The organism is Ectopseudomonas chengduensis (assembly GCF_900102635.1).
Classification (GTDB): domain Bacteria; phylum Pseudomonadota; class Gammaproteobacteria; order Pseudomonadales; family Pseudomonadaceae; genus Aquipseudomonas; species Aquipseudomonas chengduensis.
Genome location: NZ_FMZQ01000002.1, coordinates 1 through 56,055 on the forward strand (window position 1 = coordinate 1; position 56,055 = coordinate 56,055).

Here is a 56,055-nt window from a genome sequence, read left to right on the forward strand (position 1 = left end):
GCTCAAAAATTGAGCAGAAGCAGTTGAACACCTGGGTCAGTTTTCAGTCGGCAGAACAGCCTCTACTGGGTCAGTTTTCGGTCAGCGGCAACAGCTGTACTTCCTGTTCAGAGCAGCGAGGGAGTTCTGGAGGTGATAACCGGCACTGTTGAAGCCATGATCGACGGAGTCGTAGCAGTTATCGAAGGTATAACAAGTGCGATTGCTAGCTTGTTCAGTTAGAAATGGAGAGCAGCTAGTTCAAACCGGCTCGCTGGTTCCGGCTAAAGCCTGACCCTTAACCAATACGCTATTGAACCTCTAAATGACCCCTCTGCCATCATCCTGGGCTCGCGCCTGGTCAGATCTCGGCCTACAGCCTCCGCCTGGTCTGTTCGAGCAGCTCGTTCGTGCCTATGAGGAGCCGCAGCGGCACTATCACTCGCTGCAACACCTGCGCGAATGCCTGATGCATTTCGAGCAGGCGCGGCACCTGGCGCAGCAGCCGGGGGAGGTGGCCATCGCGCTCTGGTTCCATGACGCCATCTACGACGTGCGCGGCAAAGATAACGAGCGCCTGAGTGCAGATTGGGCCATCCGGGTGCTGGCGAGCAGTCACGCCAGCCAGTTGACGTTGGCGCGGGTCGAGCAACTGATCATGGTCACCCGGCATGATGCGACGCCGAGCGAACCGGATGAGCAGTTGCTGGTGGATATCGACCTGGCCATTCTCGGCGCCACGCCGGAGCGTTTCGCCGAATACGACGCTCAGGTGCGCGCCGAGTACGCCTGGGTGCCGGGCTTTGTCTATCGCATGAAGCGGCGCAGCGTTCTTCAGTCATTTCTGGCGCGCCCAACTATCTACAGCACGGATCATTTCAGGGCGCGCCATGAGGCACAGGCTCGGATCAATCTAGCTGGCGTGATTTGACAGGAGATTGAGCCAGGTCTGCATCGCATTCGCCGCGACAAGCGTTCTATGCTGTGAATAGTGGCCATTCGACAGGGGAGCGAACGTGCCGTTGTTCAACGCCTTGCTGCGTGCGCTTGACCCTTTGCATGGAGTGCCTGAAGCGACTCGGCAGGCGTTTGAGTGCTGGTATCTGCAGGCGAAGATTCCGCAGATTCGCTACGTCGCTTTTCTGACCACGGCGCTGTATCTGATCTATGCCGCCATCGAGCAGAATGTCGAGACCGATCAGCCTTTCGCGCGGCTCATAGTCCATGCGCTGCTGGTGCCGGCAGCATTGCTGGCCATCGGGCTGCTGAGTTTCCAGCCAAGGCGGCAACCCTTGATGCTGGGGTTGCTGTCACTCGCGCCCATTATCTCGGTGCTGTCCAATCTCTACTTCAATTTCGGCTCACCGCGTTTTGCCTTTTACGCGCCGGAAATCTATCTCAACCTGATGTGGACCTTCGCTATCTCAGGGCTGGCGCTCAAGCGTGCCATGGCTACCGCATTGTTCTCACTGGCCGCGATTATGCTGGTCACGCTCGAGCACTCGCTGACGCCCGGCATGCAGCGCCTGCACCTGATCTGGATTCTTGCGTCATTCTCCTTCGGCCTGCTCAGCGCCTTTCTTCTGGAAAAGGCGCACAAACACATGTTCCTGCATCAGGACAGCCTGGCCCTCAGCGCCAGTGTCGACAGCCTGACCGGGCTGTGGAATCGTTCGCGCACGCTGCATTTTCTGATCGAGGAAGTCGCGCGGGCCAATCGCTACGGCACGCCGTTCTCGGTGGTGCTGATCGACATCGACCACTTCAAGAGCGTCAACGATACTCATGGCCATGCGGTGGGGGACAGTGTGCTGCGCCAGTTCGCCGGGCTGCTGCGCGACGGCGTGCGAGTGATGGACAAGGTCGGGCGGCTTGGCGGCGAGGAGTTTCTCATCATCCTGCCGGAGATCGATGCTGCCCACGCAGAGCAGGCGGTGCAGACCCTGCAAAAACGTATCAACGGCTTTTCCTTCGACCGGGTGCAACGCAAAAGCGCCAGTTTCGGCATTGCCGAATATCGTCCTGGCGAAAGCCTGGATTGCCTGATGGAGCGTGCGGATCAGGCGATGTACCGCGCCAAGGCCAATGGCCGTGACCGTATCGAGATACTGTGAGTGCTTGGGCCTGAACCGCTCATGTGCGGCTCTGGTCGAAACCGCTGCAACCCTTCCCTTGGAGACCACCATGCACAGAACTGCGCACTTTCTTCTCGCGGCTGCGGCCGTTCCCCTGCTGCTTGCCGGCTGCGCCAGGTCGTCCGGTGAGCAGGATGCCAGAGTGACCGAGCAATGGTTGGGGCGCTGGAACGGGCCCGAGGGTACCTACCTGGATATCAGTGGCACGCCGGCCGACTACCGCCTGACCATCGCCAACCTCGACGGCCCGCGTCGCTTCGTCGGCCGTGCGCAGGGTGCGAAGATCGTCTTCGTGCGCGATGGCGTGGTGGAGAGCATCAGCGCCACCGACGGCGAAGCTACCGGCATGAAATGGCTGTTGGATAAACAGAACTGCCTGACCGTGCGCAGCGGTGAGGGTTATTGCCGCGACTGAATCGTTACCGGGATATGCCAGAATGACGGCCTTCAACGGCTTACGACCTGTGCATGAAAATCCTCAGCCTGCGCCTCAAGAACCTCAATTCCCTCAAGGGCGAGTGGAAGATCGACTTCGCTGCCGAGCCTTTCGCCGGTAGCGGCCTGTTCGCCATCACCGGGCCGACCGGTGCGGGCAAGACCACCTTGCTCGACGCCATTTGCCTGGCCCTGTACCACCGCACGCCGCGCATGAGCACGCTGTCGGCCAGTGGCAACGAGCTGATGACGCGGCATACCGCCGACTGCCTGGCCGAGGTCGAGTTCGAGGTCAAGGGGCAGGGCTACCGCGCCTTCTGGAGCCAGCGCCGCGCGCGGGACAAGGTCGACGGTGCGTTGCAGGCGCCCAAGGTCGAGCTGGCGCATATCGCCGATGGTGAAATTCTCACCGACAAGATTCGCGAGAAGGAAAGTCTCACCGCCGAGCTGACCGGCCTCGATTTCGAGCGCTTCACCAAGTCCATGCTGCTGGCCCAGGGCGGCTTTGCGGCGTTTCTCGAAGCCAATGCCAACCAGCGCGCGGAGCTGCTGGAGGAACTGACCGGCACTGAGGTGTATGGGCAGATATCCCAACAGGTCTACGAGCGTACCAAGGCTGCCGAACAGGCACTCAATCTGCTGAAAAGCCGCGCCCAGGGCATGGAGTTGCTCGACGAAGCGCAGCGCGCCGAGCTGCAGGCCGAGCAGCAGCGTCTGAGCTTGGAGGAGTCGCCGCTGCTGGCCCGGCAGCAAGCTCTGCAAAGCCAGCGCCGTTGGCGTGAGGCGCTACAGCAGGCCGAGCAGCAACGGGAGCAGGCGCGACTCGGACTGGAGCAGGCCCAGCTGGCTCGTAACGAGGCAGCCGGTGAACTGCAGCGCCTGGCCGCCAGTGAGCCGGCAGCTCGATTGCAGCCGCTGTATCTGGCCTGGCAGCAGGCGCAGCAGGACAGGCAGCAGGCACAGCAGGTGCTGGATGACCTGCATCAGCAGCAACGCCACAGCACCGAGCGCGAGCACCAGCAACTCTGGCTGGCCAGCCGCTATGCCCAGCAAAGCCTGAGCCTGCGTCACGCGGAGCTGCAGCGTCTGGCCGGGCAGCGTGAAACGCTGCACGCACGCATGAGCGCTGCGCCGCAACGGGAACGCCTGGGCGAGCTTCTGGGTAGTTGGCGTGTGCAGTTCGATCAGCGCGGGCAACTGCTCAAGGAGCAACAGGCACTGCACGCACGCATGGCGCAGGAGGGTGAACAGCTCGCCGCCTTGCAGCAGCAGCGTGATCAGCTCGGTGTGCAGCAGGCCGACGCGCTGAAGCGGCTGGAGGATGCGCGCGCCAGCGAGGCCAGACAGCAGAGCGAGCTGCAGGCCCTGCTGGGCGAGGGCGACGAGGCTGGACTGCGCCAGCGTTGGCAGCGACTGCAAGTGCAAGGGCGCGTATTGGATCGTCTGGAGCAGCTGGCGCAGAGCCGCGAGCAAACGGCTGCACAGATAGCCGAGTTGACCCCGCGTCTGGCTCAGTTGCAGCAACAGCACACCCGCAAGAACGATGAAATCACCGGCCTGCGCGAGCGCTACAAGGCGCTCAAGCAACAGCAGGCCGACAAGGAAAAGCTGCTGGAGCAGGAGCAGCGCATTCAGGATCTGGAAGCCTACCGCGCCCAGCTGCAGCCGGGCGAAGCCTGCCCGTTGTGTGGTTCGCTCGAGCATCCGGCGGTCAGTCAGTACCAGGCGCTCAACGTCTCTGCCACGCGCCAGGCGCTGGAGCAGTGCCGCAACGAACTGGCGCAACTGGAAAGCCAGGGCGGCATTCTGCGTGACGAGCTGACCCGGCTGGTCACGCAGATCGCTCAGGTTCAGCAGCAACTGGAGCAGGCGAGCCAGCAGGCCGCCCAGCAGGACGCGCAATGGCAGCAGCAACTGACCGAGCAGGCCTTGCAGCTTTCTGACGGTGCCGCTTTGTGCGAATTGCAGCGCCAGCATGAGCAGAGTCTGACGCATCTGCAGACGCGACTCGCCTCGGTCGAGGCCGGGCAGGCGCAACTGGCACAGGCGCGTGGTGCGCGTGAAGTGGCCGAGCGGGCGTTGACTGATGCGCAGCAGCGCCAGGCGCTACTGGCGCGTGATGAGGAGAACCTGCAGGCGCGACAAGCCGAGCAGGGCCAGGACCTGCAGCGTTTGCAGCAGGCGCTTCGGCATCACGAGCAAGTGCTGCTGAGCAGTCTTGAGGGCTTTGCTGTTGAGTTGCCATCGGACGCTGGCCTCTGGCTTGACGAGCAGGAGCAGGCCTGGCGCGACTGGCAGCAGGCCCAGGCGCAGGATCAGCAACTGCAGGAGCAGCAGCGCGAGGCGCAGCGCCTGCTCGCCGACGCCGAGACACAGGCCGGGCACTGGCAACAGCGCTGGCAGGACGAAGGTGCGCTGACGCTGGCTGAACCCGAGCCATCGGCACAGCCGCAACTGGCGTTGAATGAAGCCGCCAACAGCCTGGCCAGTGCCCAGCGCGAAAGCGATGCGTTGCGCGGCCGCGTGCAGAGTCAGCAGACCTTGTTGCTGCAGCTGCAGCAACGCTCGAGCGAAGCCGAGCAGCACTGGCTGACGGCTCTGACGGCCAGTCCTTTCAGCGATCTTGCGGCGTTTCTCGCCGCGCTGCTGGAAGAGGGCGAGCGAGAGCGTCTGGCGGCTTTGCAGGCACGTGTGGAGCGTGCCTTGACCGAGGCTTCGACACTGTTGGCTGCCGCCGACGCGCAGCTGCAGCAGCTCAGCGCCACGCCGCAGACAGAGCTGGCGCTTGGTGAACTGGATGAGCAGTTGCAGGTACTGCAGAGCGAATTGCGTGCACTGAGCCAGCGCCAGGGCGAGCTGCGTGCGCAGTTGCAGGCCGACGAGACGCGGCGCAGCAGCCAGCAGGCGCTGTTCGCCGAAATCAGTGCGCAGGAGAGTGAGCAGCGCCTGTGGCAACAGCTCAACGGCCTGATCGGCTCGGCCGACGGCGCCAAGTTCCGCAAGTTCGCCCAGGGCCTGACCCTCGATCACCTGATCCATCTGGCCAATCGCCAACTGACGCGCCTGCACGGCCGCTACCAGTTGGCGCGCAAGGGTAGCGGCGAACTCGAGCTGGAGGTGTGCGACACCTGGCAGGCTGATGTGGCGCGCGACTGCCGTACGCTGTCCGGTGGCGAGAGTTTCCTGGTCAGCCTGGCGCTGGCCTTGGCGCTGTCCGATCTGGTCAGCCACAAGACCAGCATCGACTCGCTGTTTCTCGATGAGGGGTTCGGCACCCTGGACGGCGAGACGCTGGAGGTGGCCCTGGATGCGCTGGACAACCTCAATGCCAGCGGCAAGACCATCGGTGTGATCAGCCATGTCGAGGCGATGAAGGAGCGTATTCCCGTGCAGTTGCGGGTGCACAAGGGCGTCGGCCTGGGCTACAGCCGACTCGATGCGCATTTTGCAGTGAAGGAAGGAGCATAGTGATGCTGATGCGAGCGAAGGATTCCACCCTGCTGTTGATCGATCTGCAGGAGCGGCTGCTGCCGGCCATCGACGGTGGCGCGGCGGTGATCGAGCAGGCCTCGTGGCTGGTGCGTGTGGCGCAGCGCCTGCACGTGCCGGTGATCGCTACCGAACAGTATCCCAAGGGCCTGGGCTATACCGAGGCAGGCCTGCATGAGCTGCTGCCGGGCGAGGGGCTAAGGGAGAAGATTCATTTCTCGGCGACCGCAGGAGAAGGGGTATTTGACTTACCGGGTGGTGAACGCAAGCAGTTCATCGTCTGTGGCACGGAAACTCATGTCTGCGTGCTGCAGACGGTAATGGGCCTGCTGGCGGCCGGGCGTGAAGTGTTCGTGGTTGACGAGGCAGTGGGATCGCGTCGGCCGCGTGACAAGGCACTGGGCCTGGCGCGCATGGAAGGTGCCGGGGCGGTGATCGTATCGCGTGAGATGGTCGCCTTCGAGTGGCTGGAGCGGGCCGGTACCGAGCTGTTTCGCGAGATCAGCAGCGGTTTTATTCGCTGATTCGTAGCCCGGATGCAATCCGGGAATCTCTGCTAGCGCTGCCCCGGATTGCATCCGGGCTACGGGCTGGCCTGCTCCGGCACGGGCTGGTAGTGGCCGGCCTGTAGGGCGTCGAAGTACTGCTGGTAGCGGCCATCCTGGCGAAACTGCTGCAGCCGTGCGTCGAAGCGCTCGCGTAGTGTTTCACTCTGCGTCAGGCGTTTGGGCAGCATCAGATAGCTGAGGTTGACCAGCAGCGGTTTGGGGTGATGGGTGATGCGCTCGGCGTCCTCCCTGGAAAACTCGTTACGCAGCGCGGCGTAGCCGACGTTGAGCTCCTGCGGGTAGAGCACCACACGCTCCTTGAGCAGTTTCTCGAAGTTCTGCCGGTCACTGGAGACGCGTTCGATGCGCACTTTTTCCTTGGCGAGAAAGGCATCGAACGCCGGCCCATAGCTGTATTCCAGGCCGCCGCCGAGGGTCATGCCGCTGAGATCATCGAAGTGCCGCCAGTCGAAGGGCTGCGTTTTCAGGTGGAAGAACACGAACTGTTCATCGAGCAGTGGGGCGCTGAAGAGAAAGTCTGCCTCACGCTCGGTCTTGTGCATCCACACCGCCGTGGCGTCGTAACGGCCGGCGGCGGCTTCGGCGTAGGCGCGTGGCCAGGGCAGGAAGGTGAACTCGACGCGATAGCCTTCCTCGGCCAGCAGGTCGCTGATCAGATGAGCCACCGGCCCCTGGCGTTCGACCCTGGCGGACAGATAGGGCGGCCATTCCCCGGCGCTGATACGTAGCAAAGGTGTCTCGACGGCCTCGAGAGGGCCGCAGCAGAACAGGCTAAACAGCACAATCAGCAGGCCGTGGCGCATCTGTAGTCCTCGACAGCTCGGGCAACAGGATGATGGCACTTTAATCGTTTTGCCCTGTTGATCCCAGTCATGCTCCCGCATACGAGGCAGTGGAATGATTCAAGCCTAGCGTCTGGCTTCGCTCTGTGCCGGGGAGTCGTTTGCCAGGTGGCGCCTCCAGGTGCTGCAGACGGCTTTGGGCGAATATGCCTATGCTTGGAGCAGGACAAGAAGTCGGTGGCAAACCGCGGATCGAATGCCCATCGTCAGGCATTCCGGTGATGGAGTCTGTTTTTTGCACAAAGCGCTGCATTACTGCCTGCTCTGGCTGCTGGCCGGCACCTGTTATGGCAGCCAGCCAACCTTGACGTTCTGTCATGAGGATCAGAACGCCTACCCTTGGGTGATGACCGATGGCACAGGACTCAATCTGGAGTTGCTCGACCTGGTACAGCAGGCGCTAAAACTGCAGGTGGTATACGTGGCGGTGCCCTGGAGGCGCTGTCTTTCAGGCATGCAGCAGGGGCTCTACGACGGTGCCTTCGCCGCCAGCTTCAAACTCGAGCGCCAGCAGATGGGCCGGTACCCCACCGATGCTGGTGGCCGCCCGGATGCGCTCAGGCGGTTGCACACTTCGCGTTATACCCTGTATCGCCGCATCGGCAGCGCGGTGTCCTGGGATGGCCAGCGTTTCACTCATGTGACTGGCCGCGTCGGCTCGCTCAGCGGTTTTTCCATTCGCGATCTGCTGCTGGCCCACGGGCTGGAGGTGGACGAGTCAAGCCGCGACCCACTGGCATTGTTGCAGATGCTGGTGCACGGCCGAGTCGATGCTGTCGCCCTGCAGACCATGCGCGGTGATTTCGTCTTGCAAGCCAACCCGCAACTGGCTCAGCAGGTGGAAAAATTGCCGCAGCTGCTCGAGGAAAAGCCCTATTACCTGATGCTGTCCAACGCGCTGCTGATGCGCGACCCCAAGTTGGCCGAGCGGATCTGGAGCGAGGTTCAGCGTCAGCGTGAATCAGCGACCTATCAGGCTCGCGTAGAGGCTTACCTGGCGCAGCCCGGCCATTGAGGAAAATTTGCCCGGGCTATTCCCGCGCCGCCTCGGCATCGCTAGAGTCCGCTCCTTCTCACATGCATCCGTTCGGGTGAATCGCGCATGACCTTCGCTGCCTGGCTGACCATCGGCCTGTTCGTTCTCACCTACCTGGGCATGGCTGCCGGCGGTGTTCGCGGCCTGCGCATCGACCGCAGCTGGATCGCCTGCTGCGCGGCAGTGCTGTTGCTGGTCAGCGGTGCGCTGAGCATGGAGGATGCGGCCCATCATCTCGACCCTGGTGCGTTGTTGCTGCTGTTGGCGTTGATGCTGATCTCGGCGCAGTTCGATTTTTCCGGGGTGTATGCCTGGCTCAACCGCTACCTGACCGAGCATGCCGAGCGCCCGGCTGTGCTGCTGATGGGCGTGGTGCTACTGGGTGGCTTGCTCTCGGCGGTGCTGGTCAACGATATCGTCGCCTTCGCCCTGACTCCGCTGTTGTGTCGCAGCCTGCATCTGCGCGGGCTGGAGCCGCGGCCGTTTCTGTTGGCGCTGGCGTTGTCGTGCAACGCCGGCTCGGCAGCGAGCCTGATCGGCAACCCGCAGAACATTCTCATTGGGCAGGCCGGCAGTCTGGATTTCTGGGGTTATGTGGCCGTGGCCGGGCCACCCGCCGTGATCGCGATGGCCATCGTTTACGCAGTGATCTGGCTGCAGTGGCGTCATCGCTGGGGCGAAGCGAGGCCGCTGACCGCGGACGATACGCCGGTCGAGCATATCTACGGCGCGCACAGCTATCTCAAGCCGCTGCTGGCCAGCCTGGCGCTGCTGGCGCTGTTCGCCACGGCGCTGCCGCGCGAGCTATCGGCGCTGTTGATCGCGGTGCTGGTGATGATGTCGCGGCGGGTGGACAGCCGCGACTACGTGAACAAGGTGGACTGGAACCTGCTGTTGCTGTTCGTGGGCTTGTTCCTGGTCAGCGGCGCCGCGCTGCAGTTGCCACAGCTGGCGCATGGTGCGGCCTGGCTGGCCGAGCACGGGTTGTTGCCGCAGGGCGTTATATCGCTTGCTACCTCGTCGCTGCTGGCGAGCAACTTGATCGGCAATGTGCCCTTCGTGGTGTTGCTGCTGGGCTTGATGCCGGAGCTGTCGCACTCGGTACTGATCGGCCTGGCAGTGATGTCGACGCTGGCCGGCAACCTGCTATTGATCGGCAGCGTGGTCAACCTGATCGTCGCCGAAGGGGCGAAACGTCAGGGCGTCAGGCTTGGCTTCGTCGATTATGCGCGCAGCGGCGTGCCGGTGACATTGCTGAGCATGACGGTGGCCGGGCTGTGGCTGGCGCTGGGCGGCTGGTTGCCCTGGTAACGGCGCCGTAGGGCGGACTCCGAGCGTAGGCGGACTCAGGAGCCTAAGCGAACAGTCCGCCATTGGCGGTGGCTGGCGGGTTGCGTCGGCGTACTGCTGCGCGAACGGAGCGCCGCCCGGTACACCCTACCTGGCTGAATTGGCCGGCTCAGCGCCAGCGGTTGTTGCGCCAGGCGCTGCGCTCTTCGGCATCCTTGAACGTCCAGGCCACTAGGCGGCTCTGCTTCTGCCCCTGGGACATGCCGAGGATGCGTACCTCGGCTGCGCCTGCCTTTGCCAGCCAGCCCTGCAGCAGTTCGACGTTGCTGCCCTTGGATACCAGGCTGCTGAACCACAACACCTGCTCGGCTACCTGTGCGCTTTCGCTGGCCATGCGCTTGAGAAAGGCGGCCTCGCCACCCGGGCACCACAGCTCGGCCGCCTGGCCACCGAAGTTGAGCACCGGCAGCTTGCGCTTGGGGTCGAGCTTGCCCAGGTTGCGCCATTTGCGCGTGCTACCGCTGGTGGCCTCGGCGGCGCTGGAGTGGAAGGGTGGATTGCACAGGCTCAGATCGACATACTCCTGCGCCTGCAGCAGGCCGAGGAAGATGTGTTCGGCATTGGCCTGTTGGCGCAGCTCGACGCCGCCGGCCAGTTGCGGGTTGGCAGCGACGATGGCACGTGCCGATGCCAGTGCTTCGCTGGCAATGTCGGTACCCATGAACTGCCAGTCATATTCGCAGCGACCAATCAGTGGATAGATGCAGTTGGCACCGACGCCGATATCCAGGGCTCGCACCTTCTCGCCATGGGGAATCTGACCGTCGTTGTCGCTCGCCAGCAGGTCGGCAAGGTTGTGCAGGTAATCGGCGCGGCCCGGGATCGGTGGGCACAGGTAGCCGTCGGGAATATCCCAGTGGCGGATGCCGTAGTACTGCGCCAGCAGCGCACGGTTGAACACTTTGACCGCTGCCGGGTTGGCGAAGTCGATGCTCGGCTTGCCATAGGGATTGCTGATGACGAAGTCGCCCAGCTCGGGACTTGCCTTGATCAGCGCGGGAAAATCGTAGCGCCCCTGGTGACGGTTGCGAGGGTGCAGCTCGCCCTTGCTCGGCGCGGTTTTCACGGCGGCGGGAGCGGGCTTGCGCGGGCGTTTCGGCGGCTGGGGCATGAACGGGCATCTAGCGATTGGGGCGCGGATTTTCCCATAGTCGGGCTGGGCACGCACTGCATTCGGGACAAGGGAAGCTGGTGCGCGCGGCGCACCCTAGGTCTCTGCTCTTGTAGGAGCCCGCTTGCGGGCGATCAGCGGTAGCTGATGATCGCTGGCAAGCCAGCTCCTACAGCGGAAAGATCAGCGGCACCAGCAGCACGCTGACCATCATCACCAGCAGGGTGAAGGGCACGCCGATGCGCACGAAGTCGCCGAAGCGGTACTGCCCGGGTCCCAGCACCAGGGTGTTTACCGGCGAGGAGATCGGCGTCATGAAGGCGGCCGAGGCAGCCAGGGCCACGGTCATGGCGAAGGGCAGGGGCGACACATCCAGCGCCTGCGCCGTGGCGATGGCCACCGGGGCCATCAGTACCGCCGTGGCGGTGTTGGAGATGAACAGGCCGATCACCGCGGTGAGGGCGAACAGGCTGGCCAGGATTAGATGCGGCCCGGCATCGCCCAGGCCGCCGACCAGGCCCTGCACGGCCAGCTCGACGCCACCAGTCTGCTGCAGCGCCTGGGCGAAGGGCAGCATGCCGACGATGAGAATCAGCGTCGGCCAGTGAATGGCGCGGTAGGCGCTATCGAGGTCGATGCAGCGAAACGCGCCCATCAGCAGGCAGGCGATCAATGCGGCCTGCACGTTGGGTACCAGGCCGCTGACCATCAGCAGCACCATTACCGCCAGGCTGAGCAATGCGTAGGGCGCCTTGCGTGCGGCAGGTGCAACTTCGGCCACTTCCGCCGGTAGGCTGAGCACCAGGAAATCGCGGCTCAGCCCCTGCAGGCGGTGAATGTCGCGCCAGGATCCGCCCACCAGCAGGGTATCGGAGGCCTTGAGTTTCTCGTCCACCAGCACGCCCTCCAGCGCCTGGCCCTGGCGGCGCAGGCCGACCACGTTGAGTTTGTGCTGCGAACGAAAGCCCAGTTCCTGGATGGTCTTGCCCGGCAGTTGCGACTCCGGCGGCAGCGCCACTTCGGCAAGGCCCAGTTCATGGGCGTGCAGGCTGAAATACGAATGCGGCAGCGGCATGGGCTCGAGGCCCAGGGCCTGGTAACTGCCGAGCAGGCCGATGGTGGGGCTGGCGATATCCACCAGCAGCACGTCGCCCGGTTCCAGCAGGGTATTGCCGTTGGCCATCAGCAACAGGGTGCGCAGGCGCTGGCGGCGCTCGATGGCGATGACGTTGATGCCATGATCACGACGCAGTTGCAGTTCGTTGAGTACCTGATTGGCCAGGGGCGAGTCGGCGCGTACCTGCAGGCGCCGTTCGCGCTCGCTCAGGCTATAGCGCTCGGCCAGATCGGCCAGGGTCAGGCGTGGCGGCTCGCCTCCTTCACCAGCGTCCATGCGTACCAGCCAACGCCGGGCGATCAGCATGTAGCCGATGCCGAGCAGCAGCACCGCCAGGCCAATGGGGGTGAGATCAAAAAAGCCAAAACCATCCAGGCCGGCGCGGCGCAGTTCGGCATGCACCACCAGGTTTGGTGGTGTGGCGACCAGCGTCAGCATGCCGCTGATCAGGCCGGCGAAGGCCAGTGGCATCATCAGTCGCGCCGGGGCGATGCGCAGGCGCGCAGCTACACCGAGCACCACGGGGATGAAGATCGCCACTACACCGGTTGAACTCATCACCGAGCCCAGGCCGGCCACCGCCAGCATCAGCAGAATCAGCAGGCGCGTCTCGCTGCTACCGGCCTTGGTCACCAGCCAGTCGCCCAGGCGGTAGGCGATGCCAGTGCGCACCAGGCCGTCGCCGATGACGAACAACGCGGCAATGAGGATGACGTTGGCGTCGCTGAAACCGGCCAGGGTCTGTTGCAGGTCGAGTACGCCGCTCAGCGGCAGGGCGACCAGCACCAGCAGGGCGACCACGTCCATGCGTGGCTTGCCGATGACGAAAAGAGTGACGGCGCCGGCCAGCAGGCCCAGCACCCAGAGCAGATCCGGATTCATCGCAGCTCCAAGAGGTGTGGAGCGATTATTTCAGGGATAACCGAGCGTGGTTTTGATCTGCTGCAGGTTGGCGGCGATCCAGCGTTTGTCGATCGGGCCCCAGTCGCGAATCTGGTAGTGGCCGGCGTTGTTGCGTTCACCCTCGCTCTGCTCGAACTGGCAGTCGATATCCAGCTCGGCCAGTGCGGCAAGGGTGTCCTGCGCGGTACGTCGAGGCATGCCGGTGGCGTCCATCAGCGCCGGCACGCTGACGGCCTGGCCGCTGTCGATCAGCCAGGCGACGTAGAGGCGGCGGTAGAAACTGGTGCGGGTCTTGCTCGTCTGCATGCTGACTCCCTGTACGTATCCGGGCGCCGCACCGGGATCAGGCGGCGAACATCAGCATATAGGTGACGGCCCCGGCCAGGTAGCCGATGAAGGCCAGGCCGCTGATCTTCTTCAGGTACCAGATGAAGTTGATCTTCTCCATGCCCATGGCGGCCACGCCAGCGGCCGAGCCGATGATCAGGCAACTGCCGCCGGTGCCGGCGCAGTAGGCGAGCATTTCCCAGAAGTTGCCGTCGACCACGAAATTGCGCAGCCATGGCAGCTCGTCAGCCGCCGCCGTGGCCAGGGCTTCGGGGCTGACCAGCGGATACATCTTCATGGCGCCGGCGACCATTGGCACGTTGTCCACCACGGCCGAGAGCATGCCGATGGAAATGGCGATGCTGTAGATGTTGCCCAGGCTGTCCTTGAGCAGCGTCGCCACCTGGATCAGGTGACCGGCGCTGGACAGCGCGGAAACCGCAAGCAGGATGCCGAGGAAGAACAGCACGCTGGTGATGTCGATGCGACGCAATACGCCAACCACCGACAGAGGGTCCTTCTCTTCGCTGTTCTTGCTGCGGTGAATGATCTCGGTGGTGATCCACAGCAGGCTCAGGCCAAAGAGGATGCCCATGTAAGGCGGCAGATGGGTGATGGTCTTGAACACCGGCACGAAGATCAGTACACCCAGGCCCAGGCCGAACACCAGGTTGCGTTCGAAGGGGGTGGTCGGGTCGCGGCGGCTTTCGGCGCTTTCCTTGATGCGCGGTTCGGTCACCTCACCCTTGAGGCGAAAGCTCATGATCAGCAGCGGCACCAGCAGGCAGATCAGGCTGGGCAGGAACAGCTTGGTGATGATGCCGGTGGCGGTGACCTGATTGCCGATCCACAGCATGGTGGTGGTGACGTCACCGATCGGCGACCAGGCGCCGCCGGCATTGGCGGCGATGACCACGATACCTGCATAGAACCAGCGCTCGTGCAGGTCGGCGATCAGCTTGCGCAGCAGCGAGATCATCACGATGGTCGTGGCCAGGTTGTCCAGTGCAGAGGACAGGAAGAAGGTGATCAGCCCGATCAACCACAGCAGGTGCACACGCTTGTGGGTACGGATGCGATCGGTGATGACCTTGAAACCTTCATGGGCATCGATCAGCTCGACGATGGTCATCGCACCCATGAGGAAGAACAGAATCTCGGAGATTTCACCCAGGTGGTGACGCAGTTCCTCGACCACGTGATGGCTGTTGGTGCTGGCGCCAGCCGTACCGCTGCCGAGCAATGGCAGGATGCTGTCGGCGCCGAGAACCAGCAGGGTCCAGGCGATCACGGCCGTGAGCAGTGCAGACGCTGCCTTGTCGATCTTTAACGGGTGCTCGAGTGCAATGCACAGGTAGCCGAGGACGAAGACGAGTGCCATCAACGCATACATGTTCGGAGTTCCGCTCTGATTCTTATTGGTTGGGACGTGCCGGAGGGGTGCTGCCAGGCGGGTGAAGATGCCTGAAACAATTGGAAAAAGGGAAGGTTTTTATAGCGAAAAGAGCAAAGAGATGAGCGCTTTGCTACCTAATGAGGAGTTCGAGCCGGTGCACTGGCCGGCCCGAAACGGATCACGCGGCAGTCTGCGGCTTAGGTGGCAGCAGGTAGGCGAGGGCGATGGCCAGCACCGGCATGATCAGGTTGAAGAAGCAGTACGGCAGGTAGCTCAGCGTCGCCACGCCGAGAGTTGCGGCCATATAGGCGCCGCAGGTGTTCCACGGCACCAGCACCGAGGTCAGGGTGCCGCCGTCTTCCAGCGCGCGAGACAGGCTGGTCGGCGCCAGGCCACGTTTCTCGTATTCGGCACGGTACATGCGTCCGGGCAGCACCAGGGCGATGTACTGGTCGGCGGTGATGACGTTGGTGCCGATGGTGGTGGTGATGGTGCTGGCGACCAGGCCGCTGTCGCTGCGTACCAGGCGTAGCGCGCTTTGTAGCAGGCGTTGCAGCAGGCCAAGGCGCTCCAGCACGCCACCGAAGCACATGGCGCAGATGATCAGCCATACGGTGGTGAGCATGCTGGCCATGCCGCCCTTGGACAGCAGGCCGTCCAGCTCGGCGTTGCCGCTGGCCGACTCGTAGCCGGCGAACAGCGCGCTCCATACCGTCTTCAGCGGCGCCAGGACACCGGCCGCCGGATCGGCCAGGCGGCTCATCACGTCGGGCTGGAACAGCACGGCGAACAGCGCGCCGAGCAGGGCGGCGAGAAATACCGCAGGGAAGGCCGCCCACTGGCGCACGGCGAGCAGCAGCAGGAAGGCTACCGGTAGCAGCAGGTGCCAGCCGAGGTTGAACTGTGCCTCCAGCGCGGTCAGCACCTCGGCGATACGGCTGGTGTCATGTTCGGCGCTGGCCTGCTGGCCGAGGGCGAAGAAGATCACCAGGGCGATCAGCAGCGCCGGCACAGTGGTACGCAGCATGTTGCGGATATGCGCGAACAGATCGGCGCCGGCAGCGGCCGGGGCCAGGTTGGTGGTGTCCGACAATGGCGACAGCTTGTCGCCGAAGTAGGCGCCGGAAATGATCGCTCCGGCGGTGATCGCCGGGTCTAGACCCAACCCGGCCGCCACGCCCATCAGGCCGATGCCGAGGGTGCCGGCCACCGTCCAGGAGCTGCCGATGGACAGCGCGGTGAGCGCGCAGATCAGGCAACTGGTGAGGTAGAAGTACTCGGCGCTGATCAGCTTCAGGCCCAGCCAGATCATGGTCGGCACCGTGCCGGCGAGAATCCAGGTGCCGATCAGCGCACCGACCGCCAGCAGAATCAGGTTGGCCTTCATCGCCATATGGATGCCAGCGAGTATGCCTTCCTCTATCTCGGCCCAGCGCAGGCCGTTCTTCAGGCCGACCAGGCCGGCGACGAAGGCGGCGCTCATCAGTGCGATCTGGTTCGGGCCGCTGGAGGAGCTGTCGCCGAACAGGTAAACGGAGAGGCTGAGCAGCACGACGAGCACGCCAATTGGCAGCAAGGCGTCGAGCAGGGAAGGGGGGCGGGCAGTCATGGGTGTTCCAAGTGATCGATCAAACAAGAGGTAAAAGCCGGGAAGGCGCTCTTATGAAAAGGCCAAGCCTGTTGTTGGACGGGCTTTGCGAGGGCGGCTCAGTTGAGGCGCAGTACCGATTGTGGGCTGAAGCCCACCCTACGAGTTGGGCTGATGCCCTTCCCACAAAAAACAAACCCGCGCCGGTTGGGGCGCGGGTCTGTGGGTGTCGCGCGGTGATCAGAGTGCGGCGATCTTGCCGCGCTGCTCGACCATCTTGGCCAGGGCCTGTTCGGCCTCGGCCAGCTTGGCGCGCTCCTTCTCCAGCACTTCTGCCGGGGCCTTGGCGACGAAGCCCTGGTTGCTCAGCTTGCCGCCGACGCGCTGCACTTCGCCTTGCAGACGACCGATTTCCTTGTCCAGGCGCGCCAGTTCGGCGTCCTTGTCGATCAGCCCGGCCATCGGCACCAGCACTTCCATCTCGCCGACCAGGGTGGTGGCGGACATCGGTGCTTCTTCACCGGCAGCCAGCACGCGCACCGAGTCCAGCTTGGCCAGCTTGCTCAGCAGCGGCTCGAAGTCGGCCAGGCGGCGCAGGTCTTCGGCACTGGCGTTGGCGACGATGATGTCGATGCGCTTGGCCATGGAGATTTTCATCTCGCCACGGATCTGGCGCACGCCGAGCATCAGTTGCTTGACCCACTCGATGTCACCTTCGGCGGCGGCGTCGATGCGGCTTTCGTTGGCCACCGGCCAGGGTTGCAGCATCAAGGTTTCGCCCTGCACGCCGGCCTGGGCCTTGATGCGCTGCCAGATTTCTTCGGTGATGAAGGGCATGAACGGGTGGGCCAGGCGCAGGATCACTTCCAGCACGCGCACCAGGGTGCGGCGGGTACCGCGCTGGCGCTCGATGGGGGCGTTCTCGTCCCACAGCACCGGCTTGACCAGCTCCAGATACCAGGCGCAGTACTCGTCCCAGATGAACTCGTACAGGGTTTGCGCGGCCAAGTCGAAGCGGAAGGCGTCGAGGTGGCGGGTCACGTCAGCCTCGGTGCGCTGCAGGGCGGAGATGATCCAGCGGTCTACCGGGGACAGCTCGACCGCCTCGCCGTTGATGCCGGTGTCCTTGTCATCGGTGTTCTCGATAACGAAGTTGGCGGCGTTCCACAGCTTGTTGCAGAAGTTGCGGTAACCCTCGACGCGGCCCATGTCGAACTTGATGTCGCGACCAGTGGACGCCAGCGCCAGGTTGGTGAAGCGCAGGGCGTCGGTGCCGTAGGCGGCGATGCCCTCAGGGAATTCGGCGCGGGTCTGCTTGGCGATCTTCTCGGCCAGCTTGGGCTGCATCATGCCGCTGGTACGCTTGGCTACCAGGGATTCGAGGTCGATGCCATCGACGATATCCAGCGGGTCGAGCACGTTGCCCTTGGACTTGGACATCTTCTGGCCTTGACCGTCACGTACCAGACCGTGAACGTAGACGGTCTTGAACGGAATCTGCCCGGTCAGGTGGGTCGACAGCATGATCATCCGGGCGACCCAGAAGAAGATGATGTCGAAGCCAGTGACCAGCACGTCGGTGGGGTGGAAGGTCTTGAGGTAATCGGTCTGCTGCGGCCAGCCAAGGGTGGAGAAGGTCCACAGGCCGGAGCTGAACCAGGTGTCGAGCACGTCTTCGTCTTGGCGCAGGTTGGCATCGCCGAGGTTGTGCTTGGCGCGGACTTCCGCTTCGTCGAGGCCAACGTAGACGTTGCCGGCATCGTCGTACCAGGCCGGAATGCGGTGGCCCCACCACAGCTGACGGCTGATGCACCAGTCCTGGATGTCACGCATCCAGCTGAAGTACATGTTCTCGTACTGCTTGGGCACGAACTGGATTTCACCGCTCTCGACCACGGCGATGGCTTTCTCGGCCAGCGGCTTGGTGGAGACGTACCACTGGTCGGTCAGCCAGGGTTCGATGACGGTGCCGGAGCGATCGCCTTTCGGTACTTTCAGGGCGTGGTCTTCGATCTTCTCCAGCAGGCCGGCAGCCTCGAAGGCTGCGACGATCTGCTCGCGTGCGACGAAGCGGTCGAGGCCGGCGTATTCGGCCGGCAGGCTGCCGTCGATCTCGGCATTGACGCTGCCGTCGATGTTGAACACCTGGGCCTGAGCCAGCACCGCGGCGTTCTTGTCGAAGATATTGATCAGCGGCAGGTTGTGGCGCTTGCCGACTTCATAGTCGTTGAAGTCGTGAGCCGGGGTGATCTTCACGCAGCCGGTGCCGAACTCGGGGTCGCAGTAGTCATCGGCGATGATCGGGATGCGGCGGCCCAGCAGCGGCAGTTCGACGAAGCTGCCGATCAGCGCCTTGTAGCGCTCGTCTTCCGGATGCACGGCCACGGCGCTGTCGCCGAGCATGGTTTCCGGGCGGGTGGTGGCGACGATCAGGTAGTCATTGCCCTCGGCGGTCTTCTTGCCGTCGGCCAGCGGGTAGCGCAGGTTCCACAGCGAGCCTTTCTCGTCGTGGTTTTCCACTTCCAGGTCGGAGATGGCGGTGTGGAACTTGGTGTCCCAGTTGACCAAGCGCTTGCCGCGATAGATCAGACCGTCTTCATGCAGGCGCACGAAGGCTTCTTTCACGGCTTCGGACAGGCCGTCGTCCATGGTGAAGCGCTCGCGCGACCAGTCCACCGAGCTGCCCAGGCGGCGAATCTGACGGGTGATGGTGCCGCCGGACTGCTCCTTCCACTCCCAGACTTTCTCCAGGAATTTCTCGCGGCCCAGGTCGTGGCGGCCAATACCCTCGGCGGCCAGCTGACGCTCGACCACCATCTGCGTGGCGATGCCCGCGTGGTCGGTGCCCGGCTGCCACAGGGTATTGCGGCCCTGCATGCGGCGGAAGCGGATCAGCGCATCCATGATCGAGTTGTTGAAACCGTGGCCCATGTGCAGGCTGCCGGTGACGTTCGGCGGCGGGATCATGATGGTGTACGGCTCGCCCGAGCCTTGCGGGGCGAAGTAACCCTTGGCTTCCCAGTTCTGGTACAGGGCAGTTTCAATGGCGTGCGGCTGGTAGGTCTTGTCCATGCGCGGCGGGACCCTTTGACGGCTGATCGGAAAAGCCGACAAGTATACCGCTTCTGAACGCCAAGCCATAAGCCTTGAGCTGTAGGGCGGGTGCAACCCGCCATCCGTGGTGTGGCGGGTTGCACCCGCCCTACGGGAAATGGCAGACCCGCGTTCAGTTGGGTGGCGGCTTCGTCTACTTGCGTGGCGGCAGCAGGCGCGGCAGGCGGGCTTCGAGGCGGCGCTTGAGTTCGGCCTCGATCTGCGGCACGAAATCGTCGATCACGTCCTGCAGGATCAACTGGGCGGCCGCGCGCAGCTCGGCATTGAGGTGTTGCAGATCGCGGGCGCTGTCATGCAGGCGTGGCTCGATGCGCTCGCGCAGCACGCTTGGCGCAGGCGCAGGCTGCGGGGCTGGTGTCGGTTTGGGCGTCGGCGTTGCATGGAAGGGCGGCGGCGGGCCAGGCGGCGCGCTGACGATATCGGACAGCACCGGAATGCTGTCCGGGTCCAGCGAGTCGATCAGCAGCGGTGGTTCACTGCCGTTATCGCCCAGCAGCTCGCGAATCGACTCCAGGTCGTGCAGCAGTTGAGCAGGTTTTTGCGGAGGCTTGGGGGTGTCCATGATCATCGGTGCAGCGAGAAAAAGGGCTGGAGTTACTTGTGTTGTGAGCGTGCACGGACACTAAAGTTCGACGCGTTGCGGATCATACCCGCGCTGGCGATAGGTACGGAAATTCTCGCGACAGGCGTTGAGCAGTTCAGGCTGCTGATTGACGATCTCGATGATGCGGGAAAAGCGCTCGACATGCGGCGACAGGCTGCTGCCGAGGTTGATCAGCACGCCTTGCTCGGCACTGGGCACTTCGTCGATGCCCAGCACCACGGGCGACAGCGGCGCATCGCGATGCAGATCATGAGGCACGAAACGTTCGGCTTTGAACGTCCACAGCAGTTCGTCGAGTTCACCGCACTGCGCCTCGTCGCTGCCGCGAACGAACACCGGCAGGCCGGCGCTCCAGGCCTTGAGCGCCAGTTGGCAGGCGGCGCGCAGGCGACCCACGGCGTCGTTGGAGGAGAGAACGTAGAACTCGATTCTGGGCATCTGGGGCTTCGACGATAAAAGGCGAATGGCGGTGTATCGGATTCTGTAGGAGCGGGTTCATCCGCGATAATTCGCGATGAAATCGCGGATGAATCCGCTCCTACAAGGGTATGGCCCGGATGCTGGATCAGACCTTGGCGCGATCCAGCAGGTACTGGGTCAGCATCGGCACCGGACGGCCAGTGCCGCCCTTGTCCTTGCCGCCGCTGATCCAGGCGGTGCCAGCGATATCCAGGTGCGCCCAGTGGAAGTTCTTGGCAAAGCGCGACAGGAAGCAGCCGGCGGTGATGGTGCCGGCCTTCGGCCCGCCGATGTTGGCGATGTCGGCGAAGGGGCTATCAAGCTGCTCCTGGTACTCGTCGTACAGCGGCAGTTGCCAGGCGCGGTCGTCGGCGCTTTCGCCAGCCTTGAGAATCTGCTTGATCAGCGCGTCGTTGTTGCCCATCAGGCCGGAAACGTTGCTGCCCAGGGCGACGATGCAGGCGCCGGTGAGGGTGGCGATGTCGATCACCGCCTGCGGCTTGAAGCGCTCGGCGTAGGTCAGGGTATCGCACAGCACCAGACGGCCTTCGGCGTCGGTGTTGAGGATTTCCACGGTCTGCCCGCTCATGGTGGTGACGATGTCGCCGGGGCGGGTGGCGCGGCCGCTGGGCATGTTCTCGGCGCAGGCCAGCAGGCACACCAGGTTGATCGGCAGTTGCAGCTCGAGCACGGCCTTGAGGGTACCGAACACGCTGGCGGCGCCGCACATGTCGTACTTCATCTCGTCCATGCCGGCGGCCGGTTTGATGCTGATGCCACCGGTATCGAAGGTGATGCCTTTACCGACCAGGGCGAAGGGTTTGTCGTCCTTCTTACCGCCCTGGTAGTGCATGACGATCATCCGTGGCGGCTGCTCGCTGCCCTGGGCCACGGCGAGGAAGGCACCGGCGCCCAGCTCCTTGAGCTTCTTCTCGTCGAGGATCTCGACCTTGAGGTTCTTGTGCGCCTTGCCCAGGGCCTTGGCCTCTTCGGCCAGGTAGCTGGGGTGGCAGAGGTTCGGTGGCAGGTTGCCCAGGTCTTTGGTGAAGGCGACGCCGTTGGCGATGGCGCGGGCATGCTGCAGGCCGCGTTCGGCATCGGCCAGCTCGGCCTTGTCGACGACCAGGGTGATTTTCTTCAGGGCGCGCGGGTCGGCTTTCTGGCTCTTGAACTGCTCGAACAGGTAGGTGCCATCAGCCAGGGTCTCGACGATCAGGCGGGTCTTGCCGTAGGTATTGCGGCCCTTGACCTTGAGTTCGCCCAGGGCGAGCAGGGCATCGCCGCCGCCCAGACCCTTGAGCACGCCATGCACGCTTGCAACCAATTTGCGCAGTTGACGGTCGGATAGATCGCCCTTGCCGCAGCCCACCAGCAGTACACGCTCGGCCTTGAGTCCCGGCAGGCTGTGCAGCAGCAGGGTCTGGCCCGGCTTGCCGGCGATGTCGCCACGCTTGAGCACGGCGCTCAGCGCACCGTTGCTGGCCAGGTCGACGGCCTTGGCCGCAATGCCGAGCTTGCGGCCTTCACCGATGGCGACGACCAGGGTCGCGGTTTTCAGGGTTTCCGGGCGTGTGCTTTTGACGAGGAATTCCATAGTGAGCTGTCCCCAAGACAAAGAGTCGGGTTTGACGGATAATGGCCGCCATTTTTCGAGGGCCCACCCTGCGGTGGGCCGGCAAGTAGGTGCGGCTAGTGTGAGCGCTCGCGCCTGAGCCTGACAACCCTGGAGCGTCCGGTTTGATCGTCTTCCGTTATCTGTCCCGCGAAGTGCTGGTGACCCTCAGTGCGGTGAGTGCCGTGCTGCTGGTGATCATCATGAGCGGTCGTTTCATCAAATACCTGGCTCAGGCTGCGCAGGGCGTGCTCGACCCGGGTGTGCTGTTTCTGATCATGGGTTACCGGATTCCCGGTTTCCTGCAGCTGATTCTGCCGCTGGGCCTGTTCCTCGGTTTCCTGCTGGCCTACGGGCGCCTGTATCTGGATAGCGAGATGACCGTGCTGTCGGCCACCGGTGTCAGTCAGCAGCGCCTCACCGTCTACAGCATGGCACCGGCGCTGATCGTCGCGCTGCTGGTGGGCTGGCTGAGCATGGGCCTGGCGCCACAAGGTGTGGCCAGCGTGGCGCGCATCCTCAACGAGCAGGACGCCCTGACCGAACTCGATACTCTGGTACCGGGGCGCTTCCAGTCGCTGCGCGATGGTTCGCGGGTGACCTACTCGCAGGAGCTATCGCCTGATCGCAGCGAGTTGCGTGGCGTGTTCATGTCGGAGAAGCGCTTCTCCACTGATGGCACCTCGGAGCGTGGTATTACCGTGCTGGTCGCCGAGAGTGGTCGTCAGGAAATTCAGGAGGATGGCAGTCGCTATCTGATTCTGGAAAACGGCTATCGCTATGACGGTGAGCCGGGCGAGGCCGACTATCGCGCCATCCAGTACGACACCTATGGCGTGTTGCTGCCCAAGCCGGAAGTGGCCATCGAGGCCAGCGAGCGCGAGGCGACCCCGACCCGTGAGCTGTTCGGCAGCGATGACCCGCGCATGCAGGCCGAGTTGCAATGGCGCCTGTCACTGCCATTGCTGGTGTTCATCGTCACCCTGCTGGCCGTGCCGCTGTCGAAGGTCAATCCGCGTCAGGGCCGCTTCCTCAAGCTGTTGCCAGCGATCTTCCTCTATATGGCTTATCTCGGTCTGCTGATCGCCGCCCGGGGCGCCCTGGACAAGGGGCGTTTGCCCGCGGGGCTGGGCTTGTGGTGGGTGCACGGCATCTTCTTCGCCATTGGCATGCTGTTGTTGTACTGGGAGCGTCTGAGTCTGTGGTGGGCCAGTCGTCGTGCGCCGGTGTCGGAGGTGGCTCATGGCTAAGTTGGATCGCTACATCGGCACCCAGGTGTTCTTCGCCATTCTGGCGGTGCTGGGGATCATTCTCGGCCTGGCACTGCTGTTCGCCTTCATCGACGAATTGGGTGATCTGAACAAGGGCGATTACGGTCTTGGTCAGGCGCTCTGGTACGTATTGCTGACCGCCCCGCGTCGTGCCTACGAGATGTTGCCGATGGCAGCACTGATCGGTTGCCTGATCGGTCTCGGCACGCTGGCCAGCAACAGCGAACTGACCATCATGCGTGCGGCGGGTGTCTCCATCGGGCGCATCGTCTGGGCGGTGATGAAACCCATGCTGGTGCTGATGCTGGCCGGCATTCTGATCGGCGAATACGTCGCGCCGCTGACCGAGAACCAGGCTCAGGCGGATCGCGCGCTGGCCCAAGGTGGCGGTGCGGCGCAGAGCTCCAAGCGCGGCATGTGGCACCGTCAGGGGCAGGAATACGTGCATATCAACGCCGTACAACCCAATGGCATTCTGCTAGGGGTGACGCGTTATCGCTTCGATGACGAGCGTCGCCTGCTTTCCTCCAGCTTCGCCCGTCGCGCCGAATATCGTGACAACCACTGGATGCTGCGCAACGTGCAGACCACCGTGCTGCATGAGGACCGTTCCGAGGTGATCAACCAGCCGGAAGAGCGTTGGAAGATCGAGCTCAATCCCGAGCTGCTCGGCACGGTGGTGATGGAGCCTGAGGCGCTGTCGGTCACCGGGCTGTGGCAGTACATCCATTACCTGGCAGAGCAGGGCCTGAACAATGCCCGCTACTGGCTGGCATTCTGGACCAAGGTCCTGCAGCCGCTGGTAACCGGCGCGCTGGTCTTGATGGCGATTTCCTTCATCTTCGGCCCGCTGCGCTCGGTGACCCTGGGGCAACGTGTATTCACCGGTGTGCTGGTGGGCTTCATCTTCCGTATTGCCCAGGACCTGCTCGGCCCATCGAGCCTGGTATTTGGTTTCTCGCCGCTGCTGGCGGTGCTGGTGCCGGCCGGTATCTGTGCGCTGGCTGGGGTGTGGCTGCTGCGTCGGGCTGGCTGAGTCGATCAGGGGCATGAAAAAGCCGGTTCAATGAACCGGCTTTTTTGCATCTGCGCTGGGCTACTTCTTGTGAATATTCTTCGGCAGTTGCACCACACGACTGTCGGAATAGATGTCGTGCCAGGTGCGCCCCTGCTTGTCCCACAGCAGCCAGAGGAACCCCAGGCCAGCGAACAGCCAGGAGCCGATGGCGACCACGAAGCGCAGCAAGGCCTGCCACAGGTCGATAGCGCTACCGTCGGCGTTCTGGATGCGCAGCCCCCAGGCCTGCATGCCCAGTGTCTGGCCATTGTGCGTCCAGAACTTGGCGAAGAAGGCGAACAGCGACAGCAGCACCAGGCTGGCAAGAATCGGGTCATGATCCAGAGCGCCGGCCTCGGACATGGCCATCAGTGCATCGCCGCCGTGAATCAGGCGCAGGATGCCCTGCTGGTAGATCAGGGTGACGACCATGATCAGTGCCACGCAGAGCAGAAAATCGTAGAAGAGGGCCGCCAGGCGACGAATCAGCCCGGCAGTGGGGAAGTCTCCCTGCGGACGTAATTGGTGTTTCGGCATGATGGGCTCGCTGAGACGAAAGTGCGCGCCATTCTAACCGCGACTTCGCTGTCGATATAAAGATGCGCGCGGGCTATCTGTAACCTGGCGCTGCGACGGGAATGACAGGCAAAAAAAACCCCTGACAGATATCAGGGGTTCTTCAAAGCAGCGGCGATTAGCCCAGGACTTGAACCTGGTCAGCCTGCATGCCTTTTTGACCTTGCACAGCTACGAAGCTGACTTTCTGGCCTTCTTTCAGGCTCTTGAAGCCGTTACCTTCGATCGCGCGGAAGTGCACGAACAGATCCGGACCGCTTTCGGGAGTGATAAAACCAAAACCTTTCTCGTCGTTAAACCACTTGACGGTACCGTTCTGACGATTCGACATGTCTTTTTCCTTGAAACTAGAGTTGATGACAGCCTCCAAGTATAGAGGGCTGAGACTGGTTGCAAGGAGTAATAGAAGTCGAGCGGGATGTAGCGGATCTAGATGATCTGCTGCACCAGAGTCACGATTCACAGCGACCCATGCAAACAGTTGCTTCACTCTACGCTAACTTTTGCGCAATTGCCAACCCCCGCCAGCAAGGTCGCCGGCCAGGTTTTGCGGGGCTTGTCGAGGTGCCGAAAAAGTTCATCGGCAACATGCTTGCAACAATTGTCTGAGTTGTTTGTGCAGATACGAAAAAGCCCGCAAGACCAATGTCTTGCGGGCTTCGAATCGTGGTGCCCCGGGGGAGACTCGAACTCCCACTCCTTTCGAAAACGGATTTTGAATCCGCCGCGTCTACCGATTCCGCCACCGGGGCACGATGGCGGCGCAGTATAGGGACGCACCTTGCTTCGGTCAATCGGCGTTAGCGCAGTGATTGGTTGATCTACTAACGGCAATGGCGCGGCTAGTGGCATACGGCTTTTATTGCGTGGTTACCGCTAGTATCGTCCGTTGTCATCAAGAGCGCTGAGCGCGACGTGCATAGAGTGTCCGGGGCAGACCAATGTTGGGAGGGGGAGTGATCAACGTCTTGTGCGGAGCACTTGTTGCCGGTCTGCTATTTACGTCCGTTGTTCAGGCCAAGACGCTGACCTACGCCGTGACCGATGAGAGCTGGGTGCCGTACTGGATTGTCGATGAGCAACGGGTCAGTGGAATTCTCCACGAGTTCATGCTCGCGCTGGATGAGCGATTGCCAGAGGAGCTGCAAGCCAGTCACCCGCTGCCGCCTCTGCGGACGCAGAAGCTGTTCCGTGAAGGGCAAGTGCAGATCGAATGTTGCGTGAGCAAAAGCTGGCGTAGCGATGGCGATCAGGAGTCGGTGTCGTTATGGACGGTGCCGGTGCTGGAAACCGAAGAAATGTTGATCTTCGCGCCGGGCAGACGTTTTCCCTACCAGCATCTGCAGGATTTGCAGGGACGCTCGATCGCAACGGTACGCGGTTATGGTTATGCCGGCAGTGAGTATTTTCAGCGCAACGATGGCGCCGATGCCCGAGCGCTGATCTATCTGGTGGCTCAGGGGCGTAGTGACGCCGGTATTCTGGATCGCCTGGAGTGGCGCTATCTTCAGCATGAAGATGCGCAGTTGCAGGCACCACGTTGGCAGGTAGAAGAAGGGCCGACGATCAATCGCTCTCAGCTGCGCCTGCGCCTGCATCGACAGTTGGCCGGGCGGCTTGAGGTATTCAATGCTGCCATTCGTTCTCTGCAAGTCGATGGCACCCTGGCGCGTATCGTCGCTAGGTACGCGCCTAAGGCTCACGTGGTCGGCCTGGTGGAAATCCGGTAAGCTTTGCCACCCTGCAGAAATACCCCCTCCGAATCATGCGTGTTGCCGATTTCCACTTCGACCTTCCCGAGTCGCTGATCGCTCGTCACCCTCTGGCCGAGCGTCGTGCCAGTCGCCTGTTGCAGCTCGACGGCCCAAGCGGTGAGCTGCGCCACGGCCAGTTCACCGATGTGCTGGAGCAACTGCGTCCTGGTGATCTCATGGTGTTCAACAATACCCGAGTGATTCCGGCACGTCTGTTCGGCCAGAAGGCTTCCGGCGGCAAGCTGGAGGTGCTAGTGGAGCGTGTGCTCGATCAGTATCGCGTGCTGGCCCATGTGCGCTCGAGCAAGTCGCCCAAGCCCGGTTCGCGGATTCTCATCGAGGGTGGCGGCGAGGCCGAGATGGTCGCGCGCCACGACGCGCTGTTCGAGCTGCGTTTTGCCGAGCCGGTGCTGCCGCTGCTGGAGCGTGTCGGGCATATGCCGCTGCCTCCTTATATAGATCGACCGGATGACGAAGCGGACCGTGAGCGTTATCAGACCGTCTATGCGCAGAGGGCGGGTGCCGTGGCGGCTCCGACTGCCGGCCTGCACTTCGATGACGAACTGCTGGCGGCGATCCGTGCCAAGGGTGTGGACACCGCGTTCGTGACGCTTCACGTCGGTGCGGGCACTTTCCAGCCGGTGCGGGTCGAACGCATCGAAGATCACCACATGCACAGTGAGTGGCTGGAGGTCGGCCAGGATGTGGTCGATGCTGTCGCCGCCTGTCGTGCGCGTGGTGGGCGCGTGGTCGCCGTCGGCACCACCAGCGTACGTTCGCTGGAAACTGCTGCGCGCGACGGTGAGCTGAAGCCCTTCAGCGGTGATACCGACATCTTTATCTACCCCGGTCGTCCCTTTCATGTGGTCGACGCCTTGGTAACCAATTTCCACCTGCCCGAGTCGACCCTGCTGATGCTGGTGTCGGCCTTCGCCGGCTACGCCGAGACCATGGCCGCCTACCGCGCTGCGGTGGAGCAGGGCTATCGCTTCTTCAGTTACGGTGATGCCATGTTCATCACCCGCAATCCCGCCGCGCGCGGGCCCGAGGTTTGAGTATGTCGCGCACCTGTCGCATGTCTTTCGAGTTGCTGGCCACTGACGGCAAAGCCCGTCGTGGTCGCCTGACCTTCCCGCGTGGTGTGGTCGAGACCCCAGCCTTCATGCCGGTGGGCACCTATGGCACGGTCAAGGGCATGCTGCCGCGCGATGTTGAGGATATTGGCGCGCAGATCATTCTCGGCAATACCTTTCACCTGTGGCTGCGTCCGGGCATGGAGGTGATCAAGAAGCATGGCGACCTGCACGACTTCATGCAGTGGCAGGGGCCGATCCTCACCGACTCCGGCGGCTTCCAGGTGTTCAGCCTGGGCGCGATGCGCAAGATCAAGGAGGAGGGCGTGTACTTCGCCTCGCCGGTCGATGGCGCCAAGGTCTTCATGGGGCCGGAAGAGTCGATGCAGGTGCAGCGCGACCTGGGCTCGGACATCGTGATGATCTTCGACGAATGCACGCCGTACCCGGCCGAATTCGATGTGGCCAAGCGTTCCATGGAGCTGTCGCTGCGTTGGGCCAAGCGCTCGAAGACCGCACACGGCGAGAGCAGCGCAGCGCTGTTCGGTATCGTCCAGGGTGGCATGCATGAAGAGCTGCGCATGCGCTCGCTCGAAGGGCTTTGCGAAATCGGCTTCGACGGCCTGGCCATTGGCGGGCTGTCGGTCGGCGAGCCGAAGGAAGAGATGATCCGTGTGCTGGATTTCCTGCCGCCGCACATGCCGGCCGACAAGCCGCGCTACCTGATGGGTGTAGGCAAGCCGGAAGACCTGGTCGAGGGAGTGCGTCGTGGCGTGGATATGTTCGACTGCGTGATGCCGACGCGCAATGCGCGCAACGGCCACCTGTTCGTCGATACCGGCGTGGTGAAGATTCGCAACGCCGTGCACAAACACGACGACTCGCCGCTGGACCCGACCTGCGACTGTTACACCTGTAAACATTTCTCGCGTGCTTATCTGCATCATCTGGACAAGTGCGGCGAAATGCTCGGTAGCATGCTCAATACCATCCATAACTTGCGGCATTATCAGCGGGTTATGGCTGGTTTGCGCGAGGCTATCGGACAGGGTACATTGGCCGCCTTCGTCGAAACCTTCTATGCCAAGCGCGGCCTGCCTGTGCCGCCGCTTGACTGATTCCCGAACGATTCAAGATCTTTTCCATTAGGAGTGATACATGAGCTTTTTCATCCCCGCCGCTTACGCTGACACCGCGGCTGCTGGCCCTGCCGGCAGCGGTTTCGAGTGGGTTTTCCTGATCGGCTTTCTGGTCATCTTCTATCTGATGATCTGGCGTCCGCAGGCCAAACGCGCCAAGGAACACAAGAACCTGCTCGGCAGCCTGCAGAAGGGCGACGAAGTGGTCACCAGCGGCGGTATCGCTGGCAAGGTGTCCAAGGTTGCTGACGATTTCGTGGTGATCGAGGTGTCTGACACCGTCGAGCTGAAATTCCAGAAGCAGGCCATCGCTGCCACCCTGCCCAAGGGCACGCTGAAAGCCATCTGATTCGGTTCTTAGTTTCCATTCGACGGGGCGCTTTAGGGCACTTCTAAAAACGTAGGCGAGGCAGCCAGCGCAAGGCAAAAACAGGCGAAAAACGGCCGGGGTCGCGACCGACTTTACGAGCGGTTTTCGAGCATTTTGAGCCTGTTTTTAACGCAGCGATGGCAACGCAGGTAGTTTTTAGAGGTGCACTTTAGCGCCCCGCGTCATAAAGCGGGCGGCTCGTTCATGCTCAATAAATACCCTCTGTGGAAGTACCTGCTGATTTTGTCCGTTCTGGCAATCGGCCTGGTGTACTCCATTCCCAACCTTTATCCAGACGATCCTGCCGTACAGATCAGTGGCGCCAGCTCGGCGCTGAGCATCGAGCAGGCGGATGTCGACCGTGCCAGCAAAGCGCTGCAGGACGCCGGTATTGCCGTCAAGGCTGCCAGCATCGACGAGCGTGGCCGTGGTGGTCTGATTCGTCTGACCAGGCAGGATGACCAGTTGCCGGCCAAGGACATCGTCCGCCGTGCGCTGGGCGATGATTACGTCGTGGCGCTGAACCTGGCGCAAACCACCCCCGACTGGCTGCGTAGCCTGGGTGCGAGCCCGATGAAGCTCGGCCTGGACCTGTCTGGTGGTGTGCACTTCCTGCTGGAAGTCGACATGGACAAGGCGCTGGATGTGCGCCGCAAGGTCTATGAAGGTGAGATCAAGAGCCTGCTGCGCAAGGAGCGCATTCGCTACCGCAGCATGCCGGAAAGCAATGGTCGGATTCAGCTCGGCTTCGCCGACAGCGACACGCTGGACAAGGCGCAGCGCCTGATCCGCAAGGATTACAGCGATTTCGAATTGACCACTGTCGAGCGCAGCGGCCAGCAGATTCTGCAGTTGGGTCTGACTCAGGCGAAGATCGCTGAGATTCGTGAGTACTCCATTCGCCAGAACCTCACCACTGTACGCAATCGCGTCAATGAACTGGGTGTGGCCGAGCCGCTGGTGCAGCGCCAGGGCGCCAACCGCATCGTGGTGGAGCTGCCGGGCGTGCAGGACACTGCCGAGGCCAAGCGTATTCTCGGCAAGACCGCCAACCTGGAGTTCCGTCTGCAGGCCGACCCCAATGCGCCGCGTGGCGCCACCGAGTCCTTCGGCTTCCGTGAGGAAGGTCGTCCGCCGGTACAGCTGGAGCGTGAGCTGATCATCACTGGCGATCAGGTGACCGACGCCCAGGCCAGTTTTGACGAGAACGGTCGCCCGCAGGTGAACATTCGCCTCGATGGTCACGGCGGCGAGCTGATGAACCGCGCCACCCGTAACAATGTCGGCCGCAGCATGGCGGTGATCTTCATCGAGCAGAAGCCGGTCACCCGCTACGTACGTCAGACTATCGACGGCGTCGAGCAGGAAGTTGCCATTTCTTCCTTCGTGGAAGAGAAGAAGATCATCAGCCTGGCGACCATCCAGTCGGCACTGGGCAGCCAGTTCCGCATCACCGGCCTGAACGGCCAGGGCGAGTCGTCCGAGCTGGCGCTGCTGCTGCGTGCCGGTGGTCTGGCGGCACCGATGTACTTCGCTGAAGAGCGCACCATTGGCCCGAGCCTGGGTGCCGAGAACATTGCCAAGGGTATTGCTTCCACCGAGTGGGCGATGATCTTCGTGGCTATCTTCATCATTGCCATCTATCGCTTCTTCGGTGTGCTGGCGACCGTTGCCCTGGCGTTCAACCTGGTGCTGCTGGTCGGTCTGATGTCGGCCATTGGCGCGACTCTGACCCTGCCGGGTATCGCCGGTATCGTGCTGACCCTGGGGATGGCGGTTGACGCCAACGTGCTGATTTTCTCGCGGATACGCGAGGAACTGGCCAATGGGCTGCCGGTGCAGCGTGCCCTGCATGAGGGCTTCGATCGTGCCTATTCGGCGATTCTGGACAGTAACCTGACCACCTTGTTGGTGGGCGGCATCCTGTTCGCGATGGGGACCGGTCCGGTGAAAGGCTTCGCGGTAACGCTGTCGCTGGGCATCCTTACGTCGATGTTCACCGCCATCATGTTCACCCGTGGTCTGGTCAACCTGATCTTCGGTGGCCGTAACTTCAAGAAGCTGTGGATCTGAGGTGCAGCCATGATCAAGTCAACCATTCGTTTCATGGCGATCCGCAATATCGCCTTCTCCATTACGGTCGTGCTGACGCTGATCGGTCTCGGCGCGCTGTTTGCCAAAGGGCTGAATTTTGGCCTGGATTTCACCGGTGGCACCCTGATCGAACTGCAGTATGAGCAGCCGGCCAATCTCGATCTGATCAAGAGCGAGTTGGGCCAGGCAGGCTATGCCGATGCTGTGGTGCAGAGCTTCGGTGCCAGTACCGATGTGCTGGTGCGTCTGGCTGGCGATTCCCCTGATCTGGGTAATGAGGTCGCGGCTGCGCTGCGCAAGGTCGACGAGGCGGCGCGCTTCGAGGTCAAGCGCGTCGAGTTCGTCGGCCCACAGGTGGGTGAGGAGCTGCGTGACCAGGGCGGTATCGCCATGCTCCTGGCGCTCGGCGGGATCATGCTCTACCTGGCTTTCCGCTTTCAGTGGAAGTTTGGTGTTGGTGCGATCGCTTCGCTGGTGCACGACGTGGTGATCACCCTGGGTGTGCTGGCGTTCTTCCAGATTCCATTCGACCTGACGGTGCTGGCGGCGGTGCTGGCGATGATCGGTTACTCGCTCAACGACACCATCATCATCTACGACCGGATTCGTGAGAACTTCCGTGTACTGCGCAAGACCTCGCTGATCGAGAACATCGACGTTTCGATCACTCAGACCCTTCTGCGTACCATCGCCACCTCGCTGTCCACTGCACTGGCCTTGTTGGCACTGCTGTTTTTCGGCGGTGACGTACTGGCGGCCTTCGCGCTGACCCTGTTGGTCGGTGTGGTGGTGGGGACCTACTCGTCGGTCTACATCGGCGCCACGGTGCTGGTGTGGTTGAAGCTCAGCGTGGAGGATCTGATTCCTCCTGTGGCCGAGGCCGAGGCAGACGACGGTCGTCCATGATGTTGTGACGCGCTTCATGAAAGTCAGCGAAAGCCGCGGCAAGTCGAACTTGTCGCGGCTTTTTGCTGTCCTAGGCAGGGAGAAGGGCGCGAGTCGCCGAGCCTAGGAGACACAAAAATGAATAAATCAATGTTGGTAGGTGCCGTACTGGGTGCTGTGGGTGTGACCGCTGGTGGGGCCGTCGCCACCTACAGTCTGGTTGATCGTGGCCCGGACTATGCCGAGGTGCTGGCCGTAACCCCGATCAATGAAACCGTGAAAACGCCGCGGGAAGTGTGCAAGGACGTGGCTGTCACCCGTCAACGTCCTGTGCAGGACCAGCACCAGATCGCTGGCACCGCTATCGGCGCCATTGCTGGTGGCCTGCTGGGTAATCAGGTCGGTGGCGGTACTGGCAAGAAGATTGCCACCGTGGCAGGTGCGGTCGGCGGTGGTTACGCCGGCAACAAGATTCAGGAAGGCATGCAGCAGCGAGATACCTATACCACCACCGAAACCCGCTGCAATACCGTGACCGACACCAGCGAGAAGCTGGTGGGCTATGACGTGAAGTATCAGTTGGGCGAGAAGGTCGGTACCGTGCGCATGGATCGTGATCCGGGCAGCCGTATTCCGGTCAACAAGCAAGGTGAGCTGGTGCTGGTGCAGCAGGCTCAGTAAGAATCTAAAGCAATAAAAAAACGCCCCTCGGGGCGTTTTTTTATTGTTCGATGGAACTCAGCGTTTCATCGAGGGTGCCAGATGTGGCTGGATCGCGGTCAGCACGGCCTTGAAGCATTTGGTGTTGCCGGCAACGATCTGGCCTTTCTCAAGGAATTCGTGACCACCAGTAAAGTCGCTGACCAGGCCGCCTGCCTCCTGGATCAGCAGGGCGCCGGCTGCCATGTCCCACTCGGACAAGCCGAATTCCCAGAAGGCGTCGTAGCGGCCGGCTGCGACATAAGCCAGGTCCAGGCTGGCTGCGCCGGCACGGCGAATGCCGGCGGTCTGGCCGGTCAGGCTGCGGAACATGTTCAGGTAGTTGTCCAGGTGATCGAGCTGGCCGTCACGGAACGGGAAGCCGGTGCCGAGCAGGGCGCCGTCGAGGCTCTTGCGGTTGCTGACACGCAGGCGGCGACCGTTGAGGGCGGCGCCACGGCCGCGGCTGGCGGTGAATTCTTCCTGGCGCACCGGGTCGAGGACGATGGCGTGCTCAAGGCGGCCGCGGTATTTGCAGGCGATGCTGATGGCGAAGTGCGGTACGCCGCGAACGAAGTTGGTGGTGCCGTCCAGCGGGTCGATGATCCACTGGTAGTCGGCGCCGTCGCCACTGCCTTCCAGCACGCCGCCTTCCTCGCCCAGGAAGCTGTGGGTCGGGTAGGCCTTGCGGATGGCCTGGACGATCATCAGCTCAGCGGCTTTGTCGACCTCGGTGACGTAATCCTTGGCGTCCTTCTCGTCGACCGAGATGACATCCAGGCGCTCGATGGAGCGAAAGATCATTTCACCGGCGCTGCGAGCGGCGCGCAGGGCGATATTCAGCATGGGCTGCATGGGCGGTTCACCTGGGGCGTTAAAGAAAGCCGGCCATGTTAGCAGAAAACCGTTGCCGATGAAGCGCCGTCTGTACGCTGCATGGCATTAATCGAAGGGCTTGGGTAAGATCATCGCCCCCCCCCTTGAGATTTCTGAGAGCGTCTGCGTTGCTGGACAATATTCGCGTGGTTTTGGTGGGCACCAGTCATCCGGGCAATATCGGCGGTGCCGCGCGGGCGATGAAAAACATGGGGCTGTCGCGTCTGGTATTGGTGGCTCCCGAAGATTTCCCCAGTGGCGAGGCTGTCGCGCGCGCGTCCGGTGCGACCGATGTGCTGGATGCTGCGCAGGTGGTCGATACCCTGGAGGAAGCGCTGGTGGGCTGCACCCTGGTGGTCGGCACCAGTGCGCGCGATCGACGCATCCCCTGGCCGCTGCTCGATCCGCGCGAATGTGCTGTGGCCAGCTGTGAGCAGGCTGCTGCAGGTGGTGAGGTGGCGTTGGTGTTCGGTCGTGAATATGCCGGCCTGACCAACGAAGAGTTGCAGCGATGTCAGTACCACGTGCATATCCCGTCCAACCCGGAATTCAGCTCGCTGAATCTGGCGGCGGCCGTTCAGGTGCTGGCCTATGAAGTGCGCATGGCCTGGCTGACGGCCTCGAGTCTGCCGACCAAGGTAGAGAAGCTGGAGTCGACGGCGATGCTCAATGCTCAGGCGGCGACCGCCGACGAGCTTGAGTCCTTCTACGGTCATCTGCGGCGCGTGCTGGTGATGATCGGTTTTCTCGATCCGCAGAAGCCGCGGCACCTGATGACGCGTCTGCGCCGACTGTATGGGCGCAGTGCGGTGAGCAAGTTGGAAATGAATATCCTGCGCGGCATCCTGACCGAGACGGAGAAGGCCGTGCGTGGAGAGTCTCACAAGCAGGGGAAGTCTGATGTTTGAGCGCATGCGAGAAGATATCCAGAGCGTTTTTCACCGTGATCCGGCGGCGCGCAATGCGTTCGAGGTGGTGACCTGCTATCCCGGGCTGCACGCTGTCTGGCTGCATCGCGTGGCGCACGCGCTGTGGCGTTCGGGCTGGAAGTGGCTGGCGCGCGTGGTCTCCAACTTCGGGCGCTGGATGACCGGTATCGAAATTCATCCGGGGGCGAAGATCGGTCGGCGTTTCTTCATCGATCACGGCATGGGCATCGTCATTGGTGAAACCGCCGAGATCGGTAACGACGTGACCCTTTACCAGGGGGTCACCCTCGGTGGCACCAGTTGGAACAAGGGCAAGCGTCACCCGACTCTGGAAGATGGGGTGGTGGTGGGGGCTGGTGCCAAGGTGCTGGGGCCGTTCACTGTCGGGGCTGGTGCCAAGATCGGCTCCAACGCGGTGGTGACCAAGGCGGTGCCGGCCGGGGCGACGGCAGTTGGCATTCCCGGCAAGATCATCGTCAAGTCTGATAACGAGCAGGAAGCCAAGCGTCAGGCCATGGCTGAGAAGATCGGCTTCGACGCCTACGGCGTGGGTCAGGATATGCCGGACCCGGTTGCCCGTGCCATCGGCCAGTTGCTCGATCACCTGCATGTGGTCGATGGTCGTCTGGAGGGGATGTGCAAGGCGCTGACGGCGCTCGGCAGTGATTATTGCGCTAAGGATCTGCCGACCCTGCGCGACGAGGACTTCGCCGACGTGTGCAAGGATCAACAGCAGGGCGACAAGCCGGCTGCCTGATGCAGCAGGAGGCGGGCTTTGCTATGATGCTGCCTTCTTTTGTGCGCAAGCCTGAGTAAATCAATAGGTCTTATAGTTGACTTAAATACTCGGGAATCGCATACTTCGCGGCACTTTAGTGATTCGTGGTAGAGCCATGCGACTGACCACCAAAGGCCGTTACGCCGTTACCGCCATGCTCGATCTGGCGCTGCACGCGCAGCACGGTCCCGTTTCCCTGGCCGATATTTCCGAGCGGCAGGGCATTTCCCTGTCTTATCTCGAGCAACTGTTCGCCAAGTTGCGCCGTGGCAGCCTGGTTTCCAGTGTACGCGGGCCGGGCGGTGGCTATCAGCTGTCACGCGACATGCGCGGTATTCAGGTGGCTCAGGTGATCGATGCGGTCAACGAGTCGGTGGATGCCACGCGTTGCCAGGGGCAGGGTGATTGCCATGCCGGTGACACCTGTCTGACCCACCACCTGTGGTGTGACCTCAGCCAGCAGATTCATGAATTCCTCAGTGGCATCAGCCTGGCCGACCTGGTCGCGCGCCATGAGGTGCAGGAAGTGGCCTTGCGTCAGGATCAGCGTCGCTGCTCTGGCAAGGCGCCACGCCTGGATAAGATTGAAGCGTCCGCCGTCGAATGAGCGGTGCGCTTGCCGATAGGAGAAGTCTGATGAAATTGCCTATTTACCTCGATTATTCCGCTACCACGCCGGTCGATCCGCGTGTGGCGCAGAAAATGAGCGAGTGCCTGCTGGTCGATGGTAACTTCGGCAACCCGGCTTCGCGCTCGCATGTGTTTGGCTGGAAGGCTGAAGAAGCGGTGGAGAATGCCCGCCGTCAGGTCGCCGAACTGGTCAATGCCGACCCGCGCGAAATTGTCTGGACCAGCGGTGCAACCGAGTCCAACAACCTGGCGATCAAGGGTGTTGCGCACTTCTACACCAGCAAGGGCAAGCACATCATCACCTCGAAGATCGAGCACAAGGCGGTGTTGGATACGACCCGCCAGCTCGAACGCGAAGGCTTCGAGGTGACCTATCTGGAGCCAGGCGAAGATGGCCTGATCACCCCGGCCATGATCGAGGCTGCGCTGCGTGAAGACACCGTGCTGGTGTCGGTCATGCACGTCAATAATGAAATCGGCACCATCAACGACATCGCTGCCATTGGTGAGCTGACCCGCTCACGTGGCGTGTTGCTGCACGTCGATGCCGCGCAGTCCACCGGCAAGGTGGAGATCGACCTGGAGAAGATGAAGGTCGATCTGATGTCCTTCTCGGCGCACAAGACCTACGGCCCCAAGGGTGTCGGTGCCCTGTACGTACGCCGCAAGCCGCGTGTGCGTCTGGAAGCGCAGACCCACGGTGGTGGTCATGAGCGCGGCATGCGTTCCGGCACCCTGGCCACCCACCAGTGCGTCGGCATGGGTGAGGCCTTCCGTATTGCCAAGCAGGAGATGGCGGCGGAAAACCAGCGCATCACTGCGCTGCGTGATCGCTTCTACCGCCAGCTCGAAGGCATGGAAGAGCTGTACGTTAACGGCAGCCTGACGGCGCGTGTGCCGCACAACCTCAACCTGAGTTTCAACTACGTCGAGGGCGAGTCGCTGATCATGGCGCTCAAGGACCTCGCCGTATCGTCCGGTTCGGCGTGCACTTCGGCTTCCCTGGAGCCGTCCTACGTGTTGCGTGCCCTGGGCCGCAACGACGAGCTGGCGCACAGCTCGATTCGCTTCACCTTCGGTCGTTTCACCACTGAAGAGGAGGTCGATTACGCTGCCGCCAAGGTTCGTGAGGCTGTGGATAAGCTGCGCGAACTGTCGCCCCTGTGGGATATGTTCAAAGAAGGTGTCGACCTTTCCACCGTGGAATGGGCAGCACACTGATAGCTGCCTGAAGAGCGGCACCTGATGAGAGAGGAAGTACAGCATGGCTTACAGTGACAAGGTCATCGACCACTACGAAAATCCGCGCAACGTCGGCAAGCTCAATGCCGAAGATCCCGATGTCGGCACCGGTATGGTCGGCGCGCCGGCCTGCGGCGACGTGATGCGCCTGCAGATCAAGGTCAGCGAAAGTGGCGTTATCGAAGACGCCAAGTTCAAGACCTACGGCTGCGGCTCGGCTATCGCCTCCAGCTCCCTCGCGACCGAGTGGATGAAGGGCAAGACCCTCGATGAGGCCGAAAGCATCAAGAACACCCAGCTCGCCGAAGAACTGGCCCTGCCGCCAGTGAAAATTCACTGCTCTGTACTCGCTGAAGATGCCATCAAGGCTGCTGTGCGCGACTACAAGCAGAAGAAAGGCTTGCTCTGATACGAGGTTTGTAATGGCCATCACCATGTCTGAAGCAGCTGCCCGCCACGTGCAACGCTCTCTTGATGGGCGCGGCAAGGGCGAGGGCATTCGCCTCGGGGTGCGCACTACCGGTTGCTCCGGCCTGGCCTACGTGCTCGAGTTCGTCGATGAGCTGGCGGCAGAGGATCAGGTATTCGAGAGTCATGGCGTCAAGGTGATCATCGATCCCAAGAGCCTGGTCTATCTCGATGGCACCGAGTTGGACTTCGTCAAGGAAGGTCTCAACGAGGGCTTCAAGTTCATCAACCCTAACGTGCGCGGCGAATGCGGTTGCGGCGAAAGCTTCAACGTTTGAGGCGCTCGCGTGGGTAATCCTTGTCATTTCGCCCTGTTCGACCTGCAGCCGAGCTTTCGTCTCGATATGAAGCAACTGGCCGCTCGCTACCGTGAGCTGGCGCGTCAGGTTCATCCGGATCGCTTTGCCGATGCCGGTGAGCGTGAGCAGCGTTTGGCGCTGGAGCGCTCGGCCTGCCTCAACGAGGCTTATCAGGTTCTGAAAACTCCGTCTCAGCGGGCACGCTACCTGCTGGCCATGCGTGGCCCCGAGTTGCCGCTGGAAGTGACGGTGCAGGATCCCGATTTCCTCCTGCAGCAAATGCAGCTGCGCGAAGAGCTGGAGGAACTGCAGGATGATGCTGATCTGGCCGGTGTCGCGACCTTCAAGCGTCGCCTGAAAGCGGCGCAGGAGCAGCTCAACGAGCACTTCGCTGCATGCTGGGATGACGAGGCCCGCCGTGAAGAGGCCGAGCGTCTGATGCGCCGCATGCAGTTCCTCGACAAGCTCTCTCATGAAGTGCGCCAGTTAGAAGAGCGCCTCGACGATTAACCTGTAGGTTGCCACGGCAGCCTGCCTGATGATTTCAAGAAGACCATGGCCTTATTGCAGATCGCCGAGCCCGGGCAGAGCCCGCAACCGCACCAGCGTCGTCTGGCAGTGGGTATTGACCTGGGTACCACCAACTCGCTGGTCGCTGCTGTGCGCAGTGGTCTGGCAGAGCCGCTGGCTGACGATGATGGCAAGGTCATCCTGCCGTCTGCCGTGCGTTACCACGCTGGACGCATCGAGGTTGGCGAGTCAGCCAAACTGGCGGCCGCCAGCGATCCGCTCAATACCGTGCTGTCGGTCAAGCGCCTGATGGGGCGGGGTATCGCAGACGTGCATCAGCTCGGCGAACAAATGCCTTACCGCTTCGCTGCGGGCGAGTCGCACATGCCCTTCATCGAGACGGTGCAGGGGGCGAAAAGCCCGGTCGAAGTCTCGGCGGAAATTCTCAAGACCCTGCGCTTGCGCGCTGAACAGACCTTGGGCGGTGAGTTGGTCGGTGCGGTGATTACCGTTCCGGCTTATTTCGATGACGCTCAGCGTCAGGCCACCAAGGATGCTGCGCGCCTGGCTGGCCTGACTGTTCTGCGTCTGCTCAATGAGCCTACTGCCGCTGCAGTCGCCTATGGTCTGGATCAGAAAGCCGAGGGCGTGGTTGCTATTTATGACCTCGGCGGTGGCACTTTCGACATTTCCATCCTGCGCCTGACTGGCGGTGTGTTCGAGGTGCTGGCTACCGGCGGCGACAGTGCGCTGGGCGGTGACGACTTCGATCATGCCGTAGCCGACTGGATCATCCAGCAGGCCGGTATTTCCAGTGATCTTGATCCGTCGACCCAGCGTAGCCTGCTGCAAACTGCCTGTGCGGCCAAAGAAGGGCTGACGGATGCCGATAGCGTCGAGCTGAACCATGGTGAATGGCGTGGCTCGTTGTCGCGCACGCAGTTCGAGGCGTTGATCGAGCCGATGGTGGCGCGCAGTCTCAAGGCTTGTCGTCGTGCTGTGCGTGATTCCGGCGTCGAGTTGGAAGAGGTTGGTGCGGTCGTAATGGTTGGTGGCTCTACTCGCGTGCCGCGTGTGCGTGAGGCCGTCGGGGGGCTGTTCGGTCGGGCGCCGCTGACCAATATCGATCCGGATCAGGTGGTGGCCATTGGTGCTGCGATCCAGGCCGACGCCCTGGCGGGCAATCAGCGTGATGACGGCGAGGAGTTGCTCCTGCTGGATGTGATCCCCCTGTCGCTCGGCCTGGAAACCATGGGCGGGCTGATGGAGAAGGTGATCCCGCGTAATACCACCATTCCGGTGGCGCGTGCGCAGGAGTTCACCACCTACAAGGATGGCCAGACGGCCATGATGATTCACGTGCTGCAGGGTGAGCGCGAACTGATCGCTGATTGCCGCTCCCTGGCACGTTTCGAGTTGCGTGGTATTCCGCCGATGGTGGCTGGGGCTGCGAAGATCCGCGTGACCTTCCAGGTCGATGCCGATGGCCTGCTTAGTGTCGCAGCGCGTGAGCTGAGTTCTGGGATTGAGGCGAGCATTCAGGTCAAGCCGTCTTATGGCCTGACCGATGGCGAAATTGCACGCATGCTGCAGGACTCTTTCCAGAATGCTGGAGGCGACAAGGCTGCCCGCGTGCTGCGTGAGCAGCAGGTCGATGGTCAGCGCCTGATCGAGGCCGTCGAGGCGGCGCTGCAGGCCGATGGCGAGCGTTTGCTGGATGCCGAGGAGCGCGAGGTCATCGAGCTGCAGATGCAGGAATTACGCGATCTGCTGGCGGGTAATGACGGTCTGGCGATCGAGCGGCAGACCAAGCGGCTGTCGCAGGTCACTGATGCTTTCGCGGCTCGCCGCCTGGATTCGACGGTAAAAGCCGCGCTGGCAGGGCGCAATCTGAATGAGATCGAGGAATAATTGATGCCGCAGGTAATTTTTCTGCCTCACGAGCGATTCTGCCCGGATGGTCTGGTGGTAGAGGCTGAGCCTGGAGTTTCCATCCTCGAGCTGGCGCACGAGCACCATATCGAGATGGAGAGCGCTTGCGGCGGTGTGTGTGCCTGCACCACCTGTCACTGCATCGTGCGCGAAGGTTTCGATTCGCTGAACGAGGCGGATGAGTTGGAAGAGGATTACCTGGACAAGGCCTGGGGGCTCGAGGCTCAGTCGCGCCTGGCCTGTCAGGCTATCGTTGGTGAGGAAGATATCACCGTCGAGATTCCAAAGTATTCGCTTAATCACGCAGCCGAAGCGCCGCACTGACAGGCAGCTCCCTCATCCGGCGCTTCGCGCCACCTTCTCCCAAAGGGAGAAGGGCCCAGAGGAAGTTGTCGCTACGCGACTTTCACGTTAAGCAGGAAGCATGATCATGAGTCTGAAATGGGCCGATGTACTGGACATTGCCATCGAGCTGAGCGAGCAGAAGCCGGATGTCGATCCGCGTTACGTGAACTTCGTCGATCTGCACCGTTGGGTCGTGTCCTTGCCGCAGTTCTCCGATGACCCGCAACGCGGGGGGGAGAAAGTGCTGGAGGCGATACAGGCCGCCTGGATCGAAGAACTCGATTGAAACAGGCGCTTACGGCGCCCGCCCTACGCTTTTAACCGGAACCCGCGTATAATTCGCGGGTTTAATTTTTCGCTTTAACCCTAAAGTTTCTGGAGCTTCACATGGCTGTTCAACGTACTTTCTCCATCATCAAGCCTGACGCCGTTGCCAAGAACGTCATCGGTGAGATCACCACCCGTTTCGAAAAAGCCGGCCTGCGCGTTGTCGCTTCGAAGATGGTACAACTGTCCGAGCGCGAAGCCGCTGGTTTCTACGCTGAGCACAGCGAGCGTGGCTTCTTCAAGGATCTGGTTGCTTTCATGACTTCCGGTCCGGTCATCGTTCAGGTTCTGGAAGGCGAAAACGCCGTTGCCAAGAACCGTGAACTGATGGGTGCCACCAACCCGAAAGAAGCAGCTGCCGGCACCATCCGTGCTGACTTCGCCGTTTCCATCGACGAAAACGCTGTTCATGGTTCGGATTCCGAAGCCTCCGCTGCTCGCGAGATCGCTTACTTCTTCTCCGCTACCGAGCAGTGCGCGCGCATTCGCTGATTGGCGAATGATGCGAGGGTGAAGCCATGACCAATACCACCGGCAAGATCAACCTGCTGGGCCTGACCCAGCCGGAAATGGAACAGTTCTTCGAGTCCATCGGCGAGAAGCGCTTCCGTGCCGGCCAGGTGATGAAGTGGATTCACCACTTTGGCGTCGATGATTTCGCCGCCATGACCAATGTCGGCAAGGCCTTGCGCGAGAAGCTCGAGGCCTCTGCCGAGATTCGCGGCCCGGAAGTGGTCAGCGAAAATATTTCTGCCGATGGCACGCGCAAGTGGGTGGTGCGTGTGGCGTCGGGTAGCTGTGTGGAAACCGTTTATATCCCGCAGAACGGCCGCGGCACGCTTTGTGTTTCGTCCCAGGCCGGTTGTGCCCTGGATTGCAGCTTCTGCTCCACCGGCAAGCAAGGCTTCAATAGCGACCTGACCAGCGCCGAGATCATCGGCCAGGTATGGATCGCCAACAAATCCTTCGGCAGCGTTCCGGCGAAGATTGATCGTGCCATCACCAACGTGGTGATGATGGGCATGGGCGAGCCGCTGCTGAACTTCGACAACGTCGTCTCTGCCATGCAGATCATGATGGATGACCTCGGCTACGGCATCTCCAAGCGCAAGGTGACCCTGTCCACCTCCGGCGTGGTGCCGATGATCGACAAGCTGGCCGAAGTCATCGACGTGTCTCTGGCGCTGTCGTTGCACGCGCCCAACGACGAACTGCGTAATCAGCTGGTACCGATCAACAAGAAGTACCCGCTGGAGATGCTTCTGGCAGCGTGCAAACGCTACGTCTCCAAACTGGGCGAGAAGCGCGTGCTGACCATCGAGTACACCCTGCTCAAAGGCGTCAACGATCAGCCTGAGCACGCTGAGCAGATGATCGCACTTCTGGCCGATGTACCTTGCAAGATCAACCTGATTCCGTTTAATCCCTTCCCCTTCTCGGGGTACGAGCGGCCGAGCAATAACGCGATTCGCCGCTTCCAGGACCTGTTGCACAAGGCTGGTCATAACGTCACGGTGCGCACGACGCGTGGTGACGATATCGATGCGGCCTGCGGCCAGTTGGTTGGCCAGGTCATGGACCGTACTCGGCGCAGTGAGCGTTACATCGCCGTGCGTCAGCTGGGCAACGAGGCGCAAGAGCCTCGCACTGCCGCCAATCGAAATTGAAGAGAGGATGCCTATGACCTTGCGCCCTACGCTGTTATTGCTCGTTGTCAGCCTGCTTGCTGGTTGTGTGACCACGGGCGATGTCGACCCCATGCGTACGGCGAAAGGGCGTGACGAAGCACGCGATGCCTATGTGCAGCTTGGCATCGCCTACATCCAGCAGGGTGATACGCAGCGCGCCAAGGTGCCGCTGAAGAATGCACTTGATCTCGATTCGTCGAATGCAGACGCGCATGCCGCGCTAGCTATGGCCTTCCAGCTGGAAATGGAGCCAAAGCTGGCCGATGAGCATTTTCGCAAAGCGCTGTCCCAGCGTCCGAAGGACGCCCGTCTGCTAAACAACTATGGTGGTTTCCTGTTCGAGCAGAAGCGTTATCAGGAGGCCATGAGCACCTATCTCAAAGCTGCCGAGGACAACCTCTATCCAGAGCGTTCCCGGGTTTTCGAGAATCTGGGCATGACCGCTCTGCAGCTCGGTCAGCGTGAGCAGGCCAAAGAGTACTTCCAGCGCGCCTTGCGCCTGAGTAGTCGTCAGCCACGCGCATTGCTGGAAATGGCCGTACTGTCCTATGAGGACAAGGAGTACGTGCCAGCACGTCGTTACTACGACAGCTACAGCGAAATGGCACCGCAGAATGCGCGCAGCCTACTGCTCGGCGCACGTTTGGCCGAAGTATTCGAGGATCGTGACAAGGCCGCCAGTCTGGGCCTGCAGTTGCGTCGTCTGTATCCGGCTTCTCAGGAATATCAGCAATTTGTTTCGGGGCAACAATGAACGCGGCACATAGCGAAGTGGCTCAGCCGATGCCGACCAATCCAGGTGAAAGTCTGCGTCAGGCACGGGAGATCAAAGGGTGGAGCGTCGCCGAAGTGGCGACTCAGCTCAACCTGACTCCTCAACGTCTTGCCCAGATCGAAGCCGGTGCTTTCGACAAGCTGCCGGGCACCACCTTCGCCCGTGGTTACATTCGCGCCTATGCCAAGCTTCTCGAAATGGACCAGAACCGGCTGGTGATGGAGTTCGATCAGTTCACGGGGACAGATGCCTCTGGTAGCAGTGTGCATGCCTTGGGGCGTATCGAAGAGCCTGTGCGCTATTCGCAGAGCATCCTGCGTCTGGTCAGCTTCCTGTTGCTGCTGGCATTGATCGGCGCAGGTTTTCTCTGGTGGCAGGATCAGGGCCGTCCAGTGGCCAGCTTGGCTGATCTGGGGCTCGAGCATGTGGAGGTGGAAGGCGCCGACGGTACCACTCAGGTGCACTCGCTTGCCGAGCCGGAAGACCAGGCGGTGATCGCCGCTCAGGGCAACGTGCAGAGCAGCCCGCTGCTGCTGCCGGTCGAGCCAGGTGAAGCACCAGAAGCTGCCAGCACCGCAGAACAACCTGCTGCCGAAGCCGGCACCGCTGAAAGCGCGCAAGAGGCTCCTGTTGCTCCTGTATCGAATACGCCGGCTGCTCCTGCTCCGGCTGCACCTGCAGCCGAACCTGCAACGCCTGTGGCCGTCTCTGCTGGGCAGGGCGTGCTCAACGTGCAGTTCACCGCCGATTGCTGGACTCAGGTTACCGATGCCGATGGCAAGGTCCTGCTAAGCGCACTCAAACGCAGCGGTGAACGTATCGAACTTGCTGGCAAGGCACCGCTGGAACTGCGTCTGGGTTTTGCCCGTGGTGCCCAGGTGGCCTACAACGGCGAAAGCGTTGACGTTGCGCCGCACATGACTGGCGAAACCGCGCGCCTGAAATTGGGGTTGTAAAGCATGCATTGCGAATCGCCGATCAAGCGCCGACTGTCGCGCAAGATCTGGGTTGGCTCGGTACCGGTGGGCGGCGATGCGCCGATCGCGGTACAGAGCATGACCAACACCGACACCAACGATGTAGCTGCTACCGTGGCGCAGATCCAGCGCCTGGAAAATGCCGGCGCCGATATCGTGCGCGTTTCCGTGCCGGATATGGACGCCGCCGAGGCCTTTGGCCGCATCAAGCAGCAGGTGCGCGTACCACTGGTGGCTGACATCCATTTCGACTACCAGATCGCTCTGCGTGTGGCAGAGCTGGGTGTCGACTGCCTGCGCATCAACCCCGGCAACATCGGTCGTGAAGATCGCGTCAGGGCAGTGGTCGAGGCTGCGCGTGACAAGGGCATCCCGATCCGTATCGGCGTCAACGCCGGTTCCCTGGAAAAGGATCTGCAGAAGAAGTACGGCGAGCCCACTCCTGCTGCGCTGGTGGAATCCGCGCTGCGTCATGTCGAGCACCTGGATCGCCTTAACTTCCCCGATTTCAAGGTCAGCGTGAAGGCCTCCGACGTGTTCATGGCCGTCGAGGCTTACCGTCTGCTGGCCAAGCAGATCGAGCAACCGCTGCACCTGGGCATTACCGAAGCCGGTGGCCTGCGCTCCGGTACTGTGAAGTCGGCAGTCGGTCTGGGCATGCTGCTGGCCGAGGGGATTGGCGATACCATCCGCATCTCGCTGGCCGCCGACCCGGTGGAAGAGATCAAGGTTGGCTTCGACATTCTCAAGTCTTTGCGTCTGCGTTCGCGTGGCATCAACTTCATCGCCTGCCCGAGCTGCTCGCGGCAGAACTTCGATGTGGTCAAGACCATGAACGAGCTGGAAGCCCGCGTCGAGGACCTGCTGGTACCGCTGGACGTGGCCGTGATCGGCTGCGTGGTCAACGGGCCCGGCGAAGCCAAGGAGGCACATATCGGCCTCACCGGCGGTAGCCCGAACAACCTGGTCTATATCGACGGCAAGCCCGCTTCGAAGCTGACCAACGAAAACCTGGTGGACGAGCTGGAAAAGCTCATCCGCGACAAGGCGGCCGAAAAGGTCGCCGCCGATGCGGCCGTGATCGTGCGCGGCTGATCCGTGCGTAAGGAATACACTTGAGCAAGTCCCTGCAAGCCATTCGTGGCATGAACGACATCCTGCCGGAGCAGACGCCTGCCTGGCGCTACCTGGAAAGTACCCTGGTCAGCCTGCTCGATGGCTATGGCTACAAGGAAATCCGCCTGCCCATCGTCGAGTACACCGAGTTGTTCGCTCGCGGTATCGGTGAAGGCACCGATGTGGTCGACAAGGAGATGTATACCTTCCTTGATCGCAACGAGGAATCCCTGACCCTGCGTCCCGAAGGCACTGCCGGTTGCGTGCGTGCGGTGCTTGAGCATGGACTGTCCGGTGGCGGTCAGGTGCAGAAACTGTGGTACGCCGGCCCCATGTTCCGCTACGAGAAGCCGCAGAAAGGTCGCTATCGCCAGTTCCATCAGGTCGGCGTGGAAGCCTTCAATCTGCCGGGCCCGGACGTCGATGCCGAGCTGATCGTGCTTACCTGGCGTTTGTGGAAAAAGCTCGGTTTGTCTGATGCCGTGACGCTGCAGCTCAACAGCCTGGGTTCCAGCGAGGCGCGAGCGGCTTATCGAGACGCACTGGTAGCCTACTTGCAGGAGCGTTTCGATCAGCTCGATGAAGACAGCCAGCGTCGCCTGACCACCAATCCGCTGCGTATCCTCGACAGCAAGAACGAGGCGACCCAGGCCGCGCTGGTAGGTGCACCGACCTTGGGCGATTACCTCGATGAGGAATCGCGCCTGCACTTCGAGGGCGTCAAGGCGCGCCTGGATGCGGCCGGCATTCGCTACCAGATCAATCACAAGCTGGTGCGCGGTCTGGATTACTACAATCGCACCGTGTTCGAGTGGGTCACCGACAAGCTCGGCTCCCAGGGCACCGTATGCGCCGGTGGTCGTTATGATGGCCTGGTTTCCATGTTGGGTGGCAAGGCCACGCCAGGCGTTGGCTTCGCCATGGGTGTCGAGCGTCTGGTGCTGCTGCTGGAAACCCTGCAGTTGCTACCGGCTGACCTCAACCGCGCCGCCGATGTTTACATCTGTGCCTTCGGCGAGGCTGCCGAGCTGGCGGCGCTGACACTGGTCGAGCGTCTGCGTGACGAATTGCCGGGACTGCGCCTATTGCTCAACTCTGGTGGTGGCAGTTTCAAGAGCCAGTTCAAGAAGGCCGACAAGAGCGGCGCACGCTATGCGCTGATTCTGGGGGACGACGAATTGGCTGGGCGCGTGGTAGGTTGCAAACCGCTGCGCGACGACAGTGAACAACAAAGTGTTGCCTGGGATGCTCTGGCTGAGCATCTGGCTGCCTGCCAGCAGGCCTGAGCAGGCTCTCGATTAGGAGTACGGGGTTAGACATGCAGACCGAAGACGAACAGATCGCACAAATGAAGGACTGGTGGGATCGTAACGGCAAGCCTTTGCTGGCCGGCGGCGTATTGGCGCTGGTAGCTGTATTCGGCTGGCAGGGCTGGCAGAAGTATCAGGACAATCAGGCGCAAGGCGCCTCCGTGCTCTATCAGCAATTGCTGGAGACCGCCTTGGACCCTGCCGGCAAACCCGATGCCGCGAAAGTTGCCGACCTGGCCGCTAAGCTCGACAGCGAATTTGGCGGTAGCCACTACGCCCAGTACGGCAACCTGTTCGTCGCCAAGGTCGCCGTCGAAGCCGACCGTCTCGACGATGCCGCTGCCGCGCTGCAGCGCGTGCTCGACAAGCCGGCCGACGCCACGCTCGGTGAGCTGGCGCGTCAGCGTCTGGCCCGTGTTCTGGCAGCCCAGGAAAAAACTGATGATGCGCTGAAACTGCTCGATGCCAAGGTCGAGGACGCTTTCCTCGCCAGCCGCGAAGAACTCAAGGGCGATCTGCTGGTACAGCTGGGTCGCAGCGATGACGCGCACGCCGCCTATCAGAAGGCCAAGGATGCGCTGGCCGAAGACGCCGCTGTTGGCGGTCTGCAGATGAAGCTGGACGACCTGGCAAAAGGGGATGCGTGAAGTGATGCGTTGGAAGAATGCCGCACTGCTGGCTCTGGCCGTTCTGGCCGTGGGTTGCAGCAGCAATAGCAAGAAGGAACTGCCGCCCGCCGAACTGACCAAGTTCGACGCCGAAGTCGAGCTGCGTACCGAGTGGAGCCGCTCCGTTGGTGATGGTCAGGGCGATACCTTCAACATGCTGGTGCCGGCCATCGACGGGGATGTGATCTACGCCGCTGATGTCGAAGGTCTGGTCATGGCCATGGACCGCACCAGCGGCAAGGTCATCTGGCGCAAGAAGCTTGAAATCCCGGTATCCGGCGCCATCGGTGTCGGCTACGGCCAGGTACTGTTGGGTACCCTCAAGGGTGAAGTGATCGCCCTGGACTCCAGTGACGGTGAAGAACAATGGCGTTCGCGCGTGACCAGCGAAGTGCTTGCTGCGCCGGCTAGCAACGGCGATATCGTCGTGGTGCAGACCCAGGACGACCGCCTGATTGCCTTCGATGCCAGCACCGGCAGCCAGCGCTGGATCGTCGAGAACACCCCGGCCGTACTGACCTTGCGCGGCACTGGCGCTCCGCTGGTGACCAACCGCCTGGTGATCGCCGGTCTGTCCAGCGGGAAAGTTATTGCGGTCGACGCCCAGCGCGGCCTGCCGGTCTGGGAGCAGCGTATCGCCATCCCGCAGGGTCGTTCCGAACTGGAGCGTGTTGTCGACATCGACGGCGGCTTGCTGCTGTCCGGCGGCACCGTCTACGCGGTGAGCTACCAGGGCCGTGTCGCGGCCATGGATCTGGAGTCCGGTCGCGTACTCTGGCAGCGCGAGGCATCCAGCTCGGTTGGCGTCGCTCAAGGTTTCGGCAACGTCTATGTCAGCATGGCCAACGGCACCGTCGAAGGTATCGACGAGCGCAGCGCTTCGGCCCTGTGGAGCAACGATTCGATGGCGCGTCGCCAGCTGTCGGGCCCGGCAGTGTTTTCCAGCTATGTCGCCGTGGGTGACTTCGAAGGCTATCTGCACCTGCTGAGCCAGGTCGATGGTCGCTTCGTCGGCCGTACCCGCATCGACAGCGACGGCCTGCGTGCCCAGCCGTTGGTGGTGGGTGATTGGTTGTACGTCTACGGTAACAGCGGCAAGTTGGTGGCACTGACCATCAAGTAACACGCTATGCTGCCGGTACACCCGACAGCATGAGACGCCCTGGCCGCTGCCCCTGCAGCGGCCTTTGCATTTTCTGAATTAACCGAGTGGAGAGCCTGATGGTTCCCGTAATTGCCCTGGTGGGCCGGCCGAATGTCGGCAAGTCCACGCTCTTCAACCGCCTGACCCGCAGCCGCGACGCTATCGTCGGCGACCTGTCCGGTCTGACCCGCGACCGCCAGTATGGCGAGGCGAAGTGGCAGGGGCGCACCTATATCGTGATCGACACCGGTGGTATTTCCGGTGACGAGGAAGGCATCGACGCGAAGATGGCCGAGCAGTCGCTGCAGGCCATCGAAGAGGCCGATGCCGTGCTGTTCCTGGTGGACGCGCGCGCTGGCATGACTGCCTCCGACCAGATGATCGGCGAGCACCTGCGCCGTCGTAACAAGCAGAGCTTCCTGGTGGTGAACAAGGTCGACAACCTCGATGTCGACCTGGCTCGCGCCGAATTCAGCCCCATGGGCCTGGGCGAGCCACTGGCGATTGCCGGTGCTCACGGCCGCGGTATCACCCAGATGCTGGAAGTGGTTCTCGGCGCGTTCCCCAAGGACGCCGGCGAGCCGGAGGAGGGTGCCGAAGAGGAGGAGGTGCTGGAAGGCCAGGAGGCCAAGCGCATTCCCGGCCCGAGCGAGAAGGACGGCATCAAGCTGGCCATCATCGGTCGCCCCAACGTAGGCAAGTCCACCCTGGTCAACCGCATGCTCGGCGAAGAGCGGGTCATCGTCTATGACCAGGCGGGGACCACGCGTGACAGCATCTACATTCCGTTCGAGCGTGACGACGAGAAGTACACGCTGATCGATACCGCCGGTGTGCGTCGGCGCGGCAAGATCTTCGAGGCTGTGGAGAAATTCTCCGTGGTCAAGACGCTGCAGGCCATTCAGGACTCCAACGTCGTGGTGTTCGTCATGGACGCCCGCGAAGGCGTGGTCGATCACGACCTCAACCTGCTCGGCTTCGTGCTGGAAAGCGGCCGCGCCCTGGTCATCGCCCTGAACAAGTGGGACGGTATGGACCAGGGCCAGAAGGATTATGTGAAGACCGAGCTGGAGCGCCGGCTGTTCTTCGTCGACTTCGCCGATATCCACTTCATTTCCGCCCTGCACGGCACTGGCGTGGGCCATCTGTACAAGTCGGTGCAGGCCTCGTTCAAGTCGGCGATCACCCGCTGGCCGACCAGCCGCCTGACGCAGATTCTCGAAGATGCCGTCAGCGACCACGCGCCGCCCTTGGTCAATGGTCGCCGCATCAAGCTGCGCTATGCCCACCTGGGTGGCGCCAACCCGCCGCTGATCGTGATCCACGGTAACCAGGTTGACGCCGTGCCGCGTGCCTACTCTCGTTATCTGGAAAACACCTTCCGCCGTGTGCTGAAACTGGTCGGTACGCCGATCCGTATCGAGTACAAGGGCGGCGAGAACCCCTACGAGGGCAACAAGAACAAGCTCACGGATCGCCAGGTGAACAAAAAGCGCCGGCTGATGAGCCACCACAAGAAGGCCGAGAAGAAGCGCAAGGACAAGCGCTAGTAAGCTTTGCGCCAGGGTGTGCGCCGGTGATCGTCCGGCGCGCACGGCATAAGCTTCCAACTCTTTTTCATAAGCACAGCAGGTGCCGCCTGCTGCGCCCTTCGGCTATCCTCGCGGCTTGCCTTGTTCTTCCAGGAAGTCGCGATGCTCGCCAGCAAACTGCCCAACGTCGGCACCACCATCTTCACGCGCATGTCCCAGCTCGCTGCCGACGTTGGCGCGATCAACCTGTCTCAGGGCTTTCCCGACTTCGATGGGCCGCAGGAGTTGCGCGAAGCCGTGGCGCGCCACGTCATGGAAGGGCGCAACCAGTATTCGCCGATGACCGGGTTGCCCAGTCTGCGCCAGCAGGTGGCGGCGAAGATCGCCCGCAGCTATGGCGTGCAGCGTGATGCCGACAGCGAGATCACCATCACCCCCGGCGCCACCGAGGCGATCTTTTGCGCGGTACAGGCGCTGATCCGTCCGGGTGATGAAGCCATCGTCCTCGACCCTTGCTACGACAGTTACGAGCCGTCGGTGGAGCTGGCCGGCGGGCGCTGTGTGCATGTGCCGCTGGCATTGCCGGATTTCGCCGTGGACTGGCAGCGCCTGAGTGATGCCATCAGCCCGCGCACCCGGCTGATCTTCCTCAACTCCCCGCACAACCCCAGTGGTGCGCTGCTGACCCGTGCCGACCTGGACAAGCTGGCCGAGCTGATTCGTGGCCGCGATATCCATGTGATCAGCGACGAGGTCTATGAGCACCTGATCTACGACGGCGCCCGCCATGCCAGCGTGCTGGCCCACGACGAGCTGTATCAGCGCGCCTTTGTGGTCAGCTCTTTCGGCAAGACTTATCACGTGACTGGCTGGAAGACTGGCTACGTGGTGGCGCCGCCGGCACTGACCGCGGAACTACGCAAGATCCACCAATACGTCAACTTTTGTGGCGTGACGCCGCTGCAGTTCGCACTGGCCGACTTCATGGCCGCGCACCCCGAGCATGTCGAGGAGCTGCCGGCTTTTTACCAGGCCAGGCGCGACCTGTTCTGCGATCTGCTGGCTGGCTCGCGCTTCACCTTCACCCGCGCTCCGGGTACCTATTTCCAGTTGGCCGACTATTCGGCCATTCGCCCCGATCTGGACGACGTGGCCATGGCCGAGTGGCTGACGCGTGAGCACGGCGTGGCGGCGATCCCGGTGTCGGTGTTCTACCAGTCGGCGCCCGAGGATATGCGCCTGGTGCGCTTCTGCTTCGCCAAGCGTGAAGAAACCCTGCGCCAGGCCGCCGAGAAACTCTGTGCGGTGTGAGAGTAGGGCGGGTGTAACCTGCCTGTAAGGAGTTGGCGGGTTTCACCCGCCCTACGGCGAACGAGGTGCCCCGATGAGCAGCAAACCCGATCTCGAACTGGCTCTGATCCAGACCACCCTGGCCTGGCATGATCCGGCGGCCAACCGTGAACACTTTCAGGCATTGCTGGAGCAGGCGCATGGCGCTGATCTGGTGATCCTGCCGGAGATGTTCAGCACAGGTTTTTCCATGGAGTCGGCCGAGCTGGCCGAGCCCGAGAATGGCCCCAGCAGCGTCTGGCTGCGCGAGCAGGCGCAGCGTATCGATGCGGTGATCTGCGGCAGCCTGATCATCCAGGCGGCCGACGGCAGCTACCGCAATCGCCTGCTGTGGGCGCGCCCGGACGGTTCATGGGGGCATTACGACAAGCGTCATCTGTTTCGCATGGCCGGTGAGCACAAGCATTACCGCGCCGGTAGCGAGCAGGTCGTGCTGGAGCTCAAGGGCTGGCGCGTGCGCCCGCTGATCTGCTACGACCTGCGCTTCCCGGTCTGGAGTCGCGATGCGGGTGGCACCGATCTGCTGCTGTATACCGCCAATTGGCCGGGGGCGCGTCGCCAGCACTGGAACCGCCTGCTGCCAGCGCGAGCCATCGAGAACCTGTGCTATGTCGCGGCTGTGAACCGCGTCGGCGAGGACGGTAAGGGCCACGGATATACTGGCGATTCTCAGGTACTGGATTTCCAGGGCGAGACCCTGCTGGCGGCTGGCGATGGTGATGGTGTGTTCCGCGCCCGGCTGTCGAGCGAGGCACTGGCTGCCTACCGCGAGCGCTTCCCCGCACACCTGGATGCCGATGCCTTCACCTTGAACTGATCAGAAGCTACATGAACATGGACGTACAGCAGAGCAATCCCTTTCAGCCTCCGCAGGCCGACCTGCAGCAGGCCACCACCAATCAGTCGCCGCTCTACAGCGTCGCGGGTGTTGGCCTGGCGACCTTCATCGGCACGCCGCTGGCTGGCGCCTGGCTGCTGGCGCATAACCTGCAACTGCTCGGCAAGGCAGATCGAGTGGCGATGGTCTGGGGTATTGCCGTCTTGCTTCTGGTGGTTACCTTGGTCCTGGCTTTCGTCTTGCCGGAGGAGGTGCCCGCCATGCCGTTCGCCATTGCACAGTTGATGGCTATGATCATGTTTGCCAAGAGCCTCATGGAAGCCGATCTCAAGCAGCATGCAGAGGCCGGTGGTGCGTTTCTGTCCAACTGGCGGTCGGCGGGTATCGGTGTGATGTTCACCCTCGGCCTGGCCGCGCTGATGTTCGCGGTGCTGATGATTTTCGATGTCTGAGTGTATGTGCCCGGATTTCATCCGAGCTACGGACACAAGTACATGCAAAGCGGCTTTTCGTAGGAGCCCCGCCTCGGGGCGAAGCTTTTCGAGCCAGCGCCGCCGGTATTCGCGGCGGGGCGCCGCTCCTACAGGATGCCCGAAACGCTACTGATGTTTGCGATATCCTTTCCGGATTTCATCCGGGCTGCGCATACAAAAACGCCGGGCATTGCCCGGCGTTTTTTGTGAGTGGCGCTTAAGGACATCAGGCCGCTTGCGACTCGGCCTGGCTCAGGGCTCGGTTCAGCGCGCTGAACAGGGCGCGGAAGCTCGCGGTGGTCAGGTTCTCGTCGATGCCGATGCCGTGCAGGGCGCGACCGCCGTTGACGCGTAGCTCGATGTAGGCAGCCGCCTTGGCATTGGTGCCGGCGCCGATGGCGTGCTCGCTGTAGTCCATGACTTCCACCGCGACGGGCAGGGCTGCGGCCAGGGCTTCCAGTGGGCCCTTGCCGATGCCGCGCCAGTGGTGTTTTTCAGCGCCCTCGATAACCTCGATATCCACCGCGCTGGTGCCATTCTCTTCCTGCAGACGATGCCCTTTAAGGGTGTAGGGGCTGCGCGCTTGCAGGTATTCGGTTTCGAGCAACTGATGGATCTGCGCGGCTGTCATTTCCAGACCGAGGCGATCGGTTTCGCGCTGTACTACCTGGCTGAACTCGATCTGCATGCGCCGCGGCAGGCTGATGCCGTACTCCTGCTCGAGCAGGAAGGTGATACCGCCCTTGCCCGACTGGCTGTTCACGCGGATCACCGCCTCGTAGTCGCGGCCGATGTCGGCCGGGTCGATCGGCAGGTAGGGCACTTCCCAGAGGGCATCTTGCTTCTGCTGGGCGAAGCCCTTGCGGATGGCGTCCTGGTGCGAGCCGGAGAAGGCGGTGTGCACCAGATCGCCGACGTACGGATGGCGCGGGTGCACCGGGATCTGGTTGCAGTCCTCGACCACCTTGCGCACGGCGTCGATGTCGGAGAAGTCCAGCTCAGGGTCTACGCCCTGGGTGTAGAGGTTCAGCGCCAGGGTCACCAGGCAGACGTTGCCGGTGCGCTCGCCGTTACCGAACAGGCAGCCTTCGACGCGGTCGGCGCCAGCCATGACGGCCAGCTCCGAGGCTGCGACGCCAGTGCCACGGTCATTGTGGGTGTGCACGCTGATCAGCACGCTGTCGCGGCGGTCGACGTGACGACCGAACCACTCGATCTGGTCGGCGTAGTTGTTCGGCGTGGCGCACTCGATGGTGGCGGGCAGGTTGAGGATCAACTTGTTCGCCGGGGTCGGCTGGAACACACCGATCACCGCGTTGCACACCTCGACGGCAAAATCGATCTCGGTGCTGCTGAACACTTCCGGCGAATACTCGAAGCCCCACTGGGTTTCCGGCGCGGCATCGGCCAGGCGCTTGATGGTGGTGCCGGCGGCTACGGCAATGGCTTTGACGCCGGCCTTGTCCTGGTTGAAGACGATCTTGCGGAAGCTCGGTGCGCAGGCGTTGTAGTAATGGACGATGGCCTTTTTGGCGCCTTTCAGCGACTCGAAGGTGCGCTCGATAAGGTCGTCACGGGCCTGGGTCAGCACCTGGATGGTGACGTCGTCGGGGATGTGGCCGCCTTCGATCAGCTCGCGGACGAAGTCGAAGTCGGTCTGAGAGGCGGACGGGAAGCCCACTTCGATTTCCTTCAGGCCCACGGCCACCAGGCACTTGAAGAAGCGCATCTTCTTCTCGGCATCCATCGGCTCGATCAGCGACTGGTTGCCGTCGCGCAGGTCGGTCGACAGCCAGATCGGCGCCTTGTCGATGATCTTGTCCGGCCAGGTGCGGTCCGGAATCTGAATCTGGGTGAACGGACGGTACTTCTGCGACGGGTCTTTGAGCATGGTCATGAGAGGGTCCTGCGAAATGGGAGTCGAACACGAGGCCGGGCGGCCATGAAACGGGGTTTCAGGCGGGGCTTCGCAGTCGCGGGCTGACCAGTCGCAGGCATGCGAGCTGGCGGACGAGAAAGATGTTTTTCATGTGGGCACCCTATCCATAGCAGGTGGATATGGCAATGCTTGCTTAAAAAACGCCGATTTATTGCTGGATAGCGTTTGCTGGCGGATTTTATTGCTTTGAAAGGTGCGTTTTCGGCGAATCGTGTTTGTGGGGGCTTGCGGCGGCTCGCCCCTGCACCTCTTATAGTCAGCCTTCAATCGGCGTAGTCATATGCGCCACCTTTTTCAAGGGCTCGGCGATAAGCCGGCCTGGCATGAATGCGTTGCAGAAAATCGCTCAGACGCGGGTGGTTGGTTAGCACTCCACGGGCGGCAGCTGCTTCAAGCGGGAAGCTGAGCTGAATATCGGCAGCGCTGAAGGCATCACCGGCAAACCAGTCGTGCTCGCTCAGTTGGCTCTCCAGGTAGTCGAAATGCAGCTTCAGCTGCGGCGAGATGAACGCCTGACTTACCTTGTTCGCGATACCTCTGGCGATGGGTTTGATGAAGAACGGCATTGGCGCGCTGCGCAGCTTGTCGAAGACCAGCTTGAGCAGCAGTGGTGGCATCGCCGAGCCTTCGGCGTAATGCAGCCAGTAGCGGCAGCGCAGACTTTCCGGGCTGCCGGCGGCAGGCAGCAACCAATCGCCATAGCGCTCGGCCAGGTATTCGATGATGGCGCCCGATTCAGCCAGGGTCAGTTCGCCGTCGGTGATCAGCGGCGACTTGCCCAGAGGATGCACCTGGCGCAGCTCGGCAGGGGCGAGCATGGTCTGCGGGTCGCGCTGGTAGTGCTTGATCTGGTACTCGATACCAATCTCTTCGAGCATCCAGAGAATGCGTTGCGAGCGCGAGTTGTTCAGGTGATGCAGGGTAA

The 56,055-nt window shown here is 62.2% G+C and carries 53 protein-coding genes and 1 tRNA gene (1 of these 54 only partly in view); 38 read left to right on the forward strand and 16 right to left on the reverse strand.

What is annotated here, in order from left to right:
* Window positions 1–304: 304 nt before the first annotated feature.
* The 5 genes from BLS08_RS04565 to BLS08_RS04585 all read left to right on the forward strand — a co-directional run bounded on the left by BLS08_RS04565 (window position 305) and on the right by BLS08_RS04585 (window position 6,562).
* A complete protein-coding gene (locus BLS08_RS04565) occupies window positions 305–910 on the forward strand; it encodes an HD domain-containing protein (RefSeq protein ID WP_017675225.1) in 606 nt (201 codons plus the stop codon).
* Window positions 911–995: 85 nt separating this feature from the next.
* Complete coding sequence (locus BLS08_RS04570) at window positions 996–2,093, forward strand: GGDEF domain-containing protein (RefSeq protein ID WP_017675224.1); 1,098 nt, start codon at window positions 996–998, stop codon at window positions 2,091–2,093.
* A gap of 70 nt (window positions 2,094–2,163) precedes the next feature.
* The gene (locus BLS08_RS04575) at window positions 2,164–2,529 is read left to right on the forward strand and encodes a hypothetical protein (protein ID WP_026088408.1); all 366 of its coding nucleotides are present in this window, start codon (window positions 2,164–2,166) and stop codon (window positions 2,527–2,529) included.
* A 53-nt stretch (window positions 2,530–2,582) separates the two neighbouring features.
* Complete coding sequence (locus tag BLS08_RS04580; RefSeq protein ID WP_017675222.1) at window positions 2,583–6,017, forward strand: AAA family ATPase; 3,435 nt, start codon at window positions 2,583–2,585, stop codon at window positions 6,015–6,017.
* A gap of 2 nt (window positions 6,018–6,019) precedes the next feature.
* Window positions 6,020–6,562 (forward strand): hydrolase, encoded by a 543-nt coding sequence (locus tag BLS08_RS04585; RefSeq protein ID WP_017675221.1) that lies wholly within the window; start codon window positions 6,020–6,022, stop codon window positions 6,560–6,562.
* Between the two features lie 59 nt (window positions 6,563–6,621).
* Here BLS08_RS04585 and BLS08_RS04590 read toward each other — a convergent pair whose 3' ends face one another.
* On the reverse strand, window positions 6,622–7,410 hold the full coding sequence (locus BLS08_RS04590) for a substrate-binding periplasmic protein (protein WP_017675220.1): 789 nt from the start codon (window positions 7,408–7,410) through the stop codon (window positions 6,622–6,624).
* Between the two features lie 274 nt (window positions 7,411–7,684).
* Between BLS08_RS04590 and BLS08_RS04595 the strand changes: the two genes are divergently transcribed.
* On the forward strand, window positions 7,685–8,464 hold the full coding sequence (locus BLS08_RS04595; RefSeq protein ID WP_017675219.1) for a substrate-binding periplasmic protein: 780 nt from the start codon (window positions 7,685–7,687) through the stop codon (window positions 8,462–8,464).
* Window positions 8,465–8,551: 87 nt separating this feature from the next.
* On the forward strand, window positions 8,552–9,796 hold the full coding sequence (locus BLS08_RS04600) for an SLC13 family permease (RefSeq protein WP_017675218.1): 1,245 nt from the start codon (window positions 8,552–8,554) through the stop codon (window positions 9,794–9,796).
* Between the two features lie 148 nt (window positions 9,797–9,944).
* Here the strand turns inward: BLS08_RS04600 and rlmF are convergent, their stop codons facing one another.
* The 9 genes from rlmF to BLS08_RS04645 form a co-directional block, all read right to left on the reverse strand.
* Complete coding sequence (gene rlmF / locus BLS08_RS04605; protein WP_055984869.1) at window positions 9,945–10,946, reverse strand: 23S rRNA (adenine(1618)-N(6))-methyltransferase RlmF; 1,002 nt, start codon at window positions 10,944–10,946, stop codon at window positions 9,945–9,947.
* 169 nt (window positions 10,947–11,115) lie between these two features.
* Complete coding sequence (locus BLS08_RS04610; RefSeq protein ID WP_055984872.1) at window positions 11,116–12,945, reverse strand: SLC13 family permease; 1,830 nt, start codon at window positions 12,943–12,945, stop codon at window positions 11,116–11,118.
* A gap of 30 nt (window positions 12,946–12,975) precedes the next feature.
* Window positions 12,976–13,272 (reverse strand): winged helix-turn-helix domain-containing protein, encoded by a 297-nt coding sequence (locus BLS08_RS04615; RefSeq protein ID WP_021488685.1) that lies wholly within the window; start codon window positions 13,270–13,272, stop codon window positions 12,976–12,978.
* A gap of 37 nt (window positions 13,273–13,309) precedes the next feature.
* Window positions 13,310–14,686: a sodium:proton antiporter NhaD gene (nhaD, locus tag BLS08_RS04620; RefSeq protein WP_017675214.1), complete on the reverse strand. Its 1,377-nt coding sequence runs from the start codon at window positions 14,684–14,686 to the stop codon at window positions 13,310–13,312.
* Between the two features lie 181 nt (window positions 14,687–14,867).
* The gene (nhaC, locus tag BLS08_RS04625; protein ID WP_017675213.1) at window positions 14,868–16,298 is read right to left on the reverse strand and encodes a Na+/H+ antiporter NhaC; all 1,431 of its coding nucleotides are present in this window, start codon (window positions 16,296–16,298) and stop codon (window positions 14,868–14,870) included.
* A 219-nt stretch (window positions 16,299–16,517) separates the two neighbouring features.
* Window positions 16,518–19,349, reverse strand: coding sequence for a valine--tRNA ligase (locus BLS08_RS04630; protein WP_017675212.1), 2,832 nt, complete (start codon window positions 19,347–19,349; stop codon window positions 16,518–16,520).
* Between the two features lie 175 nt (window positions 19,350–19,524).
* A complete protein-coding gene (locus BLS08_RS04635) occupies window positions 19,525–19,953 on the reverse strand; it encodes a hypothetical protein (RefSeq protein WP_026088407.1) in 429 nt (142 codons plus the stop codon).
* 60 nt (window positions 19,954–20,013) lie between these two features.
* A complete protein-coding gene (locus BLS08_RS04640) occupies window positions 20,014–20,433 on the reverse strand; it encodes a DNA polymerase III subunit chi (RefSeq protein ID WP_017675210.1) in 420 nt (139 codons plus the stop codon).
* Between the two features lie 127 nt (window positions 20,434–20,560).
* Entirely contained in the window at window positions 20,561–22,048 is a 1,488-nt protein-coding gene (locus BLS08_RS04645) for a leucyl aminopeptidase (protein WP_017675209.1), read from the reverse strand.
* Between the two features lie 143 nt (window positions 22,049–22,191).
* On the opposite strand from BLS08_RS04645, the gene lptF reads away from it, so the two are divergent.
* Both lptF and lptG read left to right on the forward strand, forming a co-directional pair.
* Window positions 22,192–23,316, forward strand: a complete 1,125-nt coding sequence (gene lptF / locus BLS08_RS04650; RefSeq protein ID WP_017675208.1) for an LPS export ABC transporter permease LptF — start codon at window positions 22,192–22,194, stop codon at window positions 23,314–23,316.
* Window positions 23,309–24,373, forward strand: coding sequence for an LPS export ABC transporter permease LptG (lptG, locus tag BLS08_RS04655; protein WP_017675207.1), 1,065 nt, complete (start codon window positions 23,309–23,311; stop codon window positions 24,371–24,373). The genes lptF and lptG overlap by 8 nt, the downstream gene beginning before the upstream one ends.
* A gap of 60 nt (window positions 24,374–24,433) precedes the next feature.
* On the opposite strand, the gene BLS08_RS04660 is transcribed toward lptG, so the two are convergent.
* The 3 genes from BLS08_RS04660 to BLS08_RS04670 form a co-directional block, all read right to left on the reverse strand.
* Window positions 24,434–24,931, reverse strand: coding sequence for an RDD family protein (locus BLS08_RS04660; RefSeq protein WP_017675206.1), 498 nt, complete (start codon window positions 24,929–24,931; stop codon window positions 24,434–24,436).
* 157 nt (window positions 24,932–25,088) lie between these two features.
* The gene (locus tag BLS08_RS04665) at window positions 25,089–25,301 is read right to left on the reverse strand and encodes a cold-shock protein (RefSeq protein ID WP_003459665.1); all 213 of its coding nucleotides are present in this window, start codon (window positions 25,299–25,301) and stop codon (window positions 25,089–25,091) included.
* A 336-nt stretch (window positions 25,302–25,637) separates the two neighbouring features.
* A tRNA-Leu gene (locus BLS08_RS04670) sits at window positions 25,638–25,722 on the reverse strand.
* A gap of 204 nt (window positions 25,723–25,926) precedes the next feature.
* On the opposite strand from BLS08_RS04670, the gene BLS08_RS04675 reads away from it, so the two are divergent.
* From BLS08_RS04675 to BLS08_RS04705, 7 genes are all read left to right on the forward strand, one after another.
* Entirely contained in the window at window positions 25,927–26,700 is a 774-nt protein-coding gene (locus BLS08_RS04675) for a substrate-binding periplasmic protein (protein ID WP_017675193.1), read from the forward strand.
* Between the two features lie 35 nt (window positions 26,701–26,735).
* Window positions 26,736–27,779 (forward strand): tRNA preQ1(34) S-adenosylmethionine ribosyltransferase-isomerase QueA, encoded by a 1,044-nt coding sequence (queA, locus tag BLS08_RS04680; protein WP_017675192.1) that lies wholly within the window; start codon window positions 26,736–26,738, stop codon window positions 27,777–27,779.
* Window positions 27,780–27,799: 20 nt separating this feature from the next.
* The gene (gene tgt / locus BLS08_RS04685; RefSeq protein WP_026088405.1) at window positions 27,800–28,915 is read left to right on the forward strand and encodes a tRNA guanosine(34) transglycosylase Tgt; all 1,116 of its coding nucleotides are present in this window, start codon (window positions 27,800–27,802) and stop codon (window positions 28,913–28,915) included.
* 40 nt (window positions 28,916–28,955) lie between these two features.
* Complete coding sequence (gene yajC / locus BLS08_RS04690) at window positions 28,956–29,285, forward strand: preprotein translocase subunit YajC (RefSeq protein WP_017675190.1); 330 nt, start codon at window positions 28,956–28,958, stop codon at window positions 29,283–29,285.
* A gap of 225 nt (window positions 29,286–29,510) precedes the next feature.
* Window positions 29,511–31,379, forward strand: coding sequence for a protein translocase subunit SecD (secD, locus tag BLS08_RS04695; protein WP_017675189.1), 1,869 nt, complete (start codon window positions 29,511–29,513; stop codon window positions 31,377–31,379).
* 9 nt (window positions 31,380–31,388) lie between these two features.
* Entirely contained in the window at window positions 31,389–32,306 is a 918-nt protein-coding gene (secF, locus tag BLS08_RS04700) for a protein translocase subunit SecF (protein ID WP_017675188.1), read from the forward strand.
* Window positions 32,307–32,423: 117 nt separating this feature from the next.
* Window positions 32,424–32,966 (forward strand): glycine zipper 2TM domain-containing protein, encoded by a 543-nt coding sequence (locus BLS08_RS04705; protein WP_026088404.1) that lies wholly within the window; start codon window positions 32,424–32,426, stop codon window positions 32,964–32,966.
* A gap of 57 nt (window positions 32,967–33,023) precedes the next feature.
* On the opposite strand, the gene suhB is transcribed toward BLS08_RS04705, so the two are convergent.
* On the reverse strand, window positions 33,024–33,839 hold the full coding sequence (suhB, locus tag BLS08_RS04710) for a type III secretion system regulator SuhB (RefSeq protein WP_090336087.1): 816 nt from the start codon (window positions 33,837–33,839) through the stop codon (window positions 33,024–33,026).
* Window positions 33,840–33,988: 149 nt separating this feature from the next.
* Between suhB and trmJ the strand changes: the two genes are divergently transcribed.
* From trmJ to BLS08_RS04820, 22 genes are all read left to right on the forward strand, one after another.
* A complete protein-coding gene (gene trmJ, locus BLS08_RS04715; protein ID WP_039964369.1) occupies window positions 33,989–34,768 on the forward strand; it encodes a tRNA (cytosine(32)/uridine(32)-2'-O)-methyltransferase TrmJ in 780 nt (259 codons plus the stop codon).
* The gene (gene cysE, locus BLS08_RS04720; protein ID WP_003459689.1) at window positions 34,761–35,546 is read left to right on the forward strand and encodes a serine O-acetyltransferase; all 786 of its coding nucleotides are present in this window, start codon (window positions 34,761–34,763) and stop codon (window positions 35,544–35,546) included. Before trmJ ends, cysE begins: the two co-directional genes overlap by 8 nt.
* A 136-nt stretch (window positions 35,547–35,682) precedes the next feature.
* Window positions 35,683–36,174: a Fe-S cluster assembly transcriptional regulator IscR gene (gene iscR / locus BLS08_RS04725; RefSeq protein ID WP_003459690.1), complete on the forward strand. Its 492-nt coding sequence runs from the start codon at window positions 35,683–35,685 to the stop codon at window positions 36,172–36,174.
* A gap of 29 nt (window positions 36,175–36,203) precedes the next feature.
* Window positions 36,204–37,418 (forward strand): IscS subfamily cysteine desulfurase, encoded by a 1,215-nt coding sequence (locus tag BLS08_RS04730; RefSeq protein WP_003459691.1) that lies wholly within the window; start codon window positions 36,204–36,206, stop codon window positions 37,416–37,418.
* Window positions 37,419–37,461: 43 nt separating this feature from the next.
* Window positions 37,462–37,848: a Fe-S cluster assembly scaffold IscU gene (gene iscU, locus BLS08_RS04735; protein ID WP_017362576.1), complete on the forward strand. Its 387-nt coding sequence runs from the start codon at window positions 37,462–37,464 to the stop codon at window positions 37,846–37,848.
* A gap of 13 nt (window positions 37,849–37,861) precedes the next feature.
* Window positions 37,862–38,185 carry an iron-sulfur cluster assembly protein IscA gene (iscA, locus tag BLS08_RS04740; RefSeq protein WP_090336089.1) on the forward strand — a complete coding sequence of 108 codons (324 nt, stop codon included), beginning with the start codon at window positions 37,862–37,864 and terminating at the stop codon, window positions 38,183–38,185.
* Between the two features lie 9 nt (window positions 38,186–38,194).
* The gene (hscB, locus tag BLS08_RS04745) at window positions 38,195–38,716 is read left to right on the forward strand and encodes a co-chaperone HscB (RefSeq protein ID WP_090336091.1); all 522 of its coding nucleotides are present in this window, start codon (window positions 38,195–38,197) and stop codon (window positions 38,714–38,716) included.
* A 45-nt stretch (window positions 38,717–38,761) separates the two neighbouring features.
* Window positions 38,762–40,627 carry a Fe-S protein assembly chaperone HscA gene (hscA, locus tag BLS08_RS04750; protein WP_090336094.1) on the forward strand — a complete coding sequence of 622 codons (1,866 nt, stop codon included), beginning with the start codon at window positions 38,762–38,764 and terminating at the stop codon, window positions 40,625–40,627.
* A 3-nt stretch (window positions 40,628–40,630) separates the two neighbouring features.
* Window positions 40,631–40,972 carry an ISC system 2Fe-2S type ferredoxin gene (gene fdx / locus BLS08_RS04755; protein WP_090336096.1) on the forward strand — a complete coding sequence of 114 codons (342 nt, stop codon included), beginning with the start codon at window positions 40,631–40,633 and terminating at the stop codon, window positions 40,970–40,972.
* A gap of 106 nt (window positions 40,973–41,078) precedes the next feature.
* Complete coding sequence (iscX, locus tag BLS08_RS04760; protein ID WP_037001993.1) at window positions 41,079–41,279, forward strand: Fe-S cluster assembly protein IscX; 201 nt, start codon at window positions 41,079–41,081, stop codon at window positions 41,277–41,279.
* 101 nt (window positions 41,280–41,380) lie between these two features.
* Window positions 41,381–41,812: a nucleoside-diphosphate kinase gene (gene ndk, locus BLS08_RS04765; protein WP_003459696.1), complete on the forward strand. Its 432-nt coding sequence runs from the start codon at window positions 41,381–41,383 to the stop codon at window positions 41,810–41,812.
* 26 nt (window positions 41,813–41,838) lie between these two features.
* Window positions 41,839–42,987, forward strand: coding sequence for a dual-specificity RNA methyltransferase RlmN (rlmN, locus tag BLS08_RS04770; RefSeq protein ID WP_090336098.1), 1,149 nt, complete (start codon window positions 41,839–41,841; stop codon window positions 42,985–42,987).
* A 13-nt stretch (window positions 42,988–43,000) separates the two neighbouring features.
* Window positions 43,001–43,762 carry a type IV pilus biogenesis/stability protein PilW gene (pilW, locus tag BLS08_RS04775; protein ID WP_090336100.1) on the forward strand — a complete coding sequence of 254 codons (762 nt, stop codon included), beginning with the start codon at window positions 43,001–43,003 and terminating at the stop codon, window positions 43,760–43,762.
* Window positions 43,759–44,739 carry a RodZ domain-containing protein gene (locus BLS08_RS04780; RefSeq protein ID WP_090336103.1) on the forward strand — a complete coding sequence of 327 codons (981 nt, stop codon included), beginning with the start codon at window positions 43,759–43,761 and terminating at the stop codon, window positions 44,737–44,739. Before pilW ends, BLS08_RS04780 begins: the two co-directional genes overlap by 4 nt.
* A gap of 3 nt (window positions 44,740–44,742) precedes the next feature.
* A complete protein-coding gene (ispG, locus tag BLS08_RS04785; RefSeq protein ID WP_075749271.1) occupies window positions 44,743–45,855 on the forward strand; it encodes a flavodoxin-dependent (E)-4-hydroxy-3-methylbut-2-enyl-diphosphate synthase in 1,113 nt (370 codons plus the stop codon).
* 20 nt (window positions 45,856–45,875) lie between these two features.
* A complete protein-coding gene (gene hisS / locus BLS08_RS04790; RefSeq protein ID WP_090336104.1) occupies window positions 45,876–47,162 on the forward strand; it encodes a histidine--tRNA ligase in 1,287 nt (428 codons plus the stop codon).
* A gap of 32 nt (window positions 47,163–47,194) precedes the next feature.
* Window positions 47,195–47,833 (forward strand): tetratricopeptide repeat protein, encoded by a 639-nt coding sequence (locus BLS08_RS04795; protein WP_090336106.1) that lies wholly within the window; start codon window positions 47,195–47,197, stop codon window positions 47,831–47,833.
* The gene (bamB, locus tag BLS08_RS04800) at window positions 47,826–48,977 is read left to right on the forward strand and encodes an outer membrane protein assembly factor BamB (protein ID WP_090336108.1); all 1,152 of its coding nucleotides are present in this window, start codon (window positions 47,826–47,828) and stop codon (window positions 48,975–48,977) included. The genes BLS08_RS04795 and bamB overlap by 8 nt, the downstream gene beginning before the upstream one ends.
* Before the next feature lie 98 nt (window positions 48,978–49,075).
* Window positions 49,076–50,548: a ribosome biogenesis GTPase Der gene (gene der, locus BLS08_RS04805; RefSeq protein ID WP_090336109.1), complete on the forward strand. Its 1,473-nt coding sequence runs from the start codon at window positions 49,076–49,078 to the stop codon at window positions 50,546–50,548.
* Window positions 50,549–50,692: 144 nt separating this feature from the next.
* Window positions 50,693–51,841, forward strand: a complete 1,149-nt coding sequence (locus BLS08_RS04810; protein WP_090336111.1) for a pyridoxal phosphate-dependent aminotransferase — start codon at window positions 50,693–50,695, stop codon at window positions 51,839–51,841.
* A 73-nt stretch (window positions 51,842–51,914) separates the two neighbouring features.
* The gene (locus BLS08_RS04815) at window positions 51,915–52,697 is read left to right on the forward strand and encodes an amidohydrolase (protein ID WP_090336113.1); all 783 of its coding nucleotides are present in this window, start codon (window positions 51,915–51,917) and stop codon (window positions 52,695–52,697) included.
* An 11-nt stretch (window positions 52,698–52,708) separates the two neighbouring features.
* Window positions 52,709–53,170, forward strand: coding sequence for a hypothetical protein (locus tag BLS08_RS04820; RefSeq protein WP_231976541.1), 462 nt, complete (start codon window positions 52,709–52,711; stop codon window positions 53,168–53,170).
* Window positions 53,171–53,417: 247 nt separating this feature from the next.
* Here BLS08_RS04820 and leuA read toward each other — a convergent pair whose 3' ends face one another.
* Both leuA and BLS08_RS04830 read right to left on the reverse strand, forming a co-directional pair.
* Window positions 53,418–55,088, reverse strand: a complete 1,671-nt coding sequence (leuA, locus tag BLS08_RS04825) for a 2-isopropylmalate synthase (protein ID WP_074917900.1) — start codon at window positions 55,086–55,088, stop codon at window positions 53,418–53,420.
* Window positions 55,089–55,393: 305 nt separating this feature from the next.
* On the reverse strand, window positions 55,394–56,055 hold the 3' portion of the coding sequence (locus BLS08_RS04830; protein ID WP_090336115.1) for a glutathione S-transferase family protein. Its footprint extends 4 nt past the window's final position; only the last 662 of its 666 coding nucleotides appear in the window; its start codon lies beyond the right edge, outside the window; its stop codon occupies window positions 55,394–55,396.

What these genes read in the sequence shown, in the direction of transcription:
- BLS08_RS04565 (WP_017675225.1), top strand. Translation starts at nt 305, where the DNA reads ATGACCCCTCTGCCATCATCCTGGGCTCGCGCCTGGTCAGATCTCGGC.
- BLS08_RS04575 (WP_026088408.1), top strand. Translation starts at nt 2,164, where the DNA reads ATGCACAGAACTGCGCACTTTCTTCTCGCGGCTGCGGCCGTTCCCCTG.
- BLS08_RS04580 (WP_017675222.1), top strand. Translation starts at nt 2,583, where the DNA reads ATGAAAATCCTCAGCCTGCGCCTCAAGAACCTCAATTCCCTCAAGGGC.
- BLS08_RS04585 (WP_017675221.1), top strand. Translation starts at nt 6,020, where the DNA reads ATGCTGATGCGAGCGAAGGATTCCACCCTGCTGTTGATCGATCTGCAG.
- BLS08_RS04590 (WP_017675220.1), bottom strand. Translation starts at nt 7,410, where the DNA reads ATGCGCCACGGCCTGCTGATTGTGCTGTTTAGCCTGTTCTGCTGCGGC.
- BLS08_RS04600 (WP_017675218.1), top strand. Translation starts at nt 8,552, where the DNA reads ATGACCTTCGCTGCCTGGCTGACCATCGGCCTGTTCGTTCTCACCTAC.
- rlmF (WP_055984869.1), bottom strand. Translation starts at nt 10,946, where the DNA reads ATGCCCCAGCCGCCGAAACGCCCGCGCAAGCCCGCTCCCGCCGCCGTG.
- BLS08_RS04610 (WP_055984872.1), bottom strand. Translation starts at nt 12,945, where the DNA reads ATGAATCCGGATCTGCTCTGGGTGCTGGGCCTGCTGGCCGGCGCCGTC.
- BLS08_RS04615 (WP_021488685.1), bottom strand. Translation starts at nt 13,272, where the DNA reads ATGCAGACGAGCAAGACCCGCACCAGTTTCTACCGCCGCCTCTACGTC.
- nhaD (WP_017675214.1), bottom strand. Translation starts at nt 14,686, where the DNA reads ATGTATGCGTTGATGGCACTCGTCTTCGTCCTCGGCTACCTGTGCATT.
- nhaC (WP_017675213.1), bottom strand. Translation starts at nt 16,298, where the DNA reads ATGACTGCCCGCCCCCCTTCCCTGCTCGACGCCTTGCTGCCAATTGGC.
- BLS08_RS04630 (WP_017675212.1), bottom strand. Translation starts at nt 19,349, where the DNA reads ATGGACAAGACCTACCAGCCGCACGCCATTGAAACTGCCCTGTACCAG.
- BLS08_RS04635 (WP_026088407.1), bottom strand. Translation starts at nt 19,953, where the DNA reads ATGGACACCCCCAAGCCTCCGCAAAAACCTGCTCAACTGCTGCACGAC.
- BLS08_RS04640 (WP_017675210.1), bottom strand. Translation starts at nt 20,433, where the DNA reads ATGCCCAGAATCGAGTTCTACGTTCTCTCCTCCAACGACGCCGTGGGT.
- BLS08_RS04645 (WP_017675209.1), bottom strand. Translation starts at nt 22,048, where the DNA reads ATGGAATTCCTCGTCAAAAGCACACGCCCGGAAACCCTGAAAACCGCG.
- lptG (WP_017675207.1), top strand. Translation starts at nt 23,309, where the DNA reads ATGGCTAAGTTGGATCGCTACATCGGCACCCAGGTGTTCTTCGCCATT.
- BLS08_RS04660 (WP_017675206.1), bottom strand. Translation starts at nt 24,931, where the DNA reads ATGCCGAAACACCAATTACGTCCGCAGGGAGACTTCCCCACTGCCGGG.
- BLS08_RS04665 (WP_003459665.1), bottom strand. Translation starts at nt 25,301, where the DNA reads ATGTCGAATCGTCAGAACGGTACCGTCAAGTGGTTTAACGACGAGAAA.
- queA (WP_017675192.1), top strand. Translation starts at nt 26,736, where the DNA reads ATGCGTGTTGCCGATTTCCACTTCGACCTTCCCGAGTCGCTGATCGCT.
- tgt (WP_026088405.1), top strand. Translation starts at nt 27,800, where the DNA reads ATGTCTTTCGAGTTGCTGGCCACTGACGGCAAAGCCCGTCGTGGTCGC.
- yajC (WP_017675190.1), top strand. Translation starts at nt 28,956, where the DNA reads ATGAGCTTTTTCATCCCCGCCGCTTACGCTGACACCGCGGCTGCTGGC.
- secD (WP_017675189.1), top strand. Translation starts at nt 29,511, where the DNA reads ATGCTCAATAAATACCCTCTGTGGAAGTACCTGCTGATTTTGTCCGTT.
- secF (WP_017675188.1), top strand. Translation starts at nt 31,389, where the DNA reads ATGATCAAGTCAACCATTCGTTTCATGGCGATCCGCAATATCGCCTTC.
- BLS08_RS04705 (WP_026088404.1), top strand. Translation starts at nt 32,424, where the DNA reads ATGAATAAATCAATGTTGGTAGGTGCCGTACTGGGTGCTGTGGGTGTG.
- suhB (WP_090336087.1), bottom strand. Translation starts at nt 33,839, where the DNA reads ATGCAGCCCATGCTGAATATCGCCCTGCGCGCCGCTCGCAGCGCCGGT.
- cysE (WP_003459689.1), top strand. Translation starts at nt 34,761, where the DNA reads ATGTTTGAGCGCATGCGAGAAGATATCCAGAGCGTTTTTCACCGTGAT.
- iscR (WP_003459690.1), top strand. Translation starts at nt 35,683, where the DNA reads ATGCGACTGACCACCAAAGGCCGTTACGCCGTTACCGCCATGCTCGAT.
- BLS08_RS04730 (WP_003459691.1), top strand. Translation starts at nt 36,204, where the DNA reads ATGAAATTGCCTATTTACCTCGATTATTCCGCTACCACGCCGGTCGAT.
- iscU (WP_017362576.1), top strand. Translation starts at nt 37,462, where the DNA reads ATGGCTTACAGTGACAAGGTCATCGACCACTACGAAAATCCGCGCAAC.
- iscA (WP_090336089.1), top strand. Translation starts at nt 37,862, where the DNA reads ATGGCCATCACCATGTCTGAAGCAGCTGCCCGCCACGTGCAACGCTCT.
- hscA (WP_090336094.1), top strand. Translation starts at nt 38,762, where the DNA reads ATGGCCTTATTGCAGATCGCCGAGCCCGGGCAGAGCCCGCAACCGCAC.
- fdx (WP_090336096.1), top strand. Translation starts at nt 40,631, where the DNA reads ATGCCGCAGGTAATTTTTCTGCCTCACGAGCGATTCTGCCCGGATGGT.
- iscX (WP_037001993.1), top strand. Translation starts at nt 41,079, where the DNA reads ATGAGTCTGAAATGGGCCGATGTACTGGACATTGCCATCGAGCTGAGC.
- ndk (WP_003459696.1), top strand. Translation starts at nt 41,381, where the DNA reads ATGGCTGTTCAACGTACTTTCTCCATCATCAAGCCTGACGCCGTTGCC.
- rlmN (WP_090336098.1), top strand. Translation starts at nt 41,839, where the DNA reads ATGACCAATACCACCGGCAAGATCAACCTGCTGGGCCTGACCCAGCCG.
- pilW (WP_090336100.1), top strand. Translation starts at nt 43,001, where the DNA reads ATGACCTTGCGCCCTACGCTGTTATTGCTCGTTGTCAGCCTGCTTGCT.
- BLS08_RS04780 (WP_090336103.1), top strand. Translation starts at nt 43,759, where the DNA reads ATGAACGCGGCACATAGCGAAGTGGCTCAGCCGATGCCGACCAATCCA.
- ispG (WP_075749271.1), top strand. Translation starts at nt 44,743, where the DNA reads ATGCATTGCGAATCGCCGATCAAGCGCCGACTGTCGCGCAAGATCTGG.
- BLS08_RS04795 (WP_090336106.1), top strand. Translation starts at nt 47,195, where the DNA reads ATGCAGACCGAAGACGAACAGATCGCACAAATGAAGGACTGGTGGGAT.
- bamB (WP_090336108.1), top strand. Translation starts at nt 47,826, where the DNA reads ATGCGTGAAGTGATGCGTTGGAAGAATGCCGCACTGCTGGCTCTGGCC.
- der (WP_090336109.1), top strand. Translation starts at nt 49,076, where the DNA reads ATGGTTCCCGTAATTGCCCTGGTGGGCCGGCCGAATGTCGGCAAGTCC.
- BLS08_RS04810 (WP_090336111.1), top strand. Translation starts at nt 50,693, where the DNA reads ATGCTCGCCAGCAAACTGCCCAACGTCGGCACCACCATCTTCACGCGC.
- BLS08_RS04815 (WP_090336113.1), top strand. Translation starts at nt 51,915, where the DNA reads ATGAGCAGCAAACCCGATCTCGAACTGGCTCTGATCCAGACCACCCTG.
- BLS08_RS04820 (WP_231976541.1), top strand. Translation starts at nt 52,709, where the DNA reads ATGAACATGGACGTACAGCAGAGCAATCCCTTTCAGCCTCCGCAGGCC.
- leuA (WP_074917900.1), bottom strand. Translation starts at nt 55,088, where the DNA reads ATGACCATGCTCAAAGACCCGTCGCAGAAGTACCGTCCGTTCACCCAG.